We start from the raw sequence: 57,535 nt of genomic DNA on the forward strand, positions 1-57,535 counted from the left end.
TGCGGGAGGCGTTCGTGACTGGAAGGCATGAGACATGACTACGGGAACTGTGAAGTGGTTCAACGCGGAGAAAGGGTTCGGATTCATCGCCCAGGCTGGTGGCGGCCCGGACGTCTTCGCCCACTACTCGGCGATCAACTCCACGGGCTTCCGTGAGCTCCAGGAGGGCCAGATGGTGACGTTCGATGTCACCCAGGGCCAGAAGGGCCCCCAGGCGGAGAACATCAATCTGGCCTGAGAATCCCCACCCGAGCCCTGCGCTAGCGGAATATGCCGCCGACTCGACGTGTTCGCGCGCGGTGTAGAGCTCGTCGACCGTCGCGGGCGTGGGGGAGACGGTCACGGTGCCGCGGTTGCCGTCGAAGCGGACCAGGCCGCCGTGTTCGAGCAGGCGCACCGCCTCGCGGACCGTGTTGCGGGCGATGCCGAGCTCCGCGGCGATCGCGCTCTCTCGCAGCCGGCCACCGGGGCGGAACGCGCCCGCGAGGATCCGCTCCGTTGACCTGTTCGGATATCCGGTAGACATCGTGGGCCACGACGCTGCGGAGACTGACCGCCGCGGCCTCGGCGTTGCGCAACCCGCAGCCGCTCATCAAATCGGTGATCAACATGAAGGTGTCGTCGCCGGCCGTGCGTATCCCGGCCAGCTGCGGAACCGACGGGATAATCGCCTTCGCCGGGGCGTACTGCGGGGGCTTGACGCCTTCGAGCGGACTCTCCTCGTAGAGCCCCAGCCGGTGGGCATCGAGCAGGATCGACTTCGCCTTGTCGAACGCATTGGCCTGCGTTGCCAGACCAGCCCCGTTACGCTCCATCGCCTTGATGAACCCGTCCACCACCTTGTGGTCGAAGGCATCCATCCGCCGGCTCCCCAGTACCGGGCAGATGTGATGCTCCAGCAGAGAGTCCAGATGCCGCAGAGAGGAGCCCTCCAGATGACGCTGGCTCTCCCGCCACTCCTTCGCGTACTCCCTGAACGCCATCACCCCGTACTTCGCAACACGAACCGCCCTACTCGCACGGCCGGGGGCAGCCCTCTTCGCGTTGTAGATATCCGTCAAACGCGTGATCGCCGCAGCGTCGGTTTCGAACCCGGACTCGACGGTCTGCGTCCCAGCGGCGTTGTGGAATTGGATCTTGTAGAAGTGTGGGCACCTAGGCCATCTTGACTGGGCGTGCTCGCAGTCCTTGAAGAAGGTGCCCATGCCGTGCGCCAGGATTTTGCTCGCCATCGTGTCGCCGACTCCTCAGGCCCGATGCTGACGGTTTGCTGACCGCCCGAGGACCGAGATGCTTCTGACCTGCGCAGAGCAGCGAAACACCCGCTATGTGGTGGAACTTCATCGGCAGATCACAGGACGACATCACCCAGGCCCGGGAGGACTGGATGAGCGGGTCGAGGTTCGGGGAGGTGAAGGGGTACGACGGGGATCCGTTGGCTGCACCCGAGCTGCCGCCCGTGCCGCTTAAACCCCGAGGCCGGGTGCGCTGAACTGCCTCTTTGCGGCGTGAACTAAGCGGGGCCGGGCAGACGGCGAAGTCGACTCGCCCGGCTTCCCTTCACTGTGATCGCAAACGCTCCTCGGGGACTTTGGCTCCACGTTCGCGAGTTGCAGGTTTCGTCACCCGTGGGTAGCTCTCATCAGACTGCTGCTGACCCGATGCTGACTATCCTGACGTCACATCAGGTTCCTGTCGGCACAGAGACCCGGTCGACGCCCGACCATCTGAGCTCCTGTTTGAGGGCCCCTGGCCGGGTGTCCCAACGCGGGGCGCAGGCGCACATCACCATGAAACGCGATTCTCGTCGGCACTCTTCACGACCCGAAGTGTCGTGCGGCGCCTCGCTCACCAGGAGTTGCTGGAGGCGGAAGAGCGGGTACGGCCTCTGTGCCGGACACGGTTCGTGAAGCCCGCGGCAGCGCGGGAACTTCCGTCGCCCGTGAGGTTCCCGCTGAGGTCTGGAACTGTGAGGCCTCCGTGGGGGTTCGCAGCTCTGTAGCCGCTGAGGTTCCGGCAGTCCGTAGCCTCAGTGGGGCCCGCGGCCTCGGCGCCCGCGGCGCGCGTGTCAGGACCCGTCCGCCCCGGAAGGCGACGCGGAGGATAGGCGGGCCCGTGCCGTGCTGCCCCGCGGGACGAGCCGGGCTGGGCTGTCCTCGACGCCCTCGGCCCAGCCCTCCTCGATCAGAGTGAGCAGCGTGCGCGCAGCGTGTGTTCCGTACGCGGGGATGTCCCGGTTGAGCGCGGTGAGCGCCGGCCGCACGACCTGCGTCAGCTGTGAGTCGTCCCAGGCGACGAGGGAGAGTTCGCCCGGCACATCGAGGCCCAGCTCGTGGGCGACCGAGAGCCCGGCAACCGCCATGATGTCATTGTCGAAGACGATCGCCGTGGGGCGTCGCGAGCCGATCAGTAGCCTGCGAACCGCCTGTGACCCTGCCTCGCCCGAGTAGTCGGTGTGCACCAACAACGGTTCGTCCAGGCCGAGTTCGGCGCAGATACGCAGATGAGCCCGGTCGCGCCGCCCGGTGTGGTCGAGCTCGGGAAGGCCCGCTACACGGGCGATGGCACGGTGCCCGAGCGCGCTGAGGTAGCGCAGGGTCTCGCCGAGAGCGGCGGCGTCGTCCGACCACACGGCAGGCAGATCGCCGGCCCCGCTGGGGTGTCCGACGACCACCGCCGGCAGTCCGAGCTCCTTCGTCAGCTCGATCCGCGGGTCGTGGGCGCGAAGATCGGTCAGGAAGACGCCGTCCACCCGTCCCTCGCCCCACCAGCGGCTGTAGATCTCGATCTCCTGGGCGGGATCGGCGACCACCTGGAGGGTCAGCGCCTTGTCCCGAGCGGCCAGTTCGTCCTCCATGCCGCTGATGAGCTCCATGAAGAACGGTTCGGAACCAAGGACTTGTGCGGGCCGCGGGAGTACCAGCCCGACGGCGTCGGCACGCGCGCGGGTCAGTGCGCGTGCGGCGCTGTTGGGCCGCCAGCCGATCTCATGCGCGATCTTCTTGATCTCGGCCCGGGTGACGGGGGAGACGCCCGGTCGGTCGTTGAGCGCGTAGGACACCGCTCCTTTGGAGACTCCGGCACGACGCGCGATGTCGGCGATCGTGGGGCGCCGCTTGGTCATGCATCCTCACTTAACCGTTTCGTGACGAGAGCAGCATCCTAGCGCGGACCGCTTCACCTGGGGATACCCCGTCCGTCGATCAAGCGCCCCCAGGATTCAGGGGATTGACTGGGGTGGGAGCGCTCCCGCATCTATTGACACGAACTCGATGCGGATCGAGACTTCCCGCACTTACCCGGTTCAGTTGCTCCGCTCAGGGACGAGCGGGGAGGGAGTAATCCGATGCGCATCCGGGCGCGGTGGTTCACCTTGTTGGCCGTCGGCGGGCTCATCGCCACGGCATGCACGAGCGGCGGCTCGTCGACCGACGGCGACAAGAGCGGCGGCACCTCCGGCGGTGGTGCGATGGCCCGCAACGAAACCCTGTACACGACGGGCACTCAGTGGGGCCCTCCCGCCAACTACAACCCCCTGCACAACTGGGACCACGCGACGGGCACCAAGGGCCTGGCCTACGAGACCCTGTTCCACTTCGACCCGAACTCGGGGAAGCTGACACCGTGGCTCGCCGAGTCCGGCTCCTGGACCGGCGACAAGACGTACGAGTTGAAACTGCGCTCCGGGATCACGTGGTCGGACGGCAAGCCGATGACCGCCAAGGACGTCGTCTACTCGTACGAGATCGGCAAGATCGAGGCTTCGAGCTTCCACACGCTGTGGGACTGGCTGTCCAAGGCGGAGGCGGTCGATGACCACACCGTCCGCTTCACCTTCAAGCAGGCCCGTTACCAGGAGTGGGACTACACCCTCTACGGGCAGCCCATCGTGCCCGAGCACGTGTGGAGCAAGCGCTCCGACGAGCAGGTACTCAACGGCGTCAACGACAAGCCGGTGGTCTCCGGCGCGTACACCCTCAAGAGCCACTCCCAGGACCGGGTGATCTGGCAGCGGCGCGACGACTGGTGGGGCGTGAAGGCGCTCAACATGAAGCCCGCTCCCAAGTACATCGTCGACATCTCCAACCCCAGCAACGAGATCGTCATCGGCCAGCTCAACCAGGGCAAACTCGACCTGAGCAACAACTTCCTGCCCGGTGCCGCCTCCATGATCAAGGCCCACAAGGCCGTCTCGTACTACGACCAGGCGCCGTACATGCAGTCGGCCAACACGGCCTGGCTGGTGCCCAACACCACGAAGAAGCCGATGAACGACGCCGCCTTCCGCAAGGCCCTCGCGTACTCCGTGGACGTGGGGAAGATCGTCAAGGGGGTCTACGGCAACCTGGTCGAGCCCGCGGACCCGACCGGACTGCTGCCGCAATGGGACAAGTACATCGACAAGTCCCTGACGTCGAAGGAGGGTTTCTCCTTCGACACAGCCGCGGCCAAGAAGACACTGGCGGACGCCGGTTACAAGGACACCAACGGCGACGGCTACGTCGAGAACAAGGACGGCTCGGCGATCAAGCTGAAGCTGCAGGTGCCGACCGGCTGGACCGACTGGATGGAGGCCGCGAAGGTCATCGCAGCCAGCGCCAAGGCCGCGGGCATCCGCGTCACCACGGACTTCCCCGACCAGAACGCGCTCAACGACCTGCGCGGCAAGGGGAACTTCGACCTCGTCATCAACAACGAGCGCCAGCTGTCCAACACCCCCTGGACGTACTACGAGTACATGTTCCAGCTGCCGATCCAGAAGCAGCAGAACACGGTCAACTTCGGCCGCTACGAGAACAAGGACGCCTGGAATCTCGTTCAGCAGCTCGGCGGCGTGAGGACGGACGACGAGGCCGGGATGAAGGCGGTCATCTCCAAGATCCAGGACATCCAGCTCAAGGAGATGCCCGTCATCCCGCTCTGGTACAACGGCCTGTGGTCGCAGGCCACCACCGGTGCGTGGACCAACTGGCCCTCGGGCAAGGGCGATTCACATTACGCGCCCGCCCTGTGGCGCAACTGGCTGGAAATGGGCGGCTTCGAGATGCTGACCAAGATCAAACCTGCCCATTGACCCTTCCGGCTCGGGAGCAGCCCCGGACCCGTCATCGCGTGTCCGGGGCTCCGCCCCGGGCCCCCGGGGCGGAACCCCGAAAGGGCGCGCAGCACCCGGCTCGCGACGCCTCCCTGACAGCGGTCGCGGGCCGGGCCCGCACCCCGCCCGCTTCCCCTCCCACCTCCTGCCGCCGCGCCGATCCGGGAGATCTCCCTTGCTCCGCTACTTCGCCCGAAAGCTCCTCGTCTACGCGCTGACGTTCGTCGTCGCCGTCACCGTGAACTGGATGATCCCGCGCTTCATGCCGGGCGACCCCGTGTCCGCGATGATCTCCCGCGCCCGGGTCTCGCAGCCCGAGGCCGTGGACGCGATGCGCGCCTACTACAACAACCTGTTCGGTTTCGACCAGCCCATGTGGCAGCAGTACCTGCACTTCTGGGCGTCACTGATGCACGGTGACTTCGGCCTGTCCATCTGGGTGTTCCCCAAGCCCGTCGGCGAGGTCATCCTCGACGCACTTCCCTACACCCTGGCCCTGATGATCCCGGCGATCCTGCTCAGCTGGTTCGTCGGCAACTGGCTCGGCGCGCTCGCCGCCCGGCGCAAGATCCTCGACAACACCGTGCTGCCCGCCGGCTACGTGCTGACCGCGATGCCGTACATGTGGATCGCCGTGATCCTCGCCTGGCTGTTCAGCGCCAAGGCCGGATGGTTCCCCATCTCGGGCGGCTACAGCCTCGACATCCAGCCCAGCATGAGCGTCGACTTCTTCCTCGACGCCCTGCACCACTGGGTACTGCCCTTCCTCTCCCTCTTCCTGGTGGCCCTGGGAGGCTGGGCGATCGGCATGCGCAACATGATCATTTACGAGCTGGAGTCGGACTACTCCTCCTACCTGGCCGCGCTCGGCGCGCCTCACCGCCTCATCCGCCGATACGCCTTCCGCAACGCCGTCCTGCCTCAGATCACCGGGCTGGCACTCCAGTTGGGCGTCCTCGTCGCCGGCGCGCTGGTCACCGAGATCGTCTTCAACTACCCGGGCCTGGGCAACCTGATCCTGGCGGCCATTCAGAACCGTGACTTCTTCCTGCTGCAGGGCGCGTTTCTGTTCATCGTGCTCGGGGTCCTGATCGCCAATTTCCTCATCGACCTCGCATATGTCGTCGTCGACCCTCGCACCCGGACCGGCATGGCGGGAGGACAGTCGTGAGCACACTGCCACCCCAGCCGGCGGGCACTCCGGCGCCGGACGCAGTTGCCGAGACCGCGGGCCCCTCCGCGGCCGCCGCGCCGCCGCTCACCCCCGGCCGCGAGAGCCTGCACTACGCGGTCCGCAATCCGAAACTCCTCATCGGGCTCGCGATCGTGCTGGTCCTCCTGTTCGCCGGAGTGCTGGGACCGTTGTTCCTCGACTCCTCGGACCCCAACGCCTACGTCGGCCCGCAGGCCGCTGCACCCGGCGGCAAGTACTGGCTGGGCACGACCACGTTCGGGCAGGACATCTACGCCCAGTTCGTGAACGGCCTGCGCTCCACCTTCCTGGTCGGCGTGATCGGGGGCGGCATCGTCGCGATGCTGGTCGGCTTCCTCGCCGGATATCGCGGCGGCATCGTCGACGAGATCCTCAACATGCTCACCAACATCGTCCTGGTGATCCCGTCCCTGGCCGTCCTGCTCATCGTCAACGCCTACCTGGGTGTGCGCAGCGTCGGTGTGCAGGGGCTGTTCATCGGCCTCACATCCTGGCCGTGGGCGGCGCGCGCGATCCGGGCGCAGACCTTCAGCCTGCGCTCACGCGAGTTCGTGGACCTGGCGCGGCTCAGCGGCAGCCGTACCTGGCGGATCATCTTCCGCGAGATCGCGCCGAACATGAGCTCCTACCTGTTCATGACGTTCATCCTGCTGTTCGGCGGCTCGATCCTCATCGCCTCCTCGCTCGACTTCATCGGCCTCGGCCCCACCGAGGGCGTCTCGCTCGGCCTGATGCTGCAGAGCGCCCAGCAGTGGAGCGCCCTCCAACTCGGCATGTGGTGGTGGTTCGTGCCCCCGGGGATCGGCATCACCGCCGTAGTCGGTGCGCTGTACGTCGCCAATGTGGGTCTGGACGAGGTGTTCAACCCGAAGCTGAGGGAGTCGTAGACCGCATGACCCTGACCGTCAACGACCTCCGCGTCCACTACCGCACGCTGCGCGGTGAGGTCCGCGCTCTGGACGGCGTGAGCTTCGACATCGCCGACGGCGAGATACTCGGCCTGGTGGGCGAGTCCGGCTGCGGCAAGACCACGCTGGGCAAGTCCCTCATCCGCCTCGACGGCCGGATGCGCCACGTCGGCGGCTCCATGACCCTCGACGGCGACGACGTACCCATCGCCGACGACCGGGCGATGAACGCCTTCCGCTTCCGCCGCATCTCACTCGTGCCGCAGTACTCGATGAGCGCGATGAACCCGACCCGCCGCATCGGCCGGATGATCCGCGAACTGCTCGCCGCGCGCGGCGCCGACGTCGACACCCCCGAACTCCACCGCCGCCTCGCCCTTGTCGGCCTGGAACCCGACGTCCTGGACCGCTATCCGATCGAGCTGTCCGGTGGCATGAAGCAGCGCACCGTCATGGTGATCTCCACGCTGCTCGACCCCTCCCTCCTCATCGCCGACGAGGTGACGTCCGCACTCGACGTCTCCAACCAGAAGGCGGTCGCCGGAGCGCTCGTCGGATTGCGTGACAAGGGCCTGGTCACCAGCATGCTGTTCATCACTCACGACCTGGCGCTCACCTCGCACATCTCGGACACCATCATGGTCATGTACGCGGGACTGCTCGCCGAGAAGGCGCCCGCCGAAGTCCTCACCACCGAGCCCCGGCACCCCTACACCCGCCGGTTGCTCGCCGCGCTGCCCAAGGTAGGTGTGCGCCGCTCCGAGGGCCGCCTCACGGGAATCGAGGGCAGCCCGCCCTCCCTGCTCAATCCGCCCACCGGCTGCCGGTTCCGCGACCGCTGCCCGCTGGCCGACGACCAGTGCGCTGCCCAGCCGCCGGTCGTGGAGGTCGCCCCCCGTCACTACGTAGCGTGTTGGAAGGCCTGATGCTGACACTCGACCGCGTCACCAAGACGTTTCGCACCGGGACCTTCTCCGGACAGGGCGTCACCGCCGTGGACCAGGTCTCCTTCGCTGTCGATCCTGGTGAGGTCGTCACCCTGATCGGTGAGAGCGGCAGCGGCAAGTCCACCATCGGCCGCATGATCCTCGGTCTCACCCGGGTCAGTGCGGGATCGCTGACCCTCGACGGTGAGCCGGTGCGCTCCGGCAAGGAATACCACCGCCGCGTGCAGGGCGTGTTCCAGGACCCGTTCAGCTGCTTCAACCCGGTCTTCAAGGCGGACCGCGTCTTCGCGATGATCAAGGACGCCTACCATCCCCACGTGCCGGCTGCCGACTGGCGTACCCGCGTGGAGAAGGTCGTACGCGATGTGCGCCTGGACCCCGCGCAGGTGCTCGGCAAGTACCCGCACCAGCTCAGCGGCGGTCAGCTCCAGCGGCTCCTGATCGCCCGCACCCTCCTGCTCGACCTGGAGTTCCTCGTCGCCGACGAGATCACCAGCATGCTCGACGCCTCGACCCGCATCGACGTCCTCAACCTCCTCGGTGACTTGCGCGAGCGCGGTCTCGGGGTCCTCTACATCACCCACGACCTGTCCCTGGGCACCTACCTCGCCGAACGGACGGTTGTCCTGCGCCACGGCCGCGTCGTCGAGCGCGGCGCCACGGAGATGGTGTTCGGCAACCCCCAGCACCCCTACACCCGCCACCTGCTGGCTGCCGTGCCCCGCCTGGGCGTCGACTGGAGTGACGCGGAACCCGTCGAGGTCTGCCTCTATCACGCGTCGCAAGCAACCGGGGACGTGTACGAACTGGAGCCCGATCACTACGTCGCCTGCGCTCAACTCCCGGACTGCGGAAGGACCCAGAAGTGATCACACGCCTCCACCTCCACGACGGCTGGAGGCTGAGCGCAGACGGCGACATCCCGGTGACGCTGCCCCCCGAGGGCCTGGCGGCGACCGTCCCCGGCTGCGTCCACACCGACCTGCTCTCCGCCGACGTTATCGAGGACCCCTACCTCGACGACAACGAGACGCGACTGACCTGGATCGGCCGCACCGACTGGACGTACCGCACCACCTTCACCTGGCGGCGCGACGGACACGACCGCACTGATCTGCTCTTCGCCGGCCTGGACACCGTCGCCGCCGTCCGCCTCAACGGCACGGTCCTCGGCGAGACCGCCAACCAGCACCGCAGCTACCGCTTCCCGGTCCGCCACCTGCTGCACGAGGGCGACAACACCGTCGAAGTCCGCTTCACCGCGCCCTACACCTATGCCGAGGACCTGCGCGACCGGCTCGGCGAACGCCCGGGCGCCTACACCGAGCCCTACCCCTTCATCCGCAAGATGGCCTGCAACTTCGGCTGGGACTGGGGGCCCACGCTCGTCACCTCAGGAATCTGGCGGCCCGTCACCCTGGAGTCGTACAGCGGGGACCGCATCGCCCAGATACGTCTGCTCGCTGACGCGGGCACCGACGGCGTGCCGTGCCTGACGGTGGCGCTCGATGTCGACCGGCTCGGCGGCACCGGCGAGTTGACGGCCGAGGTGGAGGTCGCAGGCGAGCGGGCCCGGCTCAGCGTTCCCGAGGGCCGCTCGTGCGGCCAGGTCAGCCTGTCGGTCCCGGGCGCCGAACTGTGGTGGCCCCGCGGCTACGGCAAGCAACCGCTGTACGAGGTCACCGTGCGCCTGGGCGAGCAGGAATGGCGCGCCCGGACGGGATTCCGGGGCATCGAGCTGGAGCGCGAGGCCTTCCGTATCGCCGTCAACGGCGAACCGGTCTTCGTCCGCGGCGTCAACTGGATCCCCGACGACTGCTTCCCCACCCGCCTCACCCGCGAGCGCATCGCCGCCCGCCTCGACCAGGCCGCCGAGGCCGGAGTCAACCTCGTACGGATCTGGGGCGGCGGCCTGTACGAGAGTGACGACTTCTACGAACTCGCCGACGAAAAAGGCCTGTTGGTCTGGCAGGACTTTCCCTTCGCGTGCGCCGCGTATCCCGAAGAGCAGCCGCTGTACGACGAGGTCGCGGCCGAGGCCCGCGAGAACATCGTCCGGCTGGCCCCGCACCCCTCGCTGGTGCTGTGGTGCGGCAACAACGAGAACCTTGAGGGGCACGCCGACTGGGGCTGGCAGGACCGTCTCAAGGGCCGCACCTGGGGTCACGGCTACTACCACCGCCTCCTCCCGGACCTTGTCGCGGAACTCGACCCCACCCGCCCCTACTGGCCAGGCTCGCCCTACTCCGGCGCCCCCGGCCGGCCCCCGCAGGACCCGACTCGCGGAACGGTCCACCTGTGGGACGTGTGGAACCGTGTCGACTACCGCACCTACGCGGATCACGTGCCCCGGTTCGTCGCCGAGTTCGGCTTCCAAGGACCGCCCCCTTACGCCACCCTACGCAAGGCCATCAGCGGTGAACTCTCCGTGGATTCGCCACTTCTGTCGGCACATCAGAAAGCCGACGACGGCCAGGGCAAGCTCCTGCGGGGCCTGGGTGATCACCTTCCGCAGCCCCGTGACCTCGACGACTGGCACTGGCTCACCCAGCTGAACCAGGCCCGCGCCGTCGCCTTCGGCATCCGCCACTTCCGTTCGCACGCCCCGTACTGCATGGGCACGGTCGTCTGGCAGCTCAACGACTGCTGGCCGGTCGTCTCCTGGTCGGCCGTCGACGTCGACGGCCGGCGCAAACCCCTCTGGTACGCGCTGCGCGAGGCATACGCCGACCGGATCCTCGTCGTGCGTGACGGAGCGGTGTACGCGGTCAACGACGGTCCACAGATCTGGGCGGGCCTCCTGCGCGTGGCCCGGCGCTCCCTTTCCGGCACCATGCTCGCCGAGGCGGAGCTGCCGGTCGACTGCGCGCCCCGGTCGGTGACACGCGTCGAGCTCCCGGTCGAGCTGACCGAGCCGGACGACAAGACCCGCGAGCTGCTCGTCGCCGAGCTCGGAGGGCGACGCGTGGTCGAGTTCTACGCCGAAGACACCGAGGTGGCCTTCCCCTGCGCGGACCTTACCGCCCACGTCGACCCGCTCGGTCCGGGCGAGGCCGACGGCTACCGCGTCACAGTCGACGCGCACACCCTCGTACGGGATCTCGCGCTGTTCCCCGACCGGCTCGACCCGGCAGCCGAGACCGACCGGGCGCTGGTCACACTGCTGCCCGGCGAGCAGGCGACCTTCGAGGTCACCGGCGCCCGGCTCGACGATCCATCGGCGCTCAAGAGCCGACCAGTCCTGCGCTGCGTGAACGAGGCCACGGCGCCCAACTGACCCTGTGTCGCTCGAAAAGACGAATTGGCCCTGTGAGCTGTGGTGGTGGGGTTCGGTCAGGCGGCGCGGAGGTACTCGTTGATCAGGTCGCCGAGGACTGGTCGTTGCTGGATCCGGTGCGCCTGGAGGTCTGTGACGGTGGCCGCGTTGGGTGGTTCGTCGCTGGCCGGTGGTAGCCGCGCCCAGGATTGGTGGGGGCGGTGCTCGTTGTAGTGCTGGATGTAGTCGGTGAGCGCTGCTTGGGCGTGGCTTCGTTGTAGATGAGCATCTGGTCGAGGACCTCGCGGCGCAGGGTGCCCACGACTCTCTCGCAGATGGCGTTCGCTCTGGGCGCCTGGGGTGGGCTGAGCAGGATCTCCACGTTGTCGGCTTCGAAGACGGCGTCGAAGGAACGGGTGTACTTGCTGTCCCGGTTCCGGAGGAGGAAGCGTAGCGAGTCCAACCGGCGCCCCTGCGCCATGGCAAGGTTCCTGGCCTGCGCTTGAGCGAGATGGTGTCCAGGTGCAGGAAGTCGGCAGCGATGGTGCCGTGGGCCTGGGTGGTCAGAAACTGTCGCCGCGCCGGGCCGGAGCGCTGCGGCGTGGGGTCGATGCCGGCTGCGTGGAGGATCTCCCAGACTGTGGACGGGGCGATCGGGTAGCCGAGGCGGGACATCGCTCAGGCGCGTTCGGACTGGATGGACGGCGATCGCTTCGGCGAAGTGAAGGGCTACGACGGCGACGCCCTGCTCGCCCCGGAACTCCCGCCTGTGCCGCTGAAACCGCGGGGCCGGGTGCGCTGAATCGGGGGCTTTCTACAGGCGGGCGGGGGAGGGCTTACTGCCCGCCGAGCCGGAGTATGACGCACACGTACAGACTCACGGACACCGTCGGGAGAAGGAAGGCGAGAACCGTGTGGCCGACGGGCCCTGGCTCCGGGACAGGGGCCAGGTAGGCGCGGGCCGCACGGCTCACCCGGGGGCCGGGGACACCGCGCGCGGCGTTCGCCTCCGCCTTCTCGATCGCTCGGCGCAGCTTCCTTCGGCTTCTCTCGGTGGTGATACCGAGGCGCACGCCATGGGTGTCGCGCACCACCACCGTGCGGGACGTGCCACCGTACGAAAAGGTCGTCAGCAGCCGGACGGTGGCGATCCGGTTCAGGTCCACGGACCGTTGGCCGGTCAGGGTGTGCGCTGTCAGATGCGACGACGAGTGCCGGAACGGGGCGCCCTCCTCGCACAGGGCAGGCAGGAGAACGAAGCCGATGATCACGGAGAGCAGGCCGAGCACGATCGGTGTCCCTTCGGGCACCACCCCGGTCCGGGCCAGCCCGTAAGCGCCGAAGGGCAGCAGAAGGACCGTCACCGCCAGGGCTGATCCCATCCGGGCACGCGCCAGGCCGGGTATTGCGGTGGCTTCCACGAACCCCCCCTTTCTTCTGTTGGCAGCCAACAGCATGCATGCGCGGTGGGCCTGGCCGCACTGCCGGTGTCCGGCAGTCTTCGGTCAGCCGACGTGGATCCGGGGGCGTCGGTCCCTGTCGGGTTCGACCTCGCGCAGAACCTCACGGGTGACGGGCGCGACCTCGCCCTGGCCGAAGAGGAAGAAGCGCAGGAAGTTGGCGAAGGGGTTGCCCTCGGTCCACTCGAAGTAGATGTGCGGAATGCAGCCGGTCGTGTCGCGCACGTGCAGGAGCAGGGCGGCAAGGGCGTTGGGGATGGACGCGCTCTCGAGCGTCAGGACCCGGTACCGGCCGTGCAGTACCTCCCCGCGAACGGTCAGGCCGGACTCGAACTCCGAGGGGTCGAGGACCGTGACCTCGACGAAGACGAAGTCCTCCTGGGACGGGACGTCGTTGTCCTGGCGGATCTGTTCGATCTTCTCGCGGTACTCGGCCTTGTCACGGTTGTCGGGCTCGTTGGCGATGAACCGGATACGGCGGCTGGCGATGTCCCGTACGAACCGCTCCGCCATGCCGTCCATCGTCACGCTCGTGACGCGCAGTTCGAAGGCGCGGGCGAGCCGGGAGAGGAGCGAGACGAGGATGATGCCGGCGATGAAGCAGGCACCGATCTTCACGCCGTCGGGACGCTCGATGACGTTCACCACGGTCGTGTAGAGGAAGACCGCCGAGATCACGGCGAAGCCGACGGTCCAGTTGCGCTGGCCGGCCTTGCGCGCGGCGATCGTCACGGCGATCGCGGCGGAGCTGATGAGCACCAGCACGCCGGTGGCGTACGCGCCGCCCTGGGCGTCGACGTCGGCGTCGAAGATCCAGGTGACCAGGAACCCGACGAGAGTGAAGACGATGACCATGGGGCGCACGGCGCGGGCCCAGTGCGGGGCCATGCCGTACCGCGGCAGGTAGCGGGGCATCAGGTTGAGCAGCCCGGCCATGGCGGAGGCGCCGGCGAACCACAGGATGGCGATCGTCGAGACGTCGTAGACCGTGCCGAAGGCGTTGCCGAGGTATTCGTGCGCCAGATAGGCGAGCGCACGGCCGTTGGCCTGGCCGCCCGACTCGAATTCCTTCTCCGGGATCAGCACGGTCGTGATGAAGCTGGTCGCGACCAGGAACACACTCATGATCACGGCTGCCGTGGTCAGCAGCTTCTTCGTGCCGCGGATACGGCCCGTCGGCTTCTCCTCGGTGTCGGTGGCATCGCCCTCGACATGTGGCATGACCGCCACGCCTGTTTCGAAGCCGGAGAGGCCGAGAGCGAGCTTCGGAAAGACCAGCAGCGCGACACCGATCATGGCGAAGGCGTTTCCGTGCTCGGCCGTCAGGGCGCTGCCCCAGTCGGTGATCACGTGTTCTGCGGTGAAGACGTGCCAGAGACCGGCGATCACGACCACCACGTTGAGCCCCAGGTAGATCCCCACCAGGACGACCGCGACGCCGATCGCCTCCAGGAAGCCCTTGAGGAATACCGCGCCCAGCAGCGCGACCAGCACCAGCGTGATCAGCATCTGTTTGTCGTGGAGCGCGTCGGTCAGGTGGGGGTTCTCGACCAGGTGCGTGGAGGCGTCGGCGGCCGAAAGAGTGATGGTGATCAGGAAGTCGGTGGCGGCGAAGCCCAGCAGGGTGAGGACGAACAGCTTGCCCTTCCAGAAGGACAGCAACCGCTCCAGCATCGCGATCGAGCCCTCGCCGCGTGGGCTCTCCTCCGCCACCCGCCGGTACACGGGCAGTGCACCCGCCAGGGTGACGATGACCAGCACGATGGTGGCGACCGGGGACAGCAGCCCGGCGGCCAGGGCGGCGATACCGGGCTGGTAGCCGAGGGTGGAGAAGTAGTCGACGCCGGTCAGGCACATCACCCGCCACCACCGCTGCCCCTTGTGCTCGGGCTCGGGCTTGACGGGGTGCTGGGCCGGGCGGCCCTTGCCCATGTCGGAGAGCCCTTCCAGCATCCACGCGCGCAATCGACTCGCGCGGGCGTGATCTGTGGTGGCCATCTGCGTGCTCTCCTGACGTGATGCGCGGGCGCGCGGATCCAGCCATCACGCGGACGGCGAGGCCGGCGTGTGCAGACTGTGAACCGCAGGCCCAGGGTGGTGCACCCGCTGGGGGGACCGTCCCCGTTCGTCCGTTCGTGCTTGTTTCGTCCTTCGTCCTTGAGGCTCATTGTCACTAGCGGTGGCGTCATCGGCAGGGCGAGAGAGAGTCAGAGAGAGCAGGGGCGACTGCGGAACGACGTGTCGTTCGCGCGGCCACAGGGGCGCCGCCGTCCTCATGCCGCGAGGCGGCTGCGCTGTGCCGGGCTCCCGACCGCGTAGTGAACGTACTCGCGCACCAGCCGGAAGCCGGCGGTCCAGGCCAGGAGACGGCTGGCGCGGTTGAGGACGGAGCAGTTCCAGCTGGGTGTGTGGCCGCGTCCGGTGATGTCCGGGACGAGGGCGGTGACGCAGGCGAGGGCCAGGCGGTGCCGACGGTGGTCGGGGGTGGTGAAGACCGCTACGTCCTCGTAACGGGTGCCGCGGAAGTACGTGCAGGCGATGGCCAGCACCTGTCCGCCGCGGTCCACGGCGGCCCAGCCGTGACCGGAGGTGGCGAGCCCGGCGGCGCCGCCCCAACTCGCGTGGATCCAGGCCGAGTCGGGGCCGAGGGCGTGCAGGGCGTCGGTGTCGGCGGGTTCGAGGCGGCGCACCGTCACGCCGCGCGGACTCGGGCAGGGCTGGGGCTCGGCCTGCAGCGTCCACACCATGCGTTCCCACGGAGTGAGGCGGTCGAAGGCCGCGCCGAGGGCCGGCAGGAAGCGGGCGGGCGCGTCTATGTGGCTGTCCGCCAGGGACGCCAGGTCCTCGGATGCGTCCGGGGAGCCGCGCAGCAGGACGTGGCCGGCGCAGGACGCGGCGATGATGCGCGGCTGGTCGGCCCGGTCCGCCCACCAGCGGCCGACGCCGGTGGTGAGGACGTGTTCGCCGATGGTGGCCGGCCCTGGGGTGCCCGCGGGGAACCAGCGGGTGAGCGGCGGCAGTTGGCGGGGATCGAGTTCGATCATCGATGTCTCCAGGGGGTTGGTGACAGGAGGGGCGGGCGGGGGAGGAGCGGCGCGTGTCGCCCGTCCCGTCACCCCGCCCGCCCCTTGACGGGTCAGCGCTGGCCGGCCTTGCGGCCGTGGTTCGCCTTCTTCTTGCGGCGGTCTCTCTTCTTGCGGGCTCGCTTCGACATGGGTGGTAACTCCGTCATCCGGTGGGCGTGTTCAAGTGGTGCGGCCGACGAGGAGGTCGGCCAGCTTGTTGAGGCGCTTGACCGTGCGGTCCTCGGTGGCGGCGGGTGCCGGGTCGGCGCGTTCGGCGCGGTCGTAGTAGGCGCCGTTGACGATCTCGACCGACGGGTCGCAGAGGCGGACCACGTGCGCGGCGCCCTCGGTGGGCGTCACGCCGTCGTGGGCGTAGAGGGGGAGCAGCGCGGTGTCGCACACACCCGGGTGGACGGATACCGCGGTGACGCGCGGATCCGCCGCGAAGACCGTCAGGGCCAGCTGCGACTGGGCGTACGCGGCGAGCCGGGAGTAACGGCGGGCGCGGTTGGGGTCGCTCCACTGGATGGAGCCGGTGCGGTGCAGGGAGGAGGAGACGTTCACGACGCGGCCGCCCGGAGAGCTGGTGAGCGCGGGCTCCAGCAGGCAGGTCAGCAGGTAGTGGGCGAGGAAGTTGACCTGGAAGGCGATCTCGTTGCCGTCGGCGGTGATGGTGTGCCGCTCGGGCGCCGCCATGCCCGCGTTGTTCACCAGGACGTCCAGGTGAGGGTGCTCGGCGACGACACGGGCCGCCATGGTCTCGACCTCGTCGAGGCGCGTGAAGTCGGCGCCCGCGGTGCAGAGTCGGTCGGCGTCGATGCCGGCCGTCGCGACGAGCCGGTCGGCGGCGGCGCGCGCTTCCTCGGCGCTCCGGCCGTGCAGCAGCACGGTGGCGCCGCGTTCGGCGAGCTGCCGTGCGGTCTCCAGACCGATGCCCGAGGTGGCGCCCGTGACAAGGACGGTGCGGGACGAAAGGGTGGTGTCAGACATGATCCATCCGGGGGTATGAGTACGGCTTCGCGTACGGCTCGGGTGCGTGTACGGCAGATGCGCATGGCAGATGCGTATACGGGCATGGAAAGGGGCGCCGGACGTGGGTCACGGCGCCCCTCGGGCAGCGGAAGGCGCGTCAGCGGACGGTGGACGCGGGCGTTTCCGCACAGCGGGGCACACGGCGGGTCGCCCGATGAGGCGGCCGGTCGATGAGGAGCCACTCGCTGTTCATGGTGTTCATGGAACCCGGGGGAGCCGCCCCGTACAAGCTCAAGTGCCCCTCCCTTACGGGCCTCTGACGCGCCCGGACGCGTTCTTGACGCGGGCTGTTCGCCCCAGCCCGAGCAGGCAGGAAATCAGCAGGTCGATGAGCTTGATGACGATGAAGGGCAGGACAAGGCCGCCGAGACCGTACAGCGTCAGATTGCGCCGCAGAAGGTCGTGCGCCGATGCAGTGCGAGCTCGTCCTCGGTAGTGGCCTCGGCCAAGTGGTCGTCCACGTCGGCCTCTTCGGCGATGGCCTTGGATGTCAGCGCTGCGGTCGCCCCCGACTCGCGGAGGACGGGCGCGGACTCGCCGGTGACGGCCGGTTCCTCGACCGCCGCGACGCCGTCGATGACGTCGGGGATCTTCATGCCTCGGTAGGGAACCGCGGAGGGAACCGCGGCCACATGCGGGGCGGCGCGCCGGCGACCGGTCGGGCTGACAGGACGTGGGGTGGCCGCCGGGCCTTGCGGTGCCGGGGCCCCGGCACCGCAAGGCTGCACACGGACGTCGGCGACGGAACGACGAGACGCCGCCGCGTGCCCGGCCGCCCGTGAGGTGCCCTGACCGGAAGCATCCGATAGCTGCTTCCGGTGGCGAGCCGTCATGCCACTGACGCCCGCAGGCCTCACCGGCGGCCGAGGGGAAATCTAGCCCCGCCGGATGCCCGAAGTGCGCCGTCCGGCACGGAATTTGCGCCTCCCTTACGACCCTTCGAACGGCGGCATCAAGCCCGCGTCAAGGTCACCTGAGAAAGCGTCAGGGAGGCGTCAACGGACCACGGCCGTGGCCGATTCCGGTCGCAGACTGAGCGGCGCGGGGGACACGGGCAACCGTCCGTGGCGTGACGTTGGAGGGCTCGTGACCATCACGGCCGGTACCACGCGCAGTTCTGAGGTCGAGGCCGAGACTGTCGCGGAGCCACAGTACGGACCGGTCGCACCGCCCGGGGGCGGGCTCGGTCCGCGGCCACGAGGGGGGTCGCGGCCGGGCCCTCACCTTCGTCGCGAGGCCGTGGACGCGTGGGCCGCTCTGCGCCGCCGCTTCTGGGCCACCCTGCCCGCGCGGCTGCGCCTCCTGTACGCGTCCACGGTCTCGCTCGCCGGGGCCCTCGCCCTGCTGCTTCTGCTCGCCGGGCTCGCCGCTTCCGGCACCTGGGACGCGGTCGCCGACCGGGAGTCGCCGCGTACCACCAGTGCCGCCGACCTCAACCTCGCCCTCAACGACATGGACGCGCAGGCCGCGAACATCCTGCTGTCCAGCGGCGACGCGGGCAAGGGGCGCCTGAGGACGCCGTACGAGAAGGCGGTCGGCTTCTACCGCGACGCCCGCACCGCCATCGGCCACGACCTGCGCACCCTTGCCGTCGCCGCCCAAGGCGACCACACCGACGAGCAGACCGTCGAATCCCTCACCGACCACTTCGCCGAGTACCAGGAGCTGGTGGGGCGCGCTCTCGAGAACGACGGGCGCACCGGCGGCAAGGCGTCGGCCCTCGTCGACTACCGGGATGCGACGGATCTGCTCCAACGCAAACTCCTGCCGGAATCACGCGAGTTGGTGGCCTCCAACAATCGCGGCTTCAACACGCAGTATGAGCAGGCGCGTTCAGCGCTCTCCGCACAGCTCGCCGCTGTCATCGCGCTCGGCGTGCTGCTCCTTGCCGTGCTCGCTGTGATCCAGTGGTATCTGGCGCGCCGCTTCCACCGGATCCTCAATCCCGGCGTCCTTGCCGCCACCATCTGCGCCCTGCTCGCCACCCTCCTCGGCGCTCAGGCACTCACCGAGACCGCCGAGGACCTGCGGGGCGCCCGCCGCGACGCGTTCGACTCCGTCGTCGCGCTCTCCCGCGCCCGCGCGATCGCGTACGAAGCGAACGCCGACGAAAGCCGCTACCTCCTGGACCAGGAGCGTCGCGGCCAGTACGAGCGGGCGTTCCTGGGGAATTCGCAGAAGTTGTACGGCGTGCGGGGCGCGACCCTCGCCACGTACGACGACGAACTCGCCACGACCTGGCAGGCGTACCGCTCCGACCATGAAGACCTGCGCTTCACCGGCGAGTTCCGGCGCGAACTCGACAACATCACCTTCCCCGGCGAGCGGGCGGCGGCCGAGAAGACGGTGGAGACGTACGCCGTCTACGAGCGCGACGACCGCAAGATCCGTGCGCTGGTGGCGCAGGGCAAGGAACGCGAGGCTGTCGCGTTCGGCATCAGCTGGCAGCCCGGCATGTCCAACGCTCACTTCGGCGCGTGGATGGATGCGCTCGACGAAGTGACCGACATCAACCGACACCACTTCACCGCCTCGGTACAGGCGGGCCGCTCCGCGGTGGGCGATCTGCTGCCCTGGGCCCTGGGAGCGCTTCTCGCGGCGGTCGCACTCACCGCCCTCGGGCTACGGCCGAGGTACGCGGAGTTCCGCTGACGCGTGAGGCGCGCCCAGGCCGCAGAACTGGGGTCCACCATGGCTGACTCCGACCTTTCCGACCTGTCCGTCCTGCGGGAGCGGGCCGACAAGGGTGACAGGGATGCGGTCGACGAACTGATCGAACTGGCCGCCGCACCAGGTCTCGTCAATGTGGTGTCAATGTCCACGTGAGCGGCGCCAAAGACGCGTCAATGGGTGCGCCGAGGACCCGATCAGGCGCTTCGCTGGAGACGGGCAACCCGTCCCTCCGGGGAGCCCTCCGGAGAGTTGATCGTCAGTGAGCGGAGCGCATCGGCTGCGATGAATGGCGTACGGACCGATATGAGTGACGTACGGACCGGCGGGGGAGAAGCACGCGCCGCGGGTGACGTACGGCCCGGACGACTGAAGGTCTACCTCGGGGCCGCCCCGGGCGTGGGCAAGAGCTACCGCATGCTCGACGAGGCGCGACGCAGGGCGGCGCGGGGCGCCGACGTGGTGGTGGGGTTCGTGGAATGCCATGGACGCCCCGGCACGGAGGCGATGCTCAACGGCCTGGAAGTCGTCGATCGAGCCTCGTGCACGTATCGCGGCGGCGAGTTCACGGAGATGGATCTCGCGGCGGTCCTCGCGCGGCGTCCACAGGTGGCGATCGTCGACGAGTTCGCCCACAGCAACGTCCCCGGTGGCGGCCGCAACCCCAAGCGCTGGCAGGACATCGAGGAGCTGCTCGCGGCAGGGATCGATGTCATCAGCGCGCTCAACATCCAGCATCTCGAATCCCTCAACGATGTCGTCGAGAAGATCACCCGGGTCCCGCAGCACGAGACGGTGCCCGATGAGATCGTGCGCAGAGCCCGTCAGATCGAGCTGGTGGACATGCCGCCCGAGGGGCTGCGGCGCCGGATGGCGCACGGCAACATCTACGCTCCGGAGAAGGTCGACGCGGCCCTCGCCAACTACTTCCGGCCCGGCAATCTGACGGCCCTGCGACAGCTCGCGCTGCTGTGGGTGGCCGACCGGGTGGACGAGGCGCTCCAGGCATATCGCACCGAGCACGGCATCGGTGGCGTGTGGGAGACCCGGGAGCGGGTCGTCGTGGCTCTGACGGGCGGGCCCGAGGGCGACACCCTCATCCGGCGGGCCACCCGCATCGCCGACCGGTCGGCCGGCGGTGACCTGCTCGCCGTGCACGTCACGCGCAGCGACGGACTCGCCGCGGGTACCTCGCACGCCTCCCTGGCCCGCCAGCGGCGGCTCGTCGAAGACCTCGGCGGGAGCTACCACTCCGTGGTCGGCGACGATGTCGCCACCGCCCTGGTCGAATTCGCGCGCGCCGAGAACGCCACCCAGCTCGTGCTCGGCACCAGCCGCCGTGGCCGCCTGGAGCGGTTCGTCACCGGACGGGGCACCGGCGAGACGGTGGTCAAGTCCTCCAGCGACATCGACGTCCACATGGTCACGCACGAACGCGCCGGGCGCGGCACGCTGCTGCCCTCCCGCCGCCGCACTCTGTCGACCGTACGCAGGATCGCCGGTCCGGTCGCCGGCCTGCTGTTGCCGGTGGCACTCACCCTGCTGCTCGATCTGAACGCGGCCAGGGACAGACTCAACCTCACCAGCGAGGCCCTGCTCTTCCTGCTCACCGTGGTGGGAGTGGCCTGCATAGGCGGCGTCGTGTCGGCGGTGATCGCGTCGGTGACGGCGTCCCTGCTGCTCAACTACTGGTTCATCCCGCCGAGAGGGCATTTCACGCTGAACGATCCGAACGCGTTGCTGGCGCTCGCGGTGTTCGTCGTGGTGGCCGCCATAGTGGCTGCTGTCGTCGACCGCTCCCTGCGTCTGTCGCGGCGCGCGGCGCGCGCCACCGCGGAGGCGGAGACCATGTCCTCCCTCGCGGGCACCATCGTGCGCGGCGGTGCCACGATCCCCGCTCTGGTGGAACGCACCCGTGAGACCTTCGGAATGGACTCGGCGGAACTGGTGGACGAGCCGCCCGGGGAAGACGCCGCGACAGTCGTACCCGCCGGCCCCGGCGCCTTCCTGGTGCTTCGCGGCCGCCCCCTCCCGTCCTCCGAGCGACGCGTGCTGGCCGCGTTCGCCGCGCATGTCGGCGCCGCCGTCGAACGGGCCAGGCTCGCCGAGGCCGCCGCCGAGGTCGAGCCGGTCAAGGCCGCCGACCGGATGCGGACAGCGCTGCTGCGGGCGGTCGGCCACGACCTGCGCACCCCGCTCGCCGCCGGATGGGCCGCCGTCTCCTCGCTGCGCAGCAAGGATGTGGAGTTCTCCGACGCGGACCGGGACGAGCTCCTCGCCACCGCGGACGAATCGATGGCCAAACTGAACCGGCTGATCGAGAACCTCCTCGACCTCAGCCGGCTACAGGCAGGGGTGCTCACCTTGAACCTGCGCCCCACCACGCTCGAAGAGGTCCTGCCGGTGGCGCTGGCAGACACTCCAGAGGTAGAGGTGGGGGACCTGGACGAGGTCCCGGCCGTGCTGGCCGACCCGCCGTTGCTGGAGCGGGTGGTCGCCAACCTCGCCGGCAACGCAGCTCGCCACAGTCCCGCGGGGCGCATGGTGCTGCTGACCGCAAGCGCCCACGCGGGCCGCGTCGAACTGCGGGTCGTCGACCGAGGCCCCGGCCTCCCGCCGACCGACCGTGACCGCCTCTTCGAACCCTTCCAGCGTCTCGGCGACACCGACAACGCCACCGGACTCGGCCTGGGTCTCGCCCTGTCCAGGGGGCTGGCCGAGGCGATGGACGGCACCCTCGTCCCGGAGGACACTCCCGGCGGGGGCCTGACCATGGTCCTGTCCCTGCCCTTCGCCGAGCGGGCGGAGCACCCCAGTGGTACGCAGAGCGTAGGAGGGGGCGTATGAGCCCTGAAATCGGCGTGCGAGGGCCCAGGCCCGGAGCCGCCGCAACGAACGCAAGAGGTGACGGCATGATGACCGGCTACCGGCTCCGCGACCGGCTCGCCCTGCTGGCGGGCCTCGTCGGACCGTTCCTGGTGGCGCTCGCGCTCGTGCCCTTCCGTACCGAGCTTTCGCAGACGAACGCCGCGCTGATCCTGGTCGTGGTGGTGGTCGCGATCGCCGCCATCGGAAGCCGTGCGGCGGGCGCGCTCGCGGCGCTGTCGGCGGCCGCCTGGTTCGACTTCTTCCTCACCCGGCCGTACCAGACCTTCGACATCAACGCTTCGGACGACATCGAGACGGCGGTCCTGCTCCTGGTCGTGGGCCTGATCGTGTCCCAGCTCGCGGCATACGCCCGCCGCCTCGAAGTGATCACGGTGACGGACGCGGTCTACCTCGCCCGTATCCACGAGACGGCCGACCTCGCTCAGTCCGCGAAGTCCTCGGACACCGTGGTCGACCACGTCCGCCACCAGCTCACCGAACTGCTCGGCCTGCGCGCCTGCCGCTTCGAATACGGCACCCTCATGGGACAGCCGCCCAGTCTGCAGCCGGACGGCAGTGTCGCGGTCGGCCGCAAGCGCTGGGACGTCGACAACAGGGGCTGGCCGGAGGGCGAGACGGAACTGCGCACCTACGGCAACGGCCACTACCTCGGCCGGTTCATGCTCACCCCTGGCCAGGGCCCCGTCCCGCCGCTCCAGGCCCGCCTCGTGGCGGTGACCCTCGCCGACCAGACCGGCGCCGCCCTCTACACGGCGGGACCGGTGAAGGACGGATGACACCCGGCAGGCCGGTGGCGGCCGGCCTGCCGGACGCCTGGTACGCCCCGGCTCCGCACTGCGGACGTACGCATACGCAACCTTGACGCTGAACCCTCAGCGACCCGGAACCGGGCCCCTCCGCTCTGCCGTTCTAGTCTGATGTGACGTCAACTCTCCATCTCCACACGGAACTTGGGCAGCGCTCCCAGCACATGGTGATCTGCGGCGACGACGGGCTCGCGCGCCGGCTCGCCGTCGAACTGGACGCCGTGTGCGGCGAGGCCGTCACCGTCGTACTGCCCTCACGACGCGACGAGCACGGCGCCGAGATCGCCGCGCTGCACCGCGACCCGCACTCACCCATCGAGCTCCTCTTCCCGAGGCCGACCACGACGATGTGGTCGGTGAGTCCCGTCGGGTGCTGCAACTGGTCGGGGGCTTCGTCGCTGTTCACCAGGACCTGAGGGTTGATCTCGATACGACGGCCCGAGGTGTCCCGCAGGCGGAGCCGCTGGGAGACGCCGTCCAGGCAACGCACCGACACCGACGCGTCGGTGCGTACCCGCCGCTCGCGCAGGAGTCCGCGTGAGGCCAGCCAGCCTTCACCCGCGCTGACGCGGGCGGGATACAGGACCAGGAACAGCAGCACCGCGAGCGCGGTCCACAGCGTGGCCCGCGGTGCGGTGACGCCGCCGGTCGCCCAGTCGATCAGCAGTATCACGCCGAGGATCACGGCCGAGCACCGAATCGCGCTGCGCAGATCCCCTGCCCAGCGGCTGTCGTACGTCACTTCGGCGGGTGGCGCTTCATGGTTGTGGGCCGCGTCGTTTCGCGTGCAGTCGGGGCTTCCCATGGTGCCGACGGTAAAGCCCACAGGGGCAAGGCCCCTGTACCTTGACGCGGCTCTGACGGGCATTCTGCCCCGCCTTGACGCCCAGGTCGGGGTGCGGTTCCGCGGGGAAGGCCGCTCCCGCGGAGTCGTGTGACGCACCTGGACGTCAAGGCCACGTCAAGGTCCTGGGCTCAGGCGCGAAGAAGCCGCAAGGAGTGGTCGGGGCGAGCGGTGAGAGGACAGAACGTGGTTGCACCCGTGTAGCGCCTCCCCGTGTACGTGGGTCTTTCATCTCCTAAGGAGCACGTGCCCCATGTCTGTCCTGACCGCCGAGTCCGGCGCCGCCCCTGCCGCTGAGGAGCCCCCGGATACAGGCGAGCGCCACCGGCTCACCGCTGTGACCGGTCTGGCCGCCCTGTCCCTCGACGCGATGGCGTCGGTGGCCTACGGCCCCGAGGCGATCGTTCTGGTGCTGGCCGCCGCGGGGGCACACGGGCTCGGTTTCACCCTGCCCGTCACGCTCGCGATAGCCGGTCTGCTCGCGGTGCTCGTGGCCTCGTACCGGCAGGTGATCGCCGCGTTCCCGGACGGCGGCGGCTCGTACGCGGTGGCCAAGACCCACCTGGGCGCCCGTACGAGCCTGGTGGCCGCGGCCTCGCTGGTCCTGGACTACGTGCTCAACGTGGCGGTGGCCGTCACGGCCGGTGTGGCCGCTCTGACCTCGGCCTTTCCGGAGTTGTACGACGACAGACTGTGGATATGTCTCGCCGTGCTCGTCCTGATCACGGGCGTGAACCTGCGCGGCATCGTCGAGTCGGCGAGGGCCTTCATCGTGCCGACGGCCGTGTTCGTCGTCTCGATCCTGGTGCTCATCGCCGTCGGTCTCTTCCGGTCCGCGCCCGTCAGCACGGCGGCCGCCGAGGGCCACGTCTCCGCGCTCGCGGACAACGCCACCACCGTCGGCGCCCTGCTCCTGCTGAAGGCCTTCGCGTCCGGATGCAGTGCCCTCACCGGCGTCGAGGCCCTCGCCAACGCCGTGCCGTCCTTCCGCGTCCCGCGCGTGCGCCGGGCCCAGCGCGCGGAGGTCGCCCTCGGCGCCGTACTCGGCGTGATGCTGATCGGCCTGTCGGCCCTGATCTCGCGCTTCCACCTCCAGCCGGTCGAGGGCGTCACCGTCCTCGCGCAACTCGCGGACGCCTCGCTGGGCCACAACTGGGCTTTCTACGTCATCCAGTTCGCGACGATGATCCTGCTGGCGCTGTCCGCGAACACCTCCTTCGGCGGACTTCCGGTCCTGCTGAAGCTGCTGGCCCGTGACAACTACCTCCCGCACGTCTTCGCGCTGAAGGCGGACCGCCAGGTCCACCGGCACGGAGTCCTGACCCTGGCCGCCGTCTCGGCCGCCCTCCTGGTCTTCTCCGGCGGCGACACCAACACCCTCGTGCCGCTGTTCGCCATCGGCGTCTTCATCGGATTCACGATCGCCCAGGTCGGGATGGTCCGGCACTGGCGTGAGCAGCGGGGGAGGAACTGGCGGGGCAAGGCGGTCCTGAACGGCTTTGGAGCGGTGCTCACCGGTGTCTCCGCGGTCGTCGTGACCGCCACCAAGTTCGAGGACGGCGCCTGGCTGATCGTGATCGCGCTGCCGCTGCTGGTCGTGGCCTTCGAGACGGTGCACCGGGCGTACGCGCGGATCGGGGAACGGCTGGGCCTCGGGCGCATCCCCTCGCCGCCGCACCGCGACCGCTCCGTCGTCGTCGTCCCCGTGTCGAACCTGTCGCGCCTGACCTGTGAGGCGCTCAACGCGGCCTCCTCACTCGGCGACGAGGTGCGCGCGGTGACCGTCTGCCACCCGGACGCCGAGGACCGCGCGCAGGCCGAGGCCCTGGTGCGCGACTGGGCGCTGTGGAACCCCGGGGTGCCGCTGATCCAGCTCACCTCGCAGCGTCGCGCCCTGGGCCGCCCTGTCGCCGCGTACGTGGGCGAGACGGCTGCCGCCGAGAGCGGCACCCGGGTGACCGTGCTGATCGCCGAGGTCGAGCCCGACCGGCTGTGGCAGCGGCTGCTGCAGAACCAACGGGGCGCGGTCGTCGCCCACGCCGTACGCAAGGACACGGACGCGGTGATCTGCAGGCTTCGGTTCCGCATCTCCTGACGCCCTTCACTCCTGATGGCCCGCACCTCGCTGGTGCGGGCCATTGGCGTTTTGCGGAGAATGTCCCGATTGGATCAGGTGAATGGATGAGCCTCCGTAAGAGTTCCGTCAAAGGCGTGCACGCCTCCGTATGGGAGGCGTCAACGACGCTCGAATTCGGCCAGAAAGGCGGTTTCCTCTAGTCGTCCGTTCAATCCGAACCTCATCTAGGAGCTCGCGATGGCCGACCTGGCCTTCGTTGTCACCACGATCGCGGTGTTCGCGCTGGTGGCGCTCGTCGCCAAGGGGGTGACGAAGCTGTGACTGCCGAAAACATCGTCGGCCTGATCGTGGCCGTCGCCCTGCTGGGCTATCTCGTCCTCGCCCTGATCTTTCCGGAGAGGTTCTGAGAAGCGATATGAGTCCCGTCCTCGCCGGCGTGCTCCAGCTGCTCGCCCTGATAGCGGCACTGGCACTTGCCTACCGTCCCCTCGGCGACTACATGGCCAGGGTCTACTCCTCCGACAAGCACCTGCGTGTCGAGAAGTGGATCTACAAGGGCATCGGCGCCAATCCGAACACCGAGATGCGCTGGATGGCATACCTCCGCGGTGTGCTGGCCTTCTCGGCCATGAGCGTGCTGTTCCTCTATCTGCTCCAGCGCCTTCAGGGCTCGCTGCCGGGCTCGCTCGGCTTTTCGTCCATCGATCCGGACCAGGCGTTCAACACGGCTGCCTCGTTCGTCTCGAACACCAACTGGCAGTCGTACTACGGCGAGCAGGCCATGGGCCACGTCGTCCAGACGGCCGGGCTCGCGGTGCAGAACTTCGTCTCCGCGGCCGTCGGCATCGCGGTGGCCGTGGCCCTCGTACGGGGCTTCGCTCGTTCCCGTACCGGTGAGCTGGGCAACTTCTGGTCCGACCTGGTGCGCGGCACGGTCCGCATCCTGATCCCGATCTCGGTGATCGGCGCGATCGTCCTCGTGGCGTGCGGCGCGATCCAGAACTTCGCGGGCATCCACGAGGTCGGCCAGTTCATGGGCGGCTCGCAGCAGTGGAACGGTGGCGCGGTCGCCTCGCAGGAGGCGATCAAGGAGCTGGGAACCAACGGCGGTGGCTACTTCAACGCCAACAGCGCCCACCCCTTCGAGAACCCCAACGGCTTCACGAACCTCTTCGAGATCTTCCTGATCCTCGTCATCCCGTTCGCGATCACCCGCACCTTCGGGCGCATGGTCGGCTCCCTCAAGCAGGGCTACGCGATCCTCGCGACGATGGTGACGATCTGGATCGGCTTCACGGCCCTGATGATGTGGACCGAGTTCCACCACGGCGCCCCGGCGTTCGACATCGCGGGCGGCGCGATGGAGGGCAAGGAGAACCGCTTCGGGGTCGGTGGCTCGTCGATCTTCGCGGTGGCGACCACCCTGACGTCGACGGGTGCGGTGGACTCCTTCCACTCCTCGTTCACCGGGTTCGGTGGCGGCATCACGATGCTGGGCATGCAGCTGGGTGAGATCGCACCTGGTGGCACTGGTTCGGGGCTCTACGGCATGCTGATCATGGCGATCATCGCGGTGTTCATCGCGGGCCTGATGGTCGGCCGTACGCCCGAGTACCTGGGCAAGAAGATCGGCACTCGCGAGATCAAGTTCGCGGCCTGCTACATCCTCATCACCCCCGCGCTCGTCCTGGTGTTCACGGCGGTCTCGATGGCTCTGCCCACGCCGCCGCACTCGATGCTCAACTCCGGGGCGCATGGTTTCTCGGAGATCCTTTACGCGTTCACGTCGGGCGCCAACAACAACGGCTCGGCGTTCGCCGGTCTGAGCGCGGACACGCAGTGGTTCAACACCACGATCGGGCTCGCGATGCTGCTCGGCCGGTTCCTGCCGATGGTGTTCGTCCTGGCGCTCGCGGGCTCGCTCGCCGAGCAGAAGCCCGTCCCCGCCACGGCCGGCACCCTGCGCACCGAGAAGCCGCTGTTCACCGGGCTGCTCGTCGGCACGATCCTGATCGTCACCGGTCTGACGTACTTCCCCGCCCTGGCCCTCGGCCCGCTCGCGGAAGGACTGGCGTCATGACCGCTCGCACAGCGAAGACCCGTACAGAAAACGACGAGGACGCGATGTCCACAGCCACTCCGACCCGCGCGCCGCACAGCGATGTGCCGACCGGTCACAAGGACGACGGACGTGTCGGCGCGGGTGTTTTCGACCCGAAGCAACTGCTGAAGTCCTTGCCGGACGCCTGCCGCAAGCTCGACCCGCGCGTCATGGTCAAGTCGCCCGTCATGTTCGTGGTGCTCGTCGGTTCGGTCCTGACGACGGTGTTCTCGTTCAAGGACCCGTCCGACTGGTTCGGCTGGGCGATCAGCGCGTGGCTGTGGCTCACCGTGATCTTCGCGAACCTGGCGGAGGCGGTGGCCGAGGGCCGCGGCAAGGCGCAGGCGGACACTCTGCGCAAGGCCAAGACCGACACCGTTGCCCGCCGCCTGTCCAAGGACGGCACGGGCGAGGAGCAGGTGCCGGGCACCGCGCTGACCATCGGTGACCTGGTGGTGTGCGAGGCGGGCGACATCATCCCCGGCGACGGTGACGTCGTCGAGGGTGTCGCGAGCGTCGACGAGTCGGCGATCACGGGTGAGTCTGCGCCCGTCATCCGCGAGTCCGGCGGCGACCGGTCCGCGGTCACCGGCGGCACGAAGGTCCTCTCCGACCGCATCGTCATCAAGATCACGACGAAGCCCGGTGAGACGTTCATCGACCGCATGATCGCTCTGGTCGAGGGCGCCGCGCGCCAGAAGACGCCCAACGAGATCGCGCTGAACATCCTTCTCGCGTCCCTCACCATCGTCTTCCTGCTCGCGTGCGCCACACTGCCGCCGTTCGCGGACTACGCGGGCAAGCACCTCAGCATGGTCGTCCTGGTGGCCCTGCTGGTCTGCCTCATCCCGACGACGATCGGCGCGCTGCTCTCCGCGATCGGCATCGCGGGGATGGACCGCCTGGTCCAGCGCAACGTCCTCGCCATGTCCGGCCGGGCGGTCGAGGCCGCGGGCGACGTGTCGACCCTGCTGCTCGACAAGACGGGCACCATCACACTCGGCAACCGCCAGGCCTCCGAGTTCGTGCCGGTGACCGGTACCAGAGAGGCCGAGGTCGCGGACGCGGCGCAGCTGTCCTCGCTGGCCGACGAGACGCCCGAGGGCCGCTCCATCGTGGTCCTCGCCAAGGAGAAGTACGGGCTGCGCGAACGCCACCAGGGCGAGCTGGCCGGCGCCGAATGGATCGCCTTCACCGCCCAGACCCGCATGTCGGGCGTGGATGTCGACGGACGCAAGATCCGCAAGGGCGCGGCCGGTTCGGTCATCACCTGGGTCCAGGAACAGGGCGGCACCATCTCGGATGACGCGGACACCCTGGCCAACCGGATCTCCGAGGCCGGCGGCACGCCGCTCCTGGTCGCCGTCGAGGACGACAAGGGCGCCCGCGTGCTGGGCGTCATCCACCTCAAGGACGTCGTCAAGGAGGGCATGCGCGAGCGGTTCGACGAGTTGCGCCGCATGGGCATCAAGACCGTCATGATCACGGGCGACAACCCGCTGACGGCCAAGGCGATCGCCGAGGAGGCGGGCGTGGACGACTTCCTCGCGGAGGCGACTCCCGAGGACAAGATGGCGCTGATCAAGCGGGAGCAGGCGGGCGGCAAGCTCGTCGCGATGACCGGTGACGGCACCAACGACGCCCCGGCGCTCGCGCAGGCGGATGTCGGCGTGGCGATGAACACGGGCACGTCGGCCGCGAAGGAGGCCGGCAACATGGTCGACCTCGACTCCAACCCGACCAAGCTCATCGAGATCGTCGAGATCGGCAAGCAACTCCTCATCACCCGGGGCGCGTTGACGACGTTCTCGATCGCCAACGACGTCGCGAAGTACTTCGCGATCATCCCGGCGCTGTTCGCGGCGGTCTACCCGGGCCTGGACAAGCTCAACATCATGCAGCTGTCCTCGCCCGACTCCGCGATCCTGTCCGCGGTCATCTTCAACGCGCTCATCATCATCGGGCTCGTACCGCTCGCCCTGAGAGGCGTCCAGTACCGGCCGGTGAGTGCCGACAAGCTGCTCCGCCGCAACCTCGGGATCTACGGGCTCGGCGGTCTCGTGGCCCCCTTCATCGGCATCAAGATCATCGACCTCATCATCTCCCTCATCCCCGGAATCGGCTGATCACCATGAACAACTCGGTTACGAACACCGGCCGGTTGCTGTGGGCCGGCCTGCGGGCCCTGCTCGTCCTGACCGTCGTGTGCGGCGTGATCTATCCCCTCGCCGTCACCGGGGTCGCACAGGCCCTGTTCCACGACAAGGCCAACGGCTCCGAGATCAGCTCCGAGGGCAAGGTGGTGGGCTCGTCCCTCATCGGGCAGCGCTACGACCTGCCGCTGAAGAAGGGCCAGGAGACCGCGGAACCGGACCTGAAGTGGTTCCAGCCGCGCCCCTCCAACGGTCTGGGTACCAACAGCGTCAACACCCAGTACAAGCTGATCCTTTCCGGTGCCACCAACCTGTCCGGGGACAACGGTGCGATCAACGGGAAGTGCACGGCGAAGTCGGAGGAGGGCACCCTCTGTGCCCAGGTGCTGGCCGCCAAGGCAGCCGTCATCAAGGACAACTCGGTCGGCGGCTACACGGTCAAGCCCTCCGATGTCCCCGCCGACGCGGTGACGTCCTCCGGCTCAGGCCTCGACCCGGACATCTCCCCGGCGTACGCCGACCTCCAGGTCCACCGGATCGCGGAGAAGAACCACCTCTCCGTCGCCCAGGTGCACAAACTGGTGGACGAGCACACCGACGGACGCATCGCCGGCTTCATGGGTGAGCCCCGCGTGAACGTCCTCGAACTCAACATCGCGCTCAAGGGACTCGTGGCGAAGAGCTGATGGCGTTATACGCACCGAGCGGGAGTTGGCGGACGGGGCGCGCCCCCGATCCGTCAACTCCCGTAACCATGAAGCCGGTTCCGCAGGCTCCGACCTTCCGTGCAAGAGGAGAGGCGCACACTCATGACCCGGGTGCTGGTGGTGGAGGACGATCCTCAGCTCGTCCGGGCCCTCGTGATCAACCTGCAGGCCCGCCGATACGGAGTGGACCCGGCTCCCGACGGAGCCACCGCACTGCGCCTTGCCGCCGCGCGCCAGCCCGACGTGGTCGTACTCGACCTGGGCCTGCCCGACATGGACGGCACGGACGTCATCAAGGCCCTGCGCGGCTGGACCCGGGTACCGATCCTGGTGCTCTCCGCCCGCCGCGCTTCGGACGAAAAGGTCGCCGCACTCGACGCGGGTGCTGACGACTACATCACCAAACCGTTCAGCATGGACGAACTGCTGGCCCGCCTGCGGGCGGCCGTCCGCCGCACCGAAGCCGCTCCGCTCGCCCCCGACGTCGTCCTCGTCACGACCGACGAGTTCTCCATCGACCTGCTCGCCAAGAAGGCCAGGCGAGGCGGACACGACGTACGCCTCACCCCGACCGAATGGCACCTGCTGGAGATCCTGGTCACCAACCCTGGGCGGCTCATCACCCAGAAGCACCTGCTCCAGGAGGTCTGGGGCGCGTCCCAGAGCAGCAAGACCAACTATCTGCGCGTCTACATGGCCCAGCTGCGGCGCAAGTTGGAGACGGACCCCGCCCACCCGCGCCACCTCATCACCGAGCCCGGCATGGGATACCGCTTCGAGAACTGAACCGAGCGTTCGTGAACCGGCCCCAGCACTCCTACAGCCTCCGCCCGTAGAGACGAAGAGACGAGAAGATGGCACGCGGCAAGCTTCGGATATACCTCGGTGCGGCGCCGGGCGTCGGGAAGACGTACGCGATGCTGTCCGAGGCGCACCGTCGCGTCGAGAGGGGGACCGACTGTGTGGTGGGCTTCGTGGAGCACCACGACCGGCCGCGCACCGAGGTGATGTTGCACGGCCTGGAGCAGGTCGTGCGCAAGGAACTCGAGTACCGCGGCAGCGTCTTCACGGAGATGGACGTCGACACGGTGCTCGCCCGGCGTCCCCGGGTGGCCCTGGTCGATGAACTCGCGCACACGAACATCCCGGGCTCGCGCAACGCCAAGCGCTGGCAGGACGTCGAGGAACTCCTCGCGGCCGGCATCGACGTCATCTCGACCGTCAACATCCAGCACCTGGAGTCGCTCGGCGACGTCGTCGAGTCGATCACCGGCATCCGGCAGCGCGAGACCGTCCCGGACGAGGTCGTACGACGGGCCGACCAGATCGAGCTGGTCGACATGTCGCCGCCCGCCCTGCGCCGACGGATGGCGCACGGAAACATCTACAAGCCCGACAAGGTCGACGCGGCACTGTCGAACTACTTCCGCCCCGGCAACCTGACCGCCCTGCGCGAACTGGCCCTGCTGTGGGTGGCGGACCGGGTGGACGCCTATCTGACCGAGTACCGCAGCGCGCACCAGGTCTCGAAGATCTGGGGTTCGCGCGAGCGGATCGTCGTGGGTCTGACGGGTGGCCCCGAGGGCCGTACGCTGATCCGCCGTGCCGCGCGGCTCGCGGAGAAGGGCGCGGGCGGTGAGGTGCTGGCCGTCTACATCGCCCGCAGCGACGGGCTGACCTCCGCGTCACCGAAGGAGCTGGTCGTCCAGCGAACCCTCGTGGAGGACCTGGGCGGAACCTTCCACCACGTCATCGGGGACGACATCCCGACCGCGCTCCTGGACTTCGCGCGCGGCGTCAACGCCACCCAGATCGTTCTGGGGGTGTCCCGCCGCAAGGGCTGGCAGTACGTCTTCGGGCCGGGTGTCGGCGCCACCGTCGCCCGGGAATCGGGCCCCGACCTGGACGTCCACCTGATCACGCACGACGAGGCGGGAAAGGGGCGCGGACTGCCGGTCGCCCGGACCGCGCGCCTCGGCCGGTCCCGGGTCATCCTGGGCTGGCTGACGGGTGTGGCCGGTCCCGCCCTCCTCACGCTGCTGCTCACCGGCGTCGCCCCCGAAGTCGGCCTGGCCAACGACATGCTGCTGTACCTCACGCTGACGGTGGCCGCGGCCCTGCTGGGCGGGCTCTACCCGGCGCTCGCGTCGGCGCTCGTGGGTTCCCTGCTGCTGAACTGGTTCTTCACCCCACCCGTCCACACCCTGACGATCGCCGATCCCAAGAACATCGTCGCCATCGCCATCTTCGTCGGCGTCGCCGTGTCGGTGGCCTCCGTGGTGGACCTCGCCGCCCGGCGTACCCATCAGGCGGCCCGGCTGCGCGCCGAGTCGGAGATCCTCTCCTTCCTCGCGGGCAGCGTGCTGCGCGGAGAGACCAGCCTGGAGGCGTTGCTCGAACGGGTCCGGGAGACCTTCGGCATGGAGTCGGTGGCGCTGCTCGAGCGGGCCGGCGACGCGGAGCCGTGGACCTGCGCGGGCAGCGTGGGTACGGCAGCGGCGGTCGAACGTCCGGAGGACGCGGATGTCGACATGCCGGTCGGTGACCGCATGGCGCTGGCGCTGTCCGGGCGAGTGCTGCCGGCCGAGGACCGGCGGGTCCTGGCCGCTTTCGCCGCCCAGGCCGCGGTGGTCCTGGACCGTCAGCGGCTGCAGTCCCAGGCAGACCAGTCCCGCACGCTGGCCGAGGGCAACCGCATCCGCACCGCGCTGCTGGCCGCCGTCAGCCACGACCTGCGTACGCCACTGGCCGGAATCAAGGCGGCGGTCTCTTCACTGAGGTCCGACGACGTGGCCTGGTCCGAGGAGGACCACGCGGAACTGCTCGAGGGCATCGAGGAGGGGGCCGACCGCCTCGACCATCTGGTGGGGAACTTGCTGGACATGTCCCGGCTGCAGACCGGCACGGTCACTCCGCTGATCCGCGAGATCGACCTCGACGAGGTGGTGCCGATGGCGCTCGGCGGGGTTCCCGAGGGCAGCGTGGAGCTGGAGATCCCGGAGACCCTGCCGATGGTCACCGTCGACCCTGGCCTGCTCGAGCGGTCGGTCGCCAACCTGGTGGAGAACTCGGTGAAGTACAGCCCTTCCGGCGAGCGCGTCCTGGTGTCCGCGAGCGCCATCGCCGACCGGGTGGAGGTGCGGGTGGTGGACCGCGGCCCAGGCGTCCCCGACGAGGCCAAGGACCATATCTTCGAGCCCTTCCAGCGCTACGGCGACGCCCCCGGCGGGGCGGGCGTCGGCCTCGGCCTCGCGGTCGCCCGCGGCTTCGCCGAGGCGATGGGCGGCACGCTGAGCGCCGAGGACACCCCCGGCGGCGGCCTCACCATGGTCCTCACCCTGCCGACCGCGACCGGCCTCGGTCCGACCCGCCCCGACCTCCCTGCGACCGCCACCTCCTAGGGCCTCACCGCCGCGGCGTGAGGCCTTGGCGCGTCCTTGACGCGCCCCGCCGTGGGGGCCCGGTCACACTGACCTCGAAACGGCTTTCATCCCGCTGCACCCTGCACCGCGAGGTCCCCATGGCGTTCGGTTTGGCCCGCCGCGAACTGCGGCCGAGAGTTCCGTTGCGACCGGGGGAAGGCGAGCGCCACCACCTCACCAGTCTCGAAGGTCTCGCAGCCCTTTCCCTGGACGCGCTGAGTTCGGTCGCGTACGGACCCGAGGCCATCGTGCTCGTTCTGATCGCCGCCGGTACCGGCGCCCTGACCGCCACACTGCCGGTCACGCTGGTCATCGCCGCACTGCTGGCGGTGCTCGTCGTCTCGTACGGGCAGGTGATCGCCGTTCACCCGGACGGCGGTGGCGCCTACGCGGTGGCGAAGAAGGACCTCGGCCCCAGGACGAGCTACCTCGCGGCGGCCAGTCTCGTCGTGGACTACGTGCTGACCGTGACCGTCAGCCTGGCGGCGGGCGCGGCCAGTCTCGCCTCGGCCTTTCCCTCGCTGGGCTCGTATCTGCTCGAAATGTGTCTCGCCGGGCTCGCGCTGCTCACCCTCGTGAATCTGCGGGGCGTGGCGGAGAGCGCCCGGGTGCTGATGCTGCCCACCGTGCTGTTCATCGTGAGCATCCTCGGCATCGTCGTCTTCGGTCTGCTGCGCAGCCACCCCGCGGAGGTCGTGGGGACCGCCCAACCCGTCCATGCCACCGAGGCGTTGGGGGTGCTGCTGCTCCTGAAGGCCTTCTCCTCCGGCTGCTCGGCGCTGACCGGTGTGGAGGCCATCGCCAATGGCGTGCCTGCCTTCCGCGCGCCGCGCGTGAAGCGGGCGCAGCGCACCGAGCTGATGCTGGGTGCGCTGCTCGGCCTGATGCTGATCGGGCTGGCCGTACTGATCCGCCGTGACCATGTGGCGCCGCGCGGCGGCGTGACCGTCCTCGCGCAGCTCACGGCCGGCTCGTACGGGACGGGTTGGCCGTACTACGCGACCAACCTCATCGTTACCCTTGCCCTCGCGTTCGCCGCGAACACGAGTTTCGGCGGCCTGCCCGTCCTGATGAGTCTGCTCGCCAAGGACCACCGCCTGCCGCACCTGTTCGGGCTGCGCACGGAACGCCCCGTCTACCGGTGGGGAGTTGTGGCCCTCGCCGTACTCGCGGCGCTGCTGCTGATCGCGGTGAACGCCGACACGCACCGCATGATCCCGCTGTTCGCGATCGGGGTGTTCATCGGCTTCACCATCAGCCAGGTCGGGCTCGTACGGCACTGGGCGGGCGAACGGCCGCCCGGCTGGCTACGGCGTGCTGTGCTCAACGGGGTCGGCGCGGTGCTGACCGCGGTGGCGCTCGTCGTCCTGCTGGCCAGTAAGTTCCTGGAGGGTGCCTGGGTGGTGGTCGTCGCGGTGCCGCTGCTCATGTTGTTGTTCGCCCGCGTCCAGCGCTACTACACGGCGGTCGGCCGGGAGCTGGGGCTCGGGGAGGTGCCGCCTCCGGTGCGTGTCACCGATTCCCTCGTGATCGTGCCGGTCGGCGAGGTCAGCAAGCTCACCCAGCACGCGCTGACGGCCGCCCGCGCACTCGGACGCGATGTCGTCGCCGTCGCCGTGCACAGTGATCCCGCCAAGGCCCTTGAACTGAAGGAGAGTTGGGCCCGCTGGCAGCCCGGCGTCCGACTGGAGATCATCGACAGTCCGAATCGTTCGCTCGTGCAGCCCGTCATCGACTACGTCCAGCGGGCGGCGGAGGGAGGACGGCAGATCGCCGTCCTCATTCCCGAGGTGGAGCCCCTCCACCGCCGCTACCAGATCCTCCAGAACCAGCGCGGCCTCCTGCTCGCGGCCACGCTCAGGGCGCGCACCGATGTCGTCGTGTGCGTGGTGCCGTACCGGCTGAGCATCTGAAGGCCCATACGCCGAGCGGTCTCCGCCTGGACGAGCCTTTGGCGGAGACCGCATCCATGGGGACGGATACGGGACTCGGGCCTACAGGCCGACGTCCCTGCGGCTCATGTCGTCCAGCGATTCACGGCGTACGAGGACGCGAGCGATGCCGTCGGACACCGCGACGACGGGCGGGCGGCCGACGAGGTTGTAACCGGAGGCCATTGACAGGTGATAGGCGCCGGCGGCGGGGACGGCGAGGAGATCGCCGGGGCGTACGTCTCCAGGGAGCGCCACCTCGTCCGCCAGGATGTCGCCCGCTTCGCAGTGCCGGCCCACGACGGTCATCAGCCGGGGCGGGGCGCTGGAGGGGCGGCCGATGAGCCGCGGCGCGTAACGCACCCCGTACAGCGCGGGCCTGGGGTTGTCGCTCATGCCGCCGTCGACGGCGACGAAGGTGTGGTTCCCGGTGCGCTTGACCGCGAGGACCCGGTAGACGGCGACCCCGGCGGGCCCCACGATCGCCCGGCCCGGCTCCAGAGTGAGCCGGGGCACCGGCAGCCCGGCGCGGGCACAGCCCTCCTCCAGTTCGGCGCGGACGCGTCCCGCGAGGACACCGACGTTCATGCTCTCCTCGCCCGGCCGGTAGGCGATGGCGTGACCGCCGCCGATGTTCAGCTGGGGGAGGACGACGCCGTGCTGGTCGCGGATCCTGGCCATCAGGCCGACCACACGCCGTACCGAAGCGACGTACGGCTTCACGGCGGCGATCTGCGACCCGATGTGGCAGTGCAGGCCCACGAGTTCGAGGTGCGGCTGGTCGAGTATCCGGGCGACGGCGTGCTGCGCGGATCCGTCCGTGATGGACAGGCCGAACTTCTGGTCGTCGGTGCCGGTACGGATCTTGGTGTGTCCGCCGGCCGCGATGCCGGGCACCACGCGCACCATGACCTTCTGGCGGGTGCCGGTGGGTGTGAGCGCGGCGAGACGCGCTATCTCAGAGGCGCTGTCCACGGCGATGCGTCCGACCCCGAGGCGGAGAGCGGTGCGCAGGTCGTCGGGGCTCTTGGCGTTGCCGTGCATCACGATCTTCTCCGGCGGGAACCCCGTGGTGACGGCCAGCGCCAGCTCTCCGGCAGAGCACACGTCGAGGCCCAGCCCTTCTTCCTGCACCCAGTGGGCCATCGCGCGGCACAGGAACGCCTTGGCCGCGTAGACGATGTCGGCTTCGGGGAAGGCCGTGCGGTAGGTGCGGCAGCGCTCTCGGACCTCCTGCTCGTCGAGTACGTAGACGGGGGTGCCGAAGCGCTCGGCAGCCTCGGCGAGCGAGACCCCGCCGGCGCGGACGTCCCCGTCGGCCTCGAGGCGGGCGGAGCGGGGCCAGACCGACAGACCGTCGGTTTCGCCCAGGAGCCGGGACAGTTCCTGGGCATGCGAGGGCAGCGATGACGGAAAAGAGGCCGCGCGGGGCGATGAAACGGGCGACGAAACGGGGACTGACATGGACCCTCCTCAGCCGATCAGCAGGTTCAGGCACGTGACGACGGCGGCGGCGCCGGTCACCCGCAGGGCGCCGACATGCTGGGGATGCCAGCGGCGCCAGGAGTTCTCGCGCTCACGGATCTTCGCTGTGGTGCGGTCGGTCGCGGGGGCGGAGAGCGGCGGGTCGACGGTCAGGGCGGTGACGCCGAGAGGCGCACCGAGTGCGCGCAACGCGGGTTCGGAGAGCCTGATACTCGCCTGGTCCGTGCCCAGCGTGGCGGTGAGCTTGGCCGCCGAGGTGAATCCGACGGCCGTGCGGCCGCCCAGAGGTGTGCGGAAGAACCGGGCCGTGCAGCCCGCGGGCCCCGGCCGGACAGGGACGTGGAGAAGTCCGGCCGGGACGCGTTCAGCGGGCTCCGGGTCCTCGGAATGCTCGACTGGAGACATGGTGCTGCTCCTCGAAGAAGGCGACGTGCGCAGTCCGGCCGAACCTGCCGGGGCGCTGCATCGAAGCTATGCCCGCCGGTTCGGGGACGGGCCCCCACGCTGACGGATGCTTGACGCGAAGTACCCCACCCGTAACGCGCCACTGACGGTGTTCGGGGGCGGTGGGTCAGGATCGCGGCGGTACCACTGAAGCCGCTGGGGCGGGTGCGCTGATCACCAAGGGTGGACAGGTGGGTGCGTGGCTTGGACACTTAACGAATGATCAGCAGAGATCCGGAGCAGGCGCGGCCTTTCGGTCCCCTGGGTAAGGGGGAGCGCCTCGCCCTGGAGGATGTCGGGTCCGGTGTCTTCGAGGGGTACTGCCATGCCGGCCGTGCGCCGCGGCGCGCCTACGGCGGAGCGGTCGTGGGCCAGGCCCTCGCCGCGGCGTACCGCACCGTCGAGGACGACCGCGCCGCGCACTCCCTGCACGCCTATTTCCTGCGGCCCGTCGCGCCCGAGCACCCCGCGCGCTACGAGTCCGACGTGGTGCGGGACGGGCAGAGCTACTCCGTGCGCGAGGTGACCGCCACCCAGGGCGGCAAGGACGCGCTCACGATGAGCGTGTCCTTCAAGCGTCCCGAGCCGGAAGGGAGTTGGCGGCAGCCCGGCATGCCGGACGTCCCGGACCCCGAAGGTCTGGACGACGGCTTCGCGTCCCGTCCGGCGACACATCCGCTGCGTACGGCGGTGGAGTACCGGCAGGTGCCGGGCGTCCTTTGCCCGGACGCGGGGGCGGCCGGCGAGGGCCAGATCGAACGGTTCGGCTGGTTCCGCACGGTCGGAGCGCTCCCCGACGACCCCGCGCTGCACGCCTGCGCCCTCGCGTACATCTCCGACGCACCGCTCGCCCCTACGGCCCTCGTGCCCTATGGGGAACCGCGGCCGGCCGGTGTCGTCCTCGCGTCGCTCGACCACGCGATGTGGTTCCATCGCCCGTTCCGTGCCGACACCTGGTTGCTGTACGCCTGCCGGAGCCGCCTGGCGGGTGACGGGCGCACCCTGGCGTACGGGGAGTTCTGGGACCGGGACGGGCGGCTCGTCGCGTCGGTGGTCCAGGAGGCGCTGCTGCGGATACGGGAGCCTCGCGGCATCACTTAACGTTCGTTCGAGGAGAGTGAGCGGAGAGAAGGATCCGCATGGCCCTCAAGTAGCCCCGAGCAGCCCCGGGCTGGTCTGAATTGTCCGGTCAACGCATTGACGCCGTGCTGCCGGGCCGGGATGCTCACGGTCCGCCCCCGCTCTCTCGACCCCTCGCCGACGCCGATGGAGGACTCCCGCATGGGCCCGTTCCTGCCCGACGCCGTACGACAGCACGCCGCACTGAACCCCGGCGCCCCCGCCGTCACCGAAGGCTCGCGGACGCTGACCTACGCCGAGCTCGACCGGCGCGGCAACCGCGTCGCGCAGGCCCTCCTCGCCGCGGGCCTGCCTCAGGGCACCCACGTCGGCTACCTCGTACGTCCCGGAGTCCTCTCCGCCGAGCTCCTCATGGGGTGCGCCAAGGCGGGGCTCGTCGCCACCCCGCTGAACTGGCGCCTCACCGAGCCCGAACTCGTGGCGGTCGCCCAGGACGCCGAACTCGGCATCGTCCTCACCCAGACCGAGTTCCTGCCGGGCGCCCGAGCCGTGCGCGCCGCGCTGCCCGGGATCGCCCTCGTCGCCGAGGGCGAGGCCGACGCGGGTGAGTACACGTACGAGACGTGGCTGGGCGCGGCGGGCGAGGCGGACCCCGGTGCCGGGAGCGAGGACGCGGTCTTCCTCCAGCTGTACACCTCCGGCACCACCGGGCAGCCCAAGGGAGTCCAGCTCACGCTGAGCAACTGCACCGCAGGCGAAGCCCAGTTGAGTGAGATGGGCTGGACGACGGCGTCCGTCTCGCTGAACGTCATGCCCGTCTTCCACATTGCCGGGACAGGCTGGCTCGTGACCGCGCTCGCCGCGGGGGCCCACACGGTGCTGCTCCCCGACCTCGCGCCGGCCGCCGTGGTCGAGCTCATGGAACGCCACCGGGTCACGCACGCGTTCTTCGTGCCCGCCATGCTCCACCTCCTCACGTCGCTGCCGGACATCCACGAACGCGACTTCTCCGCACTCCAGTTGATCGTCTACGGCGCCTCGCCCATCACGCCCGCCCTGCTGCGCCGGTCCATGGAAGCCTTCGGCTGCGGCTTCTACCAGAAGTACGGCCTGACCGAGACGACCGGCTCCGCCGCGCGGCTGCTGCCCGAGGACCACGTCGTGGACGGACCGCGCTCCGCGCTGCTGCGTTCGGCGGGCAACACGTGGCCCGAGGTCGAGGTCGCCATCGCCGACCCGGTCACCGGCGAGCACGTTCAGCCGGGTGTCGTGGGCGAGATCCTCACCCGCTCCCACCAGGTCACCCCGGGCTACTGGAAGCGTCCGCGGGAGAACGAGGCGCTGTTCACCGCCGACGGCTGGCTCAGGACCGGCGACGCGGGCTATCTCGACAAGGACGGCTACCTGTTCATCACGGACCGGATGAAGGACATGGTGATCACGGGCGGCGAGAACGTGTACCCGATCGAGGTCGAGTCCGTGCTTGCCGAGCACCCCGCGGTCCTGGATGTTGCCGTCTTCGGCAGCCCCGACGAGCTGTGGGGCGAGGCCGTCACCGCCGCCGTCGTGCTGCGGCCCGGGGCGGGCCCCGTCACCGGGCAGGACCTCATCGAGTTCACGCGCGAGCGCATCGCCTCGTACAAGAAGCCGCGGATCGTCCACTTCGTGGAAGAGCTGCCGCGCAACCCCAGTGGCAAGATCCTCAAGCGAGTCCTGCGCCAGGACCTCGCTCCGCGAGAGGCCTGAGCGCAGACGTCGTTCCCCCAGGACGACGACGCTCACGGTTCGTACGCGCACAGTTCGTATGGGAACACGGTGATCGTCGTGCCGCATATGCGTAGAAATGCGCGATAAAGGCCCTAAAGCTATGCTCGGAGAGTTCCCGGCGCCGACGGCACAGGGCTGGACGGAGCGCGCGAGGCTACAGGCCCGGCCGGCCGGGGTTTTCCGGCTCACCTCTCCGGAGCGAACGCATGGCAGGACGGCGCAGGACGGAGACAGGTCTCGAGGAGCGCCTCGCCCTGAACCGCGTAGGAACCTTCGAGTGGGACCTGACGGAGGAGACCCTGGACCTGGACGCGGCGGCCCTCGCCGTGTTCGACATCGCGCCCGACGCATACGACGGCCGGCCCGAGTTCCTGCTGTCGCGGGTCGCGCCCGAGGAGGGCGCCCGGCTCGGCGCCGCCGCGATGACGGCGATCCACACGGGACGCTCCTCTTTCGGCGCGTACTTCCGCGTACGGCGCCGCGACGGCGAACAGCGGTGGACGCAGCTGCGCGGCCGGGTGCTCAGGGACGAGAGCGGCACCCCGCTGCGTGTGGTCGGCATCGTGCGCGACGCCGACGCGGACCGCGCCCTGCTCGCCATGACCAGCCCCGTACAGCTCGCCGGGTGGCAGCGGATGACCACGGTCCTCCAGGGGACCGCCGACGCCCTCTCCCGGGCCATGACGGTGGACGACGTGACCGCCGTCCTCACCGGCGCGGGTGGGCTCGAACGCTTCGGCGCGGACGGACTCGTCCTCGGCCTCGTCGAGGGCGACGCCCTCCAACTCGTCGCCCTGGCAGGCGAGTCGGCGTCCGTCCTCGACGAGCTAAAGCTGCACCGCCTCGACGAGTCGCTGCCCCTGGCCGAGGCCGTGATGACCCAGCGACCCCGCTTCGTGACCTCCCTGCGCGAACTCGCGGACACCTTCCCGCGCCTCGGCCCGTACGCGAAACGTCTTGACCTGGACGCGGCCGCCTTCCTGCCGCTGGTCGCCCAGGCCCGCTCCGTGGGAGGCCTCGCGCTGCTCTTCCGGGGGCGCGACGAGTTCACGGCGGAGGACCGCGACCTGTGCCTCGGCCTCGCGGGCATCGTCGCCCAGTCCCTCCAGCGGGCCATCCTCTTCGATGGCGAACGCGACCTCGCCACGGGCCTGCAGTCGGCCATGCTGCCCCGGCACATCCCCAAGTTCCCGGGCGTCGAGATCGCCGCCCGCTATCACGCGGCGGGCAGCGGCCGGGAAGTGGGCGGCGACTGGTACGACGTGATCCCGCTGCCCCGGCGCCGGATCGGGATCGTCGTCGGTGACGTAGAGGGACACGACACCCAGGCCGCGGCCGTCATGGGCCAGTTGCGCATCGCCCTGCGTGCCTTCGCGGGCGAGGGCCACCCGCCGTCCACGGTCATCGCGCGTGCCTCGCGCTTCCTCGCGGAACTCGACACCGACCGCTTCGCCACGTGCACGTATGCCCAGGTCGACCCCGGCACCGGAGACATACGGGCCATCAGAGCCGGCCACATGGAACCGGTGCTCCGGCACGCGGACGGCCGCGTCAGCACCCCGCCGGTACGAGGCGGGCTCCCGCTGGGCCTGGCCACGGAGTTCGAGCAGGAGGAGTACCCCGAGACGCGGCTCGACCTGCTGCCCGGCGAGACGTTCGTCCTGTTCACCGACGGCCTGGTCGAGCACCCGGGGCGCGACATCACGGCCGGTGTGAAGGCGCTGACCGAAGCGGTGCGCAACGGGCCCGTCGAGGCGTGCGCGATCGCCGAGCATCTGTCGGAGCAGGTCTCGCAGGCCAGGCCTACCACCGACGACGTGGCGCTGCTCGTCCTGCGCCGGGACCTCGACCCGGGCACCCCGCTCGCGCCGCGCATCCACCAGTACCTCCACCCAGCGGACCCCCAAGGTCTCGCCGAGACCCGCACAGCCCTGCGAGAGGCTCTGGAGGACTGGGGATTCGCCGCGGTGGAGGACGATGTGAAGGTCGCCGCCGGTGAGCTGATGGTGAACGCGCTCCTGCATACGGACGGGGGCGCCGTCATCACCCTCGAAGTGCTGCCGGGCCCGGTGCGGCGTGTCCGGCTCTGGGTCAAGGACCGGTCGAACGTGCTCCCGCGACGCCGCACACCGGGCGAGGCCGCGACGTCGGGGCGCGGGCTGCTGCTGGTCAACGCGGTCGCCGACTGCTGGGGCGTCGAACCACGAGGAGACGGTAAGGCGGTGTGGTGCGAGTTCGCGGAGCCGGAGCCGGAGCCAGGGACGAAAACGGAATTGGAGCCGGGGTCGGAGCCGCCTGGCGGTCGTGCCTAAGACACGGCGAGATCCTCGCCGGTCTCGTCGAGGTGAACCGCCATCGCGGCGACCGCTGCCTGCGGTGTTCCCGACGCGATGGCGCTCAGGATCCGCCGGTGGGCGGTGATCGTCGCCCGCTGGCTGTCGCCCCGGCGGGACCGCCCCTCGTAGCTGGCGAGCCGGTGTGCGGTGAGGATGTCCGAGAGCGACTCCAGGACGAGTTCGAGCATGCCGTTCCCGGCCATGCGGGCGATCTCGTGGTGGAAGGCGAGGTCGAGGGCCACGAAGCGGTCGCGGTCCTCGACGGCGCCCTCCATCTCGTCGAGCAGCGCGCCCGCCGCATCCGGTGACGCCTCGCCCGACGCGACCCGCGCCGCCGCGCGGGATGCCAGCGCGCCCTCGATCGCGCCGCGCGCGTCCAGGACGTCCGCGAACTCCAACGACCGCTGATGCAGCCGGAATTGGAGGATCTGGCCGAAGACCCGCGCCGACGGGACGTTGACCCTGGCCGGCCGGCCCTGGCTCGACACCAGGATCTCGCGGGCGGACAGCACCCGGATGGCCTCACGTACCGCGAGCCGGTTGACCCCGAACCTGGCCGCGAGTTCGCCCTCCGGCGGCACGTCGTCGCCGGGCCCGAGCCCGGACTCCTCGATCAGTGCGACGATCTCGCCGGCGACCTGATCGAACAGCGTGGTGCGGCGCACTGCCACGTGGGAACTCCTTCGGGGGACGTGCCGGGCGGGCCCCAGCGTACCGTCGGCGGAACGCCGGGAATCAGGCATGTGCGCTGCTCAGCACCACGTACTCCCACTGCCCGAGCGGGCGCGACAGCAGCGGGCGACCGTCGCGCCAGGCGGCGGTGAGGCGTTCGCCGCGGGCCGTCACCTGGACCACCGAGCGTGGTTCCGGCATGCCGTGCGGCAGCCGGAGCCGGAAGTCGTCGGCTTCGTCGGGCGAGGCGTTCCACACCACGACGCGCCAGTCCGCGCCGTCCGTGAGCACCTGTGTGACGAGCCACGGATGACCTGTGGTCCGCGCGTGCGCACCCCGGGACAGCCAGTCGAGTACGGCGCCCAACTGGGCCTCGCGCTGCGCGTTCATCAGGGTCATGCCGGGGGTGTGCGCCGGCCAGGGGGTGACCGCGACCCGGCCGCCGAGCGTGTTCTCGTAGAGGACGAGTCCGCTGCCTCTCTCGGCGTCGAGCTGATCGCGGACCACGCTCGCCACGCGCGCGTCCGGCGCCGGGTCGAACGCGACCACGGCGGAGCGGTCGTAGCTCTCGGTGTCCAGGGAGATCGCGCAGCCGGGGCGCAGGGAGAACTCGGGGTCGGTGCAGATCTCGCGGGCGTGGCCCTCGGGGGACGGCCTCGCCCCGGTCACGCCGATCAGCGGCCCGTAGCCGCGCTCGAAGAGGATCCGGGCCGCCACCGAGTCGAGCAGCAGTCCCTGGCCGAGCCACTCGCGCAGCTCGGTGTCCTCGAAGGCCCAAGTGGACTCCCCGGAAAGGGCGTTGACGCTCGCACCGCCACGGGCGGTCACCGCGTGGCCCGCGGCGCCGAGCAGTCCGGCCCATGAGCCGTGCGGGACGACGAGCGACTGCCAGCCCTCGCGCCCCGTGCGGTTGCGCCGTCCGGTGTGGGCGGACCAGGGAAGTCCGACGCCGACGGTCCGCAGGGTCTTGGGGAACGAATCCGACAGCCAGTCGAAGGTGTCCCGCCACTGTGCGAGGAAGGAGGCGCGACGGGGTTCGTCGTCCGGGTGGTTGCCGAGGAAGTCGTAGAGGCTGACCGCGAGGCCGTCGCAGCCCAGGATGTGGGCCAGGGACATCTGGGCGCCGGTCTGGCGGAAGGACTTGTTCCACTGTCCGTAGGGCCAGCACTCGATCTCTGGGAAGCTGCGCAGTCCGTCCGGCTGCACCGCGCGCTGCATGTCCAACTGCTGGATCGCACGCGGGAGTTCGGGCCCGGCGCCGTCGGAGTAGCCCCAGAAGTGCGGGCGGTGCAGGGCGGGGAGGTCGAGCCAGGCCGACCAGTCGCGGCCCTCGGCGGCGTGGGAGTCCGTACGCGAGGACATCAGGCCGAGCCGGTCGCCGAGTATCTCCCGCCAGGACGCGAGGAGTTCGCGCTGAGTGGCATCCCAGAAGTCCAGCCACAGCTCCCGCCAGGGGTGCGGGTCGCCGGGTGCGGTACAGGCCGCGACCAGTTCCTCCCGCGTCGTCCCGATCCCGGTGCGGCGGATGAACTCGGCCAGGTGCAGGGGGCAGAAGCAGCCGCCCCAGTCGAGCGGGCGGTGATTGTGCAGCCGGATGTCGTCCTCGATCCACACCGCGTCGACGTCCTCGGCGGCGTAGAGACGCAGTGTCTGCGCGTAGTACGCGCGCCAGTCCGGGTCCAGCGGGCACGCCTGCACGGCGGCGGCCCGCCCGTGCTGGTCCGTCATCGTCTGCCAGGTCTGGCCGGGCTTGAGGGAGCGGGCCCAGTCGCTGTGGCCCACCGTGTGGCCGGGGTTGAGGCTCACGGCGATGCCTTCGGCGCGGAGCCGGGTGCGCCAAGGGCGCGTGGCCGCCAGCCAGTGCGCGACACGGTCGAGGCTGTCATGGCCATCGTTGAACTCCATGCCGAAGAGGAACACGCAGATCTCCTCGGCCCGCGCCGCCCGCGCCAGGGCCAGCAGCCTGTCGCCGGTCTGCGTCGGATCGTCGGCCGGATCCACCTGGAGGCGGAGCACATAGCGTGAGGTCACTCGTTCGCACCTTCGATCTCGGGGCCCGGCAGGGGTGCGGGCGACAGCCAGCGTCGCCACTTAGCAGCTAAGCTGTCAAGGGCCGGAAAGATCTGGACAGAGTCGCTGAGACTCGTGGAGAGCTGTAGCGAGCCGAGTCGCAGAGAGTCGTAACGGGTCGGCCAAGAGGAGTGAGCGAGGAGTGGCGATGGGGCGGTTGGCGGACCGGGTGGTCCTGGTGACGGGCGGGGCGCGCGGCATCGGCCGGGCGGTCGTCGAGACGGCCGTGCGCGAGGGCGCGGCCGTGGCGTTCTTCGACCTGGACGAGGAGGCCGGAGCGGCGCTGCGCGACGAACTCACCGGCAGGGGCGCCCGCGTCGCCTTCCGCCGGGCCGACGTCACGGACGAGCCGGCGGTCGCCGACGCCCTGGACGACGTGACCGCCACGCTGGGACCGGTCGACATTCTGGTCAACAACGCAGGACGCAACGTCTACGCCGAGCCGGTCGCCATGACCGGGGCCGAGTGGGACCAGGTCTTCGACGTCGACCTGAAGGCGGCCTTCCTGTGCGCGAAGCACGCGCTGCCGTCGATGATCGAGCGCGGCAGCGGGGCGATCGTCAATATCGCGTCCCTGCACGCGAAGCTGACCTGCGCCGGCATGTACCCGTACGCGGCGGCCAAGTCCGGTCTCGTCGGGCTGACCCGCTCGATGGCCCTGGAGGTCGCGCGGCACGGCGTACGGGTCAACGCGGTCAGCCCCGGCTACATCAGGACGGCCCTGGTCGACGAGTTCTTCGACCGGCACCCGGACCGGGACGCCGAGCGCAAGGCGCTCGACGTCCATCCGCTGGGCCGGATCGGCACCCCAGAGGAGGTCGCCGAAGTGGTCTGCTTCCTCGCCTCCGACGCGGCGTCCTTCGTCACCGGCGCGGAGTGGGCCGTGGACGGCGGGCTCGGAGTGCGGTTCGCCTGATCTCCCTCACAAGAGGTTCCTCTGTCAACCGACCCCGCTCGCGGCGGCGATGCGCTCCCGGGTGTGCCGCAGCTCGGTGACCACCGGCCGGCCCGTGACCAGTTCGCCGCCGTCCACGAAGCCCTCCTCGCGGTCCCTCAGTGCGTCGATCAGCCGTCCGCGCCAGCGATCGAGCAGCCCGGCGTGCTCGGGCAGCCGCGCCAGGTTCACCAACTCCTTCGGATCCTCGGCGAGATCGAAGAGCTGCTCGTGTCCGTCGCCCGACATCCACAGATACTTGTGCCGCCCGTCGGTCACCCACTGCAGCGACTGCCCCAGATAGGTGTGCTCGCCGTGCAGATACTCCCGCCAGCCGTCCGGGCGTTCACCGCGAAGGAACGGCAGCAGGCTGCGCCCGTCGACACTGTCCGGCACCGGAAGCCCCGCCGCCTCCAGCAGCGTCGGCATCACGTCACGCAGCTCCACGACCTCTTCGGCCACCGAACCGGCCACGTCGCCGCGCATCGACGGCGCGAGGTTCATCAGGATCGGCACCCGCGCCGAGCCCTCGAAGCCGAGTCCCTTACGGAACATGTGGTGATCGCCCATCATCTCGCCGTGGTCCGACACGAAGCAGAACATCGTGTCGTCACCCAGACCCGCCTCGACCAGCGCCTCGCGGAACCGTTTGATCTGCAGATCGATGTGCGCCATGTGCCCGTAGTAGCCCGCCCGCGCCCGGTGGACCAGCCGCGGATCGAGCACGCCGACGGCCGCCTCGTGGTAGCCGTCCTTGCGGTACGGCGCATAGTCGTCGACCCAGTCACCGACCACCGGTTCGTACGGGTCGAGCGCCATGTACTGGTCGAAGGCCCACTCGGGCGGGTCGTACGGATGGTGCGGCCGGTGGAAGGACAGGTAGAGGAAGAACGGCTTGGTGGGGTCGCGGCGCGGCAGCCACTCGATCGCCTCGGTCACCGCCCACGTCGTCGGATGGAGCGCCTCGGGCTTGTCCCAGGGGCGGGCGACGATGGAGTTGCAGCTGACCCCGTGGTCCGCGTAGTCGGCGGAGGGAGTCATGCCGGGCTGGCGGCGCAGCCAGGGCACGTAGTCGTCGAAGAACTCGAAGTTACGGCTGTGACGCCGGCGGGCGTGGTGCAGATAGCCGTCGTGCAGCCGTACGTCGTCGAAGCCCAGGCGTGCGCGCTCCGGGAAGACGTGCATCTTGCCGACGGCCTGCGTCTGGTAGCCGCCGCGGCGGAACTCGCCGGGCAGCGTCACCGGGTGGACCTGCTCGAAGGGCACACCCTCGCGGTACCCGACCCGGCCGTGCCGCTCCTGCGACTGGCCTGTGAAGAGGGCCACGCGGGCGGGAACACAGGTCGGAGTCGCGGAGTAGGCACGGTCGAACCGCACGCCTTCGCCCGCGAGTTCGTCCAGGTGAGGGGTGTGCACGTCGGGGTGGCCCGCGGCGGAGAGGCAGTCGCCCCTCCACTGGTCCACACAGATCAGTACGACATTGGGCTGGCGCAAGACGGGCTCCGGGTCCGGGAATCCCGTCGGCCCAGGTCACCGCCGACGGGTGGGCGACGGTGACGATCATGCCTGGAGCGGGCCGCCCCGAACAGGGTGCGCGGGAGATTACGTCGAGCGCGCACAGTCGACGTCGGAGGGCCGGTACACGTTCTCGCGGTCCCAGCTGCCGGTACCCGTCCCGCCGAGGAGCAGCGAGAGGTGGTACAGCTCCGGGTCGTCGGAGCGCCGGATCCGATGGACAGGTCCGGGTACCACCTGGGGCGACGCCCTAGGCTTCACGAGGCACAGGCCACGACCTCAGGAGCGCGCACCGTGTACGACCCCGCAACTGCCCTTCCGTATCCCGACACCACCCTCCCGGACGAGGCCCCCGCCCCGCACCCGCTGCTGGCGCCCGTGCTGGGTCTCCTGGGCACCTGGCGCGGCCTCGGACAGGGCGGATATCCCACGCTCGCCGGGGACTTCACGTATGCACAGGAGGTCACCTTCAGCCACGACGGCCGGCCGTTCCTCCGCTTCGAGGCGCGGGCCTGGCTGCTCGACGCCGACGGCGCGCCGTTGCGGCCGTCGGCCCGGGAGAGCGGCTGGTGGCGGCTTCAGCCCGAGGGCCGGGTGGAGTCACTGATCACGCAGCCGACCGGCATCGCGGAGGTCGCCGTCGGCAGCGCGGACGGCAACACGGTCGACCTCACCACCGACCAGGTGGCGCTCACCCCCACCGCCAAGGAGGTCAAGGCCACGCGCCGCCGCTACGCGCTGACCGACGACGGCACGCTCACGTTCACCCACGACCTCGCGGCCGTCGGCATGCCGCTCCAGCACCACCTGTCGGCACAGTTGCGGCGCGTGGGCTAGCCCACGGGGGCAAAGGGACTGGCGGAAAGCAGAAAGTGGTCACCCAGTGGTTACCCGGAAGTAACTGCGGCTGCTTTGATGTGGCGTGCTCGCGTCCCTCACAACACCCCCACAAGAAACGGGAGACCACGTGTCCCGCGTTGCCCGCCGCACGACCGGTTCCGCCCTCGCCGTCACTCTGGCCGCCGCCTCCGCGGTCCTGACCGCCCCGCAGGCCTCGGCAGCGACGTCCGCCGATACGCCCAGGCTCAAGGTCCTGACGTACAACACGTTCCTGATGAGCACGAATCTCTACCCCAACTGGGGCCAGGCGCACCGGGCGGCGGCCATCCCCGCCGCGCCGTTCTTCCAGGGCAACGACGTCGTCGTGCTCCAGGAGGCCTTCGACAACACGACGTCGGACGCCCTGAAGAGCAACGCGGCGGCGCAGTACCCCTACCAGACCCCGGTCGTGGGGCGGTCCAAGGACGGCTGGGACGCCACCGGCGGCTCGTACTCGTCGACGACGCCCGAGGACGGCGGCGTGACGCTCCTCAGCAAGTGGCCGATCGTGCACAAGGAGCAGTACGTCTACAAGGACGCGTGCGGCTCCGACTGGTGGTCCAACAAGGGCTTCGTCTACGCCGTCCTCGACGTCAACGGCACGAAGGTGCACGTGGTCGGGACGCACACCCAGTCCACCGACTCCGGGTGCGGGGCCGGCGAGGCGGTCAAGGACCGCAGCCTCCAGTTCAAGGCCATCAAGTCCTTCCTCGACGCCAAGCACATCCCGGCCGGCGAGCAGGTCATGGTGGCGGGCGACCTCAACGTCGACTCGCACGGCACGGAGTACGCCTCCATGCTCGCCGACGGCGGGCTCGTCGGCGCCGACTCGCGGACCGGGCACCCGTACTCGTTCGACACCGAGACGAACTCGATCGCGAGCTACCGCTACCCGGGCGAGCCCAAGGAAGACCTGGACTACGTCCTGCACGTCCAGGGCCACGCGCGGCCGGCCGGGTGGGTCAACAACGTCGTCAAGGAGAGCACGGCCCCCTGGACCGTGAGCAGTTGGGGTACGAGCTACACGTACGACAACCTGTCGGACCACTACCCGCTCCAGGCCGGACGCTGAGCAACCCGCGCCCGGCGCCGGGCTATGGACGTCCGGCGCCGGGAAGCGGTTTCGCGGGTCCGAGGGGGATGGACCGCTCCCGGTCCTCGGGCAGCGCGGGCCCCCGGCGCGGACCCTCTCCTGTGGCGCCCCACGACCCCCTCCGCAAGGCTGGAGCAGGGGGCCGCCGCACGCAGGATCAGGAAGGGTCCCCATGCCGGACGCGCAGGACCCCGCCCCGCACACCGCCTCGGCGCGGGGCGTACGCGTCTCGGAGAACGGGCCGTACCTCGTCACCGGAGGCGTCCCGCTCATCCAGCTGGTGATCGTCACCGACGCTCGCGGCCAGTCCGTCGAGTGGTGGCAGCAGCGCACGTACGACACCGAGGAGACGTACGAGCTGTGCCGCTGCGGCCAGTCCGCGAACAAGCCGTTCTGCGACCGGAGCCATGAGCGCGCCGGGTTCGACGGCACCGAGACCGCGAGCCGGCTGCCCTATCTGGAGCAGGCCGACGAGCAGGTCGGACCCGAGCTCACCCTCACGGACGCCCAGCCGCTGTGCGCCTTCGCCCGGTTCTGCGACGCGGACGGGCAGGTGTGGAACCTCGTCGAGGAGAAGGGCACCGCCGACGTGGTGGCACGGGAGACGGGCGACTGTCCCTCAGGGCGGCTGGTCGCCTGGAACCTTGCCGAGCGCCGCCCCGTCGAGCCCGAGTTCCCGCCCTCGATCGGCATCATCGAAGACCCCCAGGAGGGCGTCAGCGGAGGGATCTGGGTGCGCGGCGGCATCCCGGTGACCGCCGCCGACGGCGCGCCGTACGAGGTCCGCAACCGCGTGACCCTGTGCCGCTGCGGCGCCTCGCGCAACAAGCCGTTCTGCGACGGCACCCACGCGTCGATCGGCTTCAAGGACGCCTGACCACGGGCGCACTCCGTTTCGAGGCGCCCGACCGCACCGGCTCCCGCACCAGAGGCCGTACGCCGTACGGGTCACCCCAGCGCGCCGTCGTCCGCGCCTGCCACTGGAATGGACGAGTGCCCCCATGGAGCGGACCCCTCACCCCGAGCCCCGGCAGCGCGCCGCCCGACGACTGTCTGGCGCACAACGACTGGATCTGCGGCGAGTACCTGCGCACCCGCCGTCACATCCTCCTCGACGCGGTCGTCCAGCACCTCCAGCTCACGGCGCTCGCCGTCCTGATCGCGCTGGTGATCGCCGTGCCGCTGGCCGTCCTCGCACGCCGCTGGTCGCTGGCGGCGGGCCCCGTCCTCGCCCTGACGACGATCCTCTACACGATCCCGTCGCTCGCCATGTTCTCGCTGCTGCTGCCCGCCTACGGCCTGTCCGCGTCCCTCGTCGTCGCGGGACTCGTCCTGTACTCGCTCACCCTCCTCGTGCGGAACATCCTCGCGGGCCTGCGCGCGGTCCCCGAAGACACCCGGCAGGCCGCGCGCGGCATGGGATACGGGCCGGTCAGGCTGCTGCTCACCGTGGAGCTGCCCCTCGCCCTGCCGGCCGCGATGGCGGGCCTGCGCATCGCCATGGTCTCCGCCGTCTCCCTCGTCACGGTGGGCGCCATCGTCGGCTACGGCGGCCTCGGCAATCTCATCTACGCGGGCATGAACACGTTCTTCAAGGCCCAGGTCCTCACCGCGTCCGTGCTGTGCGTCGTCATCGCGGTCGCCGCCGACCTGCTGCTGCTCGGGGTGCAGCGGATCCTCACTCCCTGGACGAGAGCGAGCCGTGCGTGAAGACCCTCACCGACGCCTGGGACTGGCTCGCCGACTCCTCGCACTGGTCCGGCGACGACGGCATCTGGCACCGGCTCGCCCAGCACCTCGTCCTGACCGTCGTCTGCCTCGTCATCAGCTGCCTGATCGCCCTGCCCGTCGCCCTCGTCCTCGGCCACCTCGGCAAGGGCGGAGCCCTCGCCGTGAACATCTCCAACGTCGGCCGCGCCGTCCCCACCTTCGCGGTCCTCGTCCTGCTCCTGCTCACCCCGCTCGGCAAGTACGGCGAGGGACCCACCGTCGTCGCCCTGGTCCTCTTCGCGGTTCCGCCGCTGCTCACGAACGCCTACGTCGGGATGCGCGGAGTCGACCGTGACATCGTCCAGGCCGCCCGCGGCATGGGGATGACGGGACGGCAGATGCTGTTCCAGGTGGAGGTGCCCCTCGCCCTGCCGATGATCATGAACGGGGTGCGGATCGCCGCCGTGCAGCTCGTCGCCACCGCGACGATCGCGGCCCTCGCGGGCGGCGGCGGCCTCGGCCGCATCATCACCGCCGGGTTCAACCTGGCGAGCACCCCACAGGTCGTCGCGGGCGCCGTCCTCGTCGCCGTCTTCGCCCTCCTCGTCGAGGGGGTCTTCGAACTCGCCGAACGGTTCGCGCCCTCCCTTGCCCGGAGGAGGGCCTGATGAGGGCCTTACGACGACGGGCCGCAGCAACAGCCGTACTCCTCCAGCTCCTCCCTCTGTTCCTGGTCTGCGCATGCTCCGGCGGACCCTCCCTGGAGAACCAGGGCGCGGTCACCGCCCCGCCCGGCGACAGCAAGCACTTGACCATCGGCACGGCCGGCTTCACCGAGAGCGACGTGCTCGCCCAGATGTACGCCCTGCTCCTGAAGCAGGCCGGATACAGCACCAAGATGCTGTCCGTCGCCAACCGCGAACTGTACGAACCCGCCCTGGAATCCGGCCAGATCGACGTCGTGCCCGAGTACGCGGCGACCTTCGCCGACTGGCTCAACGCCAAGACGAACGGCGCCAAGGCCCCGCCCGTCGGATCGCCCGACCTCGACGCCACCATGAAGGCCCTGCGCGGCCTCGCCGCCCCGCGCGGGCTCACCGTCCTCGACCCGGGCAAGGCCGTCGACCAGAACGCCTTCGCCGTGACCACCGCCTACGCGAAGCAGCACCGCCTCAAGACCCTCAGCGACCTCGGCGCGTCCGGCCTGAAGGTACGGCTTGCGGCCGGCGACGAGTGCGTCCAGCGGCCGTACTGCGAACCGGGACTGAAGAAGACGTACGGCATCGACGTCACAGGCGTCGACCCCAAGGGCGTCGGCACCACCCAGTCGAAGAAGGCGGTCCAGGACGGCAAGGACCAGATGGTGCTGACCACGACGACCGACGCGACCCTGTCCGACTTCGGCCTCGTGCTGCTCGCCGACGACAAACATCTGCAGAACGCCGACTACATCGTGCCGGTGGTCAACCGGTCGCGGGCGGGCAGCGAGCGCGTCGCCGAGAGCCTCGGCGCGTTGAACTCCGTACTGACCACGCAGGACCTGGCGTCCATGAACCAGCAGGTGGACAGCTGGCGCAGACTCCCGCAGGACGTGGCGCGCTCGTACCTGGAGTCGAAGGGGCTGCTCAAGGGCTGAACTTCTACGAGGGGGCGGGCCCGTCACGCGTCGGCGACCGAGTCGAAATCCACCTCGTCCCGCGCCACGCCCTGAGCGTCCGCGTCCACCGAGCGGCGCAGCGCCTCATGGAGCTTCGCCGGGGTCAGCACGCCGAGGAAGCGGGCGCCGTCGAGGACCGCGACCCAGCCCGCGTCGTGCTGGAGCATCACGCCGAACGCCTGCTTCAGTGGGGCGCCGATGGGGACCCAGGCGTTCATGCGGTGGGCCAGTTCGCCCACCAGTCCGGCCTCGCCGGCGAGCGACACCTCGTCGATGCCGACCCAGCCGTGCAGATCGCCGTCCGCATCGAGGACGACGGCCCAGCGCGCGTCCTCGTCACGCAGCCGGGCGGCGGCGTCCCGGGCACGTTCGTCGGTGTGGGTCACGGCGGGCTGTTCCAGGTCGTCCGGCTGGATCTCGGTCACGGAGAGCCGCTTCAGACCACGGTCGGCGCCGACGAACTCGGCGACGTACGGAGTCGCGGGCGTGCCGAGCACCGCACCCGGAGTGTCGAACTGCTCGATACGGCCTTGCCCGTACACGGCGATCCGGTCGCCGAGTCTGACCGCCTCCTCGATGTCGTGGGTGACCAGGAGCACCGTCTTGCGCACGGCGGCCTGCATCCGCAGGAACTCGTCCTGCAACTGCTCGCGGACCACCGGGTCGACCGCGCCGAACGGCTCGTCCATCAGGAGCACCGGCGGGTCGGCGGCGAGGGCGCGGGCCACACCGACGCGCTGACGCTGGCCGCCCGACAGCTGTTCCGGGTAGCGGGACCCGTACTGCTGGGGGTCGAGTCCGACCAGGTCGAGCAGTTCGGCGGCGCGGGCGCGCGCCCTGGACTTCTTCCAGCCGATCAGCGCGGGCACGGTCGCCGTGTTGTCGAGGATCGTGCGGTGCGGGAAGAGGCCGACCTGCTGGATGACGTACCCGATACGGCGGCGCAGCTTGACCGGGTCGACCTTCGAGATGTCCTCGCCGTCGACGAAGATCCGGCCCGACGTGGGTTCGATGAGCCGGTTGACCATCATCATCGTGGTGGTCTTGCCGCAGCCCGACGGGCCGACCAGGGTGACCAGTTCGCCCTCGCCGACCTCGAAGGACAGGTCGTCCACGGCCATCGTGCCGTCCGCGTACCGCTTGGTGACCTGGTCGAACCGGATCATCTTCTCAACGTAACCGCGTCCGTCACTCCCCGCTCACCAGCACCACCTCCAGGGTGCGCGGGCCGTGCACGCCCTCGACCCGGTCGAGTTCGATGTCACTGGTGGCGGACGGACCGGAGATCCACGTCAGGGGGCGAGTGGGGTCGAGGCGCTCCAGGGCCTGCGGGACCGAGGAGACGACCTGGTCCGGGAGGCGGACGACGCAGATGTGGTGGTCGGGGATCAGCGTGATGCGGCGGCGGCCCTGGTCGGGCGAGCCGTCGAGGACGATGGTGCCGGTCTCGGCGATGGCGACCGCGCAGCCGGTGACCACGCTCCCCACCTTGTCCAGGTCCTCAGTGGTGCTCACGGCACGGTCGTGCACCCGGGTGGGATCGGCCGAGGACATCCACTCGGGCGGCAGGCCCGGGGGCACGAGCACGTACTGCGGTCCCCGCGCCGCGAGCAGCCTCATGATCAGATCCGGGAGTTCCTCGTCGTCCGGGCAGCGGTGCACGATCGCCCGGTAGTCCGCCAGGTTCTCCGCCAGCAGGTCGACGGTCTCCTCGCTGGTCCGCGTGCCGTGCTCGCGCCGGTACGCCCGGTCCACGGCCGTCTCGTACGACTCCCGCGCATCGCCCCGGGGCGCCTCGCCCAGCGCGCGCCGCACCCGGCCCAGGATGATGTCCCTGCTGCTCACTTGCCGCTCTCCTTCTTGCCGTGCGTGCTCTGCCACCAGTCCCTGAACGGCTCCGCCGGCACCTGCGGCAGATCACGCGTGGCGCTCCAGGCCCGTCCGGGACCGGGGAGCGTACGGGGATGGAAGCGGCGCGTGCGCGAGGCCACCCGCTGGCCGGCGCGCAGCGCCCCGGGGTGAGTGAACGCCCAGGCGGCCGCGCGCATCGCCGCCCGCTCGGCCGCGTGCCCCTTCGCCGGCTTGAGGACCACCCTGTTGCCGTGCCGGGTGGCCGGCCCGCCCTGCACGATCCGCTCGCGCAGGTGGACGAGGACTTCGGGGATGTCGATGGCGACCGGGCAGACCTCGTAGCAGGCGCCGCAGAGGCTGGAGGCGTAGGGGAGTGAGGCGTCGATCTCGCTGGCCGTGCCCCTCAGTTGAGGGCTGAGGATGGCGCCGATGGGGCCGGGGTAGACGGAGCCGTATGCGTGGCCGCCGGCCCTTTCGTACACCGGGCACACATTGAGGCAGGCGGAGCAGCGGATGCAGCGCAGGGCCTGGCGGCCGACCTCGTCGGCGAGGGTGTCGGTGCGGCCGTTGTCGATCAGGACCAGATGGAACGTCTGTGGGCCGTCACTGTCGCTGGTGCCGGTCCACATCGACGTGTACGGGTTCATGCGCTCGGCCGTCGAGGAGCGGGGGAGTGTCTGGAGGAAGACTTCGAGGTCGCGCCAGGTGGGGACGATCTTCTCGATGCCGACGACGGAGATCAGGGTCTCGGGGAGGGTGAGGCACATGCGGCCGTTGCCCTCGGACTCGACGACGACGAGGGTGCCGGTCTCGGCGACCATGAAGTTGGCGCCGGAGATGCCGACTTTGGCGCGCAGGAACTTCTCGCGCAGGTGCAGGCGCGCGGCCTCGGCGAGTTCCGCGGGGGTGTCGGTGAGGCCTTCGGGGGCGGGGCGGCCCCATTCGCCCATTTCCTTGGTGAAGATGTCGCGGATCTCGCCGCGGTTGCGGTGGATCGCGGGGACGAGGATGTGGGAGGGGCGGTCGTGGCCGAGCTGCACGATCAGTTCGGCGAGGTCGGTCTCGTAGGCGGCGATCCCGGCTTCTTCGAGCGCTTCGTTGAGCCCGATCTCCTGGGTGGCCATCGACTTGACCTTGACCACTTCGGACTCGCCGGTCTCTTTGACCAGGCGCGTCACGATCCGGTTGGCCTCGTCGGCGTCGGCGGCCCAGTGGACGACGCCGCCCGCCGCGGTGACGGCCTCCTCCAACTGCACGAGGTAGGTGTCGAGGTGGCGGAGGGTGTGGTCCTTGATCTGCTTGCCGGCCTCGCGCAGGAGCGCCCAGTCGTCGAGCTCCGCGACGGCCTTGGCCCGCTTGTCGCGGATGGTGTGCGTGGCGTGCTTCAGGTTGGCGCGCAGGGTGGTGTTGCCGACGGCCTCGTGCGCCGCCTTGGGGAAGGACGGCATCCCCAGATAGGTCCCGCT

At 69.8% G+C, this 57,535-nt stretch carries 48 protein-coding genes and 4 pseudogenes (2 of these 52 running past the window's edge); 31 read left to right on the forward strand and 21 right to left on the reverse strand.

The features are described 5' to 3' along the window. Positions 1–34: 34 nt before the first annotated feature. Positions 35–238, forward strand: a complete 204-nt coding sequence (locus AC07EJ_RS00005) for a cold-shock protein (RefSeq protein WP_478883389.1) — start codon at positions 35–37, stop codon at positions 236–238. A gap of 162 nt (positions 239–400) precedes the next feature. Here the strand turns inward: AC07EJ_RS00005 and AC07EJ_RS00010 are convergent. Next, positions 401–526 (reverse strand): annotated as a pseudogene (locus AC07EJ_RS00010) (GntR family transcriptional regulator); the annotation flags it as partial. A 789-nt stretch (positions 527–1,315) separates the two neighbouring features. On the opposite strand from AC07EJ_RS00010, the pseudogene AC07EJ_RS00015 reads away from it, so the two are divergent. Further along, positions 1,316–1,492 (forward strand): annotated as a pseudogene (locus tag AC07EJ_RS00015) (pirin family protein); the annotation flags it as partial. Positions 1,493–2,068: 576 nt separating this feature from the next. On the opposite strand, the gene AC07EJ_RS00020 reads toward AC07EJ_RS00015, so the two are convergent. Next, entirely contained in the window at positions 2,069–3,124 is a 1,056-nt protein-coding gene (locus tag AC07EJ_RS00020) for a LacI family DNA-binding transcriptional regulator (protein ID WP_389489097.1), read from the reverse strand. A 222-nt stretch (positions 3,125–3,346) separates the two neighbouring features. Between AC07EJ_RS00020 and AC07EJ_RS00025 the strand changes: the two genes are divergently transcribed. The 6 genes from AC07EJ_RS00025 to AC07EJ_RS00050 all read left to right on the forward strand — a co-directional run bounded on the left by AC07EJ_RS00025 (position 3,347) and on the right by AC07EJ_RS00050 (position 11,440). Continuing rightward, positions 3,347–5,074: an ABC transporter substrate-binding protein gene (locus tag AC07EJ_RS00025; RefSeq protein WP_389489095.1), complete on the forward strand. Its 1,728-nt coding sequence runs from the start codon at positions 3,347–3,349 to the stop codon at positions 5,072–5,074. A gap of 196 nt (positions 5,075–5,270) precedes the next feature. Further along, the gene (locus AC07EJ_RS00030; RefSeq protein WP_389489092.1) at positions 5,271–6,266 is read left to right on the forward strand and encodes an ABC transporter permease; all 996 of its coding nucleotides are present in this window, start codon (positions 5,271–5,273) and stop codon (positions 6,264–6,266) included. Further along, positions 6,263–7,195 carry an ABC transporter permease gene (locus tag AC07EJ_RS00035; RefSeq protein ID WP_478883390.1) on the forward strand — a complete coding sequence of 311 codons (933 nt, stop codon included), beginning with the start codon at positions 6,263–6,265 and terminating at the stop codon, positions 7,193–7,195. The genes AC07EJ_RS00030 and AC07EJ_RS00035 overlap by 4 nt, the downstream gene beginning before the upstream one ends. A 5-nt stretch (positions 7,196–7,200) precedes the next feature. Then, a complete protein-coding gene (locus AC07EJ_RS00040; RefSeq protein WP_389489088.1) occupies positions 7,201–8,142 on the forward strand; it encodes an ABC transporter ATP-binding protein in 942 nt (313 codons plus the stop codon). Continuing rightward, on the forward strand, positions 8,142–9,032 hold the full coding sequence (locus tag AC07EJ_RS00045) for an ABC transporter ATP-binding protein (RefSeq protein WP_389489086.1): 891 nt from the start codon (positions 8,142–8,144) through the stop codon (positions 9,030–9,032). Before AC07EJ_RS00040 ends, AC07EJ_RS00045 begins: the two co-directional genes overlap by 1 nt. Beyond that, entirely contained in the window at positions 9,029–11,440 is a 2,412-nt protein-coding gene (locus AC07EJ_RS00050) for a glycoside hydrolase family 2 protein (RefSeq protein ID WP_478883391.1), read from the forward strand. The genes AC07EJ_RS00045 and AC07EJ_RS00050 overlap by 4 nt, the downstream gene beginning before the upstream one ends. 56 nt (positions 11,441–11,496) lie before the next feature. Here AC07EJ_RS00050 and AC07EJ_RS00055 read toward each other — a convergent pair whose 3' ends face one another. Further along, entirely contained in the window at positions 11,497–11,958 is a 462-nt protein-coding gene (locus AC07EJ_RS00055) for an integrase core domain-containing protein (RefSeq protein ID WP_478883655.1), read from the reverse strand. Between the two features lie 125 nt (positions 11,959–12,083). Between AC07EJ_RS00055 and AC07EJ_RS00060 the strand changes: the two are divergent. Then, positions 12,084–12,221 (forward strand): annotated as a pseudogene (locus AC07EJ_RS00060) (pirin family protein); the annotation flags it as partial. Between the two features lie 34 nt (positions 12,222–12,255). On the opposite strand, the gene AC07EJ_RS00065 reads toward AC07EJ_RS00060, so the two are convergent. From AC07EJ_RS00065 to AC07EJ_RS00095, 7 genes and pseudogenes are all read right to left on the reverse strand, one after another. Beyond that, complete coding sequence (locus tag AC07EJ_RS00065) at positions 12,256–12,840, reverse strand: hypothetical protein (RefSeq protein WP_389489077.1); 585 nt, start codon at positions 12,838–12,840, stop codon at positions 12,256–12,258. Positions 12,841–12,924: 84 nt separating this feature from the next. Further along, positions 12,925–14,877, reverse strand: a complete 1,953-nt coding sequence (locus AC07EJ_RS00070) for an APC family permease (RefSeq protein ID WP_389489075.1) — start codon at positions 14,875–14,877, stop codon at positions 12,925–12,927. A gap of 275 nt (positions 14,878–15,152) precedes the next feature. After that, entirely contained in the window at positions 15,153–15,923 is a 771-nt protein-coding gene (locus AC07EJ_RS00075; protein WP_478883392.1) for a GNAT family N-acetyltransferase, read from the reverse strand. Positions 15,924–16,015: 92 nt separating this feature from the next. Next, entirely contained in the window at positions 16,016–16,093 is a 78-nt protein-coding gene (locus AC07EJ_RS00080) for a 50S ribosomal protein bL37 (RefSeq protein WP_389489116.1), read from the reverse strand. Positions 16,094–16,124: 31 nt separating this feature from the next. Continuing rightward, complete coding sequence (locus tag AC07EJ_RS00085) at positions 16,125–16,934, reverse strand: SDR family NAD(P)-dependent oxidoreductase (protein ID WP_478883393.1); 810 nt, start codon at positions 16,932–16,934, stop codon at positions 16,125–16,127. 288 nt (positions 16,935–17,222) lie between these two features. Then, positions 17,223–17,402: pseudogene (locus AC07EJ_RS00090) on the reverse strand (hypothetical protein); the annotation flags it as partial. Beyond that, on the reverse strand, positions 17,357–17,572 hold the full coding sequence (locus tag AC07EJ_RS00095; RefSeq protein ID WP_389489118.1) for a hypothetical protein: 216 nt from the start codon (positions 17,570–17,572) through the stop codon (positions 17,357–17,359). The pseudogene AC07EJ_RS00090 and the gene AC07EJ_RS00095, both read right to left, overlap by 46 nt. Positions 17,573–18,215: 643 nt before the next feature. Between AC07EJ_RS00095 and AC07EJ_RS00100 the strand changes: the two genes are divergently transcribed. From AC07EJ_RS00100 to AC07EJ_RS00115, 4 genes are all read left to right on the forward strand, one after another. Then, positions 18,216–19,628, forward strand: a complete 1,413-nt coding sequence (locus AC07EJ_RS00100) for a hypothetical protein (RefSeq protein WP_478883394.1) — start codon at positions 18,216–18,218, stop codon at positions 19,626–19,628. Positions 19,629–19,667: 39 nt separating this feature from the next. Next, positions 19,668–19,802 carry a hypothetical protein gene (locus tag AC07EJ_RS00105; RefSeq protein ID WP_393581469.1) on the forward strand — a complete coding sequence of 45 codons (135 nt, stop codon included), beginning with the start codon at positions 19,668–19,670 and terminating at the stop codon, positions 19,800–19,802. A gap of 150 nt (positions 19,803–19,952) precedes the next feature. Next, entirely contained in the window at positions 19,953–22,493 is a 2,541-nt protein-coding gene (locus AC07EJ_RS00110; protein WP_389489064.1) for a sensor histidine kinase, read from the forward strand. A gap of 65 nt (positions 22,494–22,558) precedes the next feature. Next, positions 22,559–23,311, forward strand: a complete 753-nt coding sequence (locus AC07EJ_RS00115; RefSeq protein WP_389489062.1) for a DUF4118 domain-containing protein — start codon at positions 22,559–22,561, stop codon at positions 23,309–23,311. Positions 23,312–23,444: 133 nt separating this feature from the next. On the opposite strand, the gene AC07EJ_RS00120 is transcribed toward AC07EJ_RS00115, so the two are convergent. Beyond that, positions 23,445–24,146, reverse strand: coding sequence for a hypothetical protein (locus AC07EJ_RS00120; RefSeq protein WP_389489060.1), 702 nt, complete (start codon positions 24,144–24,146; stop codon positions 23,445–23,447). Positions 24,147–24,438: 292 nt separating this feature from the next. Between AC07EJ_RS00120 and AC07EJ_RS00125 the strand changes: the two genes are divergently transcribed. From AC07EJ_RS00125 to AC07EJ_RS00160, 8 genes are all read left to right on the forward strand, one after another. Continuing rightward, positions 24,439–26,280, forward strand: a complete 1,842-nt coding sequence (locus AC07EJ_RS00125; RefSeq protein WP_389489057.1) for an APC family permease — start codon at positions 24,439–24,441, stop codon at positions 26,278–26,280. 299 nt (positions 26,281–26,579) lie between these two features. Next, positions 26,580–26,669 carry a K(+)-transporting ATPase subunit F gene (kdpF, locus tag AC07EJ_RS00130; RefSeq protein ID WP_037659531.1) on the forward strand — a complete coding sequence of 30 codons (90 nt, stop codon included), beginning with the start codon at positions 26,580–26,582 and terminating at the stop codon, positions 26,667–26,669. 8 nt (positions 26,670–26,677) lie between these two features. Then, entirely contained in the window at positions 26,678–28,342 is a 1,665-nt protein-coding gene (gene kdpA, locus AC07EJ_RS00135) for a potassium-transporting ATPase subunit KdpA (protein WP_389489055.1), read from the forward strand. Beyond that, a complete protein-coding gene (kdpB, locus tag AC07EJ_RS00140; protein WP_389489052.1) occupies positions 28,339–30,489 on the forward strand; it encodes a potassium-transporting ATPase subunit KdpB in 2,151 nt (716 codons plus the stop codon). Before kdpA ends, kdpB begins: the two co-directional genes overlap by 4 nt. Before the next feature lie 5 nt (positions 30,490–30,494). Further along, positions 30,495–31,202 carry a potassium-transporting ATPase subunit C gene (locus tag AC07EJ_RS00145; RefSeq protein ID WP_389489049.1) on the forward strand — a complete coding sequence of 236 codons (708 nt, stop codon included), beginning with the start codon at positions 30,495–30,497 and terminating at the stop codon, positions 31,200–31,202. A 123-nt stretch (positions 31,203–31,325) separates the two neighbouring features. Further along, positions 31,326–32,009 (forward strand): response regulator, encoded by a 684-nt coding sequence (locus AC07EJ_RS00150; protein ID WP_389489046.1) that lies wholly within the window; start codon positions 31,326–31,328, stop codon positions 32,007–32,009. 68 nt (positions 32,010–32,077) lie between these two features. Then, a complete protein-coding gene (locus AC07EJ_RS00155; protein ID WP_478883395.1) occupies positions 32,078–34,624 on the forward strand; it encodes a DUF4118 domain-containing protein in 2,547 nt (848 codons plus the stop codon). 119 nt (positions 34,625–34,743) lie between these two features. Beyond that, positions 34,744–36,558 (forward strand): APC family permease, encoded by a 1,815-nt coding sequence (locus AC07EJ_RS00160; protein ID WP_389489041.1) that lies wholly within the window; start codon positions 34,744–34,746, stop codon positions 36,556–36,558. 81 nt (positions 36,559–36,639) lie between these two features. Here AC07EJ_RS00160 and lysA read toward each other — a convergent pair whose 3' ends face one another. After that, on the reverse strand, positions 36,640–38,040 hold the full coding sequence (gene lysA / locus AC07EJ_RS00165; RefSeq protein ID WP_389489039.1) for a diaminopimelate decarboxylase: 1,401 nt from the start codon (positions 38,038–38,040) through the stop codon (positions 36,640–36,642). 9 nt (positions 38,041–38,049) lie between these two features. Further along, a complete protein-coding gene (locus AC07EJ_RS00170; RefSeq protein ID WP_389489037.1) occupies positions 38,050–38,466 on the reverse strand; it encodes an SAV_915 family protein in 417 nt (138 codons plus the stop codon). Positions 38,467–38,724: 258 nt separating this feature from the next. Between AC07EJ_RS00170 and AC07EJ_RS00175 the strand changes: the two genes are divergently transcribed. The 3 genes from AC07EJ_RS00175 (at position 38,725) to AC07EJ_RS00185 (ending at position 43,664) form a co-directional block, all read left to right on the forward strand. Then, positions 38,725–39,606, forward strand: a complete 882-nt coding sequence (locus tag AC07EJ_RS00175) for an acyl-CoA thioesterase (RefSeq protein WP_389489035.1) — start codon at positions 38,725–38,727, stop codon at positions 39,604–39,606. 180 nt (positions 39,607–39,786) lie between these two features. Next, positions 39,787–41,331: a long-chain-fatty-acid--CoA ligase gene (locus AC07EJ_RS00180; RefSeq protein ID WP_478883396.1), complete on the forward strand. Its 1,545-nt coding sequence runs from the start codon at positions 39,787–39,789 to the stop codon at positions 41,329–41,331. Positions 41,332–41,558: 227 nt separating this feature from the next. Beyond that, positions 41,559–43,664: a SpoIIE family protein phosphatase gene (locus AC07EJ_RS00185; protein ID WP_478883397.1), complete on the forward strand. Its 2,106-nt coding sequence runs from the start codon at positions 41,559–41,561 to the stop codon at positions 43,662–43,664. Here the strand turns inward: AC07EJ_RS00185 and AC07EJ_RS00190 are convergent. Both AC07EJ_RS00190 and AC07EJ_RS00195 read right to left on the reverse strand, forming a co-directional pair. After that, positions 43,661–44,359, reverse strand: coding sequence for a FadR/GntR family transcriptional regulator (locus tag AC07EJ_RS00190; protein ID WP_389489028.1), 699 nt, complete (start codon positions 44,357–44,359; stop codon positions 43,661–43,663). The genes AC07EJ_RS00185 and AC07EJ_RS00190 overlap by 4 nt on opposite strands. 64 nt (positions 44,360–44,423) lie before the next feature. Beyond that, positions 44,424–46,391, reverse strand: a complete 1,968-nt coding sequence (locus tag AC07EJ_RS00195; RefSeq protein WP_478883398.1) for a hypothetical protein — start codon at positions 46,389–46,391, stop codon at positions 44,424–44,426. Positions 46,392–46,578: 187 nt separating this feature from the next. Between AC07EJ_RS00195 and AC07EJ_RS00200 the strand changes: the two genes are divergently transcribed. Continuing rightward, positions 46,579–47,346, forward strand: a complete 768-nt coding sequence (locus AC07EJ_RS00200; protein ID WP_393581457.1) for an SDR family NAD(P)-dependent oxidoreductase — start codon at positions 46,579–46,581, stop codon at positions 47,344–47,346. Positions 47,347–47,370: 24 nt separating this feature from the next. On the opposite strand, the gene AC07EJ_RS00205 is transcribed toward AC07EJ_RS00200, so the two are convergent. Beyond that, positions 47,371–48,858: an arylsulfatase gene (locus AC07EJ_RS00205; protein WP_389489022.1), complete on the reverse strand. Its 1,488-nt coding sequence runs from the start codon at positions 48,856–48,858 to the stop codon at positions 47,371–47,373. Between the two features lie 108 nt (positions 48,859–48,966). Next, complete coding sequence (locus AC07EJ_RS00210; protein ID WP_389489020.1) at positions 48,967–49,116, reverse strand: hypothetical protein; 150 nt, start codon at positions 49,114–49,116, stop codon at positions 48,967–48,969. 57 nt (positions 49,117–49,173) lie between these two features. Between AC07EJ_RS00210 and AC07EJ_RS00215 the strand changes: the two genes are divergently transcribed. The 6 genes from AC07EJ_RS00215 (at position 49,174) to AC07EJ_RS00240 (ending at position 54,197) form a co-directional block, all read left to right on the forward strand. Further along, a complete protein-coding gene (locus tag AC07EJ_RS00215) occupies positions 49,174–49,716 on the forward strand; it encodes a nitrobindin family protein (protein WP_393581454.1) in 543 nt (180 codons plus the stop codon). A 130-nt stretch (positions 49,717–49,846) separates the two neighbouring features. Beyond that, positions 49,847–50,830, forward strand: a complete 984-nt coding sequence (gene sph, locus AC07EJ_RS00220; RefSeq protein WP_478883399.1) for a sphingomyelin phosphodiesterase — start codon at positions 49,847–49,849, stop codon at positions 50,828–50,830. Between the two features lie 193 nt (positions 50,831–51,023). After that, a complete protein-coding gene (locus tag AC07EJ_RS00225) occupies positions 51,024–51,728 on the forward strand; it encodes a CDGSH iron-sulfur domain-containing protein (RefSeq protein WP_389486458.1) in 705 nt (234 codons plus the stop codon). Between the two features lie 116 nt (positions 51,729–51,844). Beyond that, the gene (locus AC07EJ_RS00230) at positions 51,845–52,561 is read left to right on the forward strand and encodes an ABC transporter permease (protein ID WP_389486456.1); all 717 of its coding nucleotides are present in this window, start codon (positions 51,845–51,847) and stop codon (positions 52,559–52,561) included. After that, positions 52,558–53,229 (forward strand): ABC transporter permease, encoded by a 672-nt coding sequence (locus AC07EJ_RS00235; protein ID WP_389486454.1) that lies wholly within the window; start codon positions 52,558–52,560, stop codon positions 53,227–53,229. The genes AC07EJ_RS00230 and AC07EJ_RS00235 overlap by 4 nt, the downstream gene beginning before the upstream one ends. Beyond that, positions 53,229–54,197, forward strand: a complete 969-nt coding sequence (locus AC07EJ_RS00240; protein WP_389486452.1) for an ABC transporter substrate-binding protein — start codon at positions 53,229–53,231, stop codon at positions 54,195–54,197. The genes AC07EJ_RS00235 and AC07EJ_RS00240 overlap by 1 nt, the downstream gene beginning before the upstream one ends. Positions 54,198–54,220: 23 nt before the next feature. Here AC07EJ_RS00240 and AC07EJ_RS00245 read toward each other — a convergent pair whose 3' ends face one another. Beyond that, a complete protein-coding gene (locus AC07EJ_RS00245; RefSeq protein WP_478883400.1) occupies positions 54,221–55,384 on the reverse strand; it encodes an ABC transporter ATP-binding protein in 1,164 nt (387 codons plus the stop codon). 22 nt (positions 55,385–55,406) lie between these two features. Continuing rightward, a complete protein-coding gene (locus AC07EJ_RS00250) occupies positions 55,407–56,063 on the reverse strand; it encodes a LutC/YkgG family protein (protein ID WP_478883401.1) in 657 nt (218 codons plus the stop codon). After that, a protein-coding gene (locus AC07EJ_RS00255) for a LutB/LldF family L-lactate oxidation iron-sulfur protein (RefSeq protein WP_478883402.1) crosses the window boundary here: on the reverse strand, positions 56,060–57,535 show its 3' portion. The gene runs 3 nt beyond the window's last position; the window shows 1,476 of its 1,479 coding nt (coding positions 4–1,479); its start codon lies beyond the right edge, outside the window — the gene reads right to left on this strand; it ends in the stop codon at positions 56,060–56,062. Before AC07EJ_RS00255 ends, AC07EJ_RS00250 begins: the two co-directional genes overlap by 4 nt. Further along, position 57,535, reverse strand: a 1-nt sliver of a protein-coding gene (locus AC07EJ_RS00260) for a (Fe-S)-binding protein (protein WP_389486444.1). It continues 755 nt past the right edge of the window; only 1 of the gene's 756 nt is visible here; its start codon lies off the right edge, out of view; its stop codon straddles the right edge of the window (only 1 of its three bases is visible, at position 57,535). Before AC07EJ_RS00260 ends, AC07EJ_RS00255 begins: the two co-directional genes overlap by 4 nt.

The sequence above is a fragment of the Streptomyces sp. NPDC045026 genome (assembly GCF_056432625.1).

Bases quoted from the DNA above. Each gene is read 5' to 3' on its own strand.
- AC07EJ_RS00180 (WP_478883396.1), top strand. From the start codon at position 39,787: ATGGGCCCGTTCCTGCCCGACGCCGTACGACAGCACGCCGCACTGAAC.
- AC07EJ_RS00070 (WP_389489075.1), bottom strand. From the start codon at position 14,877: ATGGCCACCACAGATCACGCCCGCGCGAGTCGATTGCGCGCGTGGATG.
- AC07EJ_RS00200 (WP_393581457.1), top strand. From the start codon at position 46,579: ATGGGGCGGTTGGCGGACCGGGTGGTCCTGGTGACGGGCGGGGCGCGC.
- AC07EJ_RS00125 (WP_389489057.1), top strand. From the start codon at position 24,439: ATGTCTGTCCTGACCGCCGAGTCCGGCGCCGCCCCTGCCGCTGAGGAG.
- AC07EJ_RS00145 (WP_389489049.1), top strand. From the start codon at position 30,495: ATGAACAACTCGGTTACGAACACCGGCCGGTTGCTGTGGGCCGGCCTG.
- AC07EJ_RS00045 (WP_389489086.1), top strand. From the start codon at position 8,142: ATGCTGACACTCGACCGCGTCACCAAGACGTTTCGCACCGGGACCTTC.
- AC07EJ_RS00025 (WP_389489095.1), top strand. From the start codon at position 3,347: ATGCGCATCCGGGCGCGGTGGTTCACCTTGTTGGCCGTCGGCGGGCTC.
- AC07EJ_RS00150 (WP_389489046.1), top strand. From the start codon at position 31,326: ATGACCCGGGTGCTGGTGGTGGAGGACGATCCTCAGCTCGTCCGGGCC.
- AC07EJ_RS00170 (WP_389489037.1), bottom strand. From the start codon at position 38,466: ATGTCTCCAGTCGAGCATTCCGAGGACCCGGAGCCCGCTGAACGCGTC.
- AC07EJ_RS00095 (WP_389489118.1), bottom strand. From the start codon at position 17,572: ATGAAGATCCCCGACGTCATCGACGGCGTCGCGGCGGTCGAGGAACCG.
- AC07EJ_RS00225 (WP_389486458.1), top strand. From the start codon at position 51,024: ATGCCGGACGCGCAGGACCCCGCCCCGCACACCGCCTCGGCGCGGGGC.
- AC07EJ_RS00020 (WP_389489097.1), bottom strand. From the start codon at position 3,124: ATGACCAAGCGGCGCCCCACGATCGCCGACATCGCGCGTCGTGCCGGA.
- AC07EJ_RS00160 (WP_389489041.1), top strand. From the start codon at position 34,744: ATGGCGTTCGGTTTGGCCCGCCGCGAACTGCGGCCGAGAGTTCCGTTG.
- AC07EJ_RS00040 (WP_389489088.1), top strand. From the start codon at position 7,201: ATGACCCTGACCGTCAACGACCTCCGCGTCCACTACCGCACGCTGCGC.
- AC07EJ_RS00110 (WP_389489064.1), top strand. From the start codon at position 19,953: ATGAGTGACGTACGGACCGGCGGGGGAGAAGCACGCGCCGCGGGTGAC.
- AC07EJ_RS00085 (WP_478883393.1), bottom strand. From the start codon at position 16,934: ATGTCTGACACCACCCTTTCGTCCCGCACCGTCCTTGTCACGGGCGCC.
- AC07EJ_RS00105 (WP_393581469.1), top strand. From the start codon at position 19,668: ATGGCTGACTCCGACCTTTCCGACCTGTCCGTCCTGCGGGAGCGGGCC.
- lysA (WP_389489039.1), bottom strand. From the start codon at position 38,040: ATGTCAGTCCCCGTTTCGTCGCCCGTTTCATCGCCCCGCGCGGCCTCT.
- AC07EJ_RS00005 (WP_478883389.1), top strand. From the start codon at position 35: ATGACTACGGGAACTGTGAAGTGGTTCAACGCGGAGAAAGGGTTCGGA.
- AC07EJ_RS00115 (WP_389489062.1), top strand. From the start codon at position 22,559: ATGATGACCGGCTACCGGCTCCGCGACCGGCTCGCCCTGCTGGCGGGC.
- AC07EJ_RS00185 (WP_478883397.1), top strand. From the start codon at position 41,559: ATGGCAGGACGGCGCAGGACGGAGACAGGTCTCGAGGAGCGCCTCGCC.
- AC07EJ_RS00240 (WP_389486452.1), top strand. From the start codon at position 53,229: ATGAGGGCCTTACGACGACGGGCCGCAGCAACAGCCGTACTCCTCCAG.
- AC07EJ_RS00080 (WP_389489116.1), bottom strand. From the start codon at position 16,093: ATGTCGAAGCGAGCCCGCAAGAAGAGAGACCGCCGCAAGAAGAAGGCG.
- kdpB (WP_389489052.1), top strand. From the start codon at position 28,339: ATGACCGCTCGCACAGCGAAGACCCGTACAGAAAACGACGAGGACGCG.
- AC07EJ_RS00175 (WP_389489035.1), top strand. From the start codon at position 38,725: ATGATCAGCAGAGATCCGGAGCAGGCGCGGCCTTTCGGTCCCCTGGGT.
- AC07EJ_RS00075 (WP_478883392.1), bottom strand. From the start codon at position 15,923: ATGATCGAACTCGATCCCCGCCAACTGCCGCCGCTCACCCGCTGGTTC.
- AC07EJ_RS00155 (WP_478883395.1), top strand. From the start codon at position 32,078: ATGGCACGCGGCAAGCTTCGGATATACCTCGGTGCGGCGCCGGGCGTC.
- kdpA (WP_389489055.1), top strand. From the start codon at position 26,678: ATGAGTCCCGTCCTCGCCGGCGTGCTCCAGCTGCTCGCCCTGATAGCG.
- AC07EJ_RS00120 (WP_389489060.1), bottom strand. From the start codon at position 24,146: ATGGGAAGCCCCGACTGCACGCGAAACGACGCGGCCCACAACCATGAA.
- AC07EJ_RS00245 (WP_478883400.1), bottom strand. From the start codon at position 55,384: ATGATCCGGTTCGACCAGGTCACCAAGCGGTACGCGGACGGCACGATG.